Genomic DNA, 57,671 nt, shown 5'->3' on the forward strand with positions numbered 1-57,671 from the left:
TTTTTTGATGAGATTAAAATGAAAAGTTTTGATATAATAAAGTTATTATAAGGATGTATAATGTTAGATAATAAGTATGATGATAATATTTTTTTTAATAAATATGCCTTAATGCTAAGATCTAAAGTAGGATTGGATGGTGCTGGTGAATGGGAAGATTTTAAAACATGTTTACCAAGTTTAAAAGATAAAGTTATATTAGACTTAGGTTGTGGATATGGATGGCATAGTATTTATGCTTTAGAAAATGGGGCTAAAAAAGTTTTTGCTATTGATTTATCTTTAAAAATGTTAGATAAAGCTAAGACTAAAACAAGTAAATATAAAAATAAAATATCCTTTTATGGAGGTTCTTGTGAAGAAATAGATAAAATCACTGACTTACAAAATATGAAATTTGATATAGTTATTAGTTCTTTAGTTTTTCATTATATAAAGGATTATGAAAAATTAATTTTTAATATTTCAAATCTTCTTAATAAAAATGGTAGTTTGGTTTTTAGTGTTGAGCATCCTGTTTTTACCGCAAATATTTCCCAAGATTTTATATATGATAATAATGGGGATATTCAATTTTTTCCTATTAAAAATTATTTTTATGAAAATAAAAATAAATATAATTTTTTAGGTGAGGGTGTGGTTAAATATCACCGTACCTTAACAAGTTATATTTCTCCCTTATTGCAAAATAATTTTAAAATAACCAATATTATTGAGCCAAAGCCTTCTAATAAAATTATCAATCTTTTTTCTGAATTCAAAAATGAATTTAAAAAAGAATGGCATAGGCCAATGATGTTGATAATATCTTGCATGAAAGAGTAGCTTGAACTTAGTTGTAGATAAATTAAGATTTTTTTTAAAAAATAATAATGTATTTTTAAGTGGTGGTGCAGGTGTTGGTAAGTCTTTTTTAACTATGGAGCTTATAAAATCTTATAGAGTTCAAGGAAAAATTGTTATTGTATTGGGTTCTACCGCTCTTAGTGCTTTTAATATAGGTGGGGTTACTTTACATAGTTTTTTTGCTTTTAAAAGATGTCAAAATTATGATGAGTTATATTATGAAGATAGAAAGCAAAAAGATAAACTAGAAAAATTAAAGAGAATTTTAAAACAAAGTGATTTATTGGTTATTGATGAAATCTCTATGGTAAGTGCTTCGTTGATGGAAATGATTTATTATAGATTATCAAGAAGTGGTTTTAATGGTAAAATTTTATTAGTTGGAGATTTTTTTCAACTTCCACCTGTGGTTAAACATAAAGAAAATCAAATTCAAAATACTTTATTTCAAAATACTTTATATGCTTTTTCTTCACAAGCTTGGAGTGATCTTAAATTTATTAATTTAAAACTTAGTATTACAAAAAGAACTTTAGATAAACAATTTTACGAATATTTGTTTTTTCTTAGAATGGGTGAAACAAATAAAGAAATATTGAATTTCTTTAAAAAAATGTTAATTAGTTCAAAAAATTTACTTGAGTATATGGATGAGTATACTTTATTATGCGCTACCAATAAAAAGACTAATCATATTAATACTGAAAAATTAAATCTTTTACAAGGTAAAGAAAGTATATTTAAAGCAAAAGCTGAAAAACTAGATTGTACCTTAGATGATAAAACATACGAGCAGTGGATTAATGGACTTAATTCTTTGAGTGAGTTAAAATTAAAAATAGCTGCTAAGATTATTTTTTGTGTGAATAATAAAGAAGAAAATTATTATAATGGGGAGCAGGGTGTTGTTTTAGATTTTATAAAAGATAAAGAGCAAGAATATATTCTGATAGAAAAAAATAATGGTGAAAGATTGAAATTAAAACCATATGAATATACCTTAGAAGAGTATGAGTTAGACAAAGATGAAAAACTAGAAGTTAAGATAAAAGCTAAATTTGTTCAATTTCCTATAAAACTAGCTTATGCTATAACAATCCATAAATCTCAAGGCATGAGTATAGATAAATTAATATGTGATATTGATGGAATTTTTGAAAAAGGACAATTATATGTATGTTTATCAAGAGCCATTAATCCAAGTAATTTAAAAATAATATATAATTATAAAATGCCTTTTGAGGATTATTTTTTAAAAATTTTAAAATTTGATAAAGAGGTAAAGCGATTTTATCTGCAAGAAAAGTTTATAAATTTAGAAGAAGATAGGGAGTGATTATGAGATGGGTAGTAATTTTATTTTTTTCTTTTTGTAGTATTTATGCTAATTCTTTAAGCATAGAAGATTTTAGAACAGATTTGTATTCAAAAGCTGGAAGTAATACTTTAAAAAAGATTGAAATGACTTTAGATTTTGAGGGAGAAAATTTAGAACAAAAGAAAATTACAGACGCATTAAATACTATTGTATCTAGTTATTTTTATGAAGATTTGTTTACAGAAGTGGGTAAAAATAACTTCAAAGAAACTTTGCTTAAATTTAGCAATAAAAAATACAAAACTCAAATAAAAAACATTTATATTTTAAAAATTAACTCAGTGGCTCAATTTGATATAGAAGAACTGAAGCGTTTTGTAAAAGATTTAGAAAAAAATGAAGAAGATTTAAAAGAAACTGCTAAGCAAGAAGAAATTCAAAATATTCTTAAAGTTGCTAAAACTTCAGATCAAAATAATACCCAGCCAAAAGACATAAATGCTACTCAAACAAACAGTATTAAAGATAGTAATATAAGTTTTAATCAAGATGTTAATACAAGCAAAGAAGCTATGGATATGATTTTAAAAACTATGGAAAATGCTCAAATGCAAATGTTAGTACCAAGCAAAGAACAAGATTTGTTTAAAGAGATACCATTTTGATTAATGGATTATATCAAAATGGCTTGGAATTTTTGGTATAAAAATATTATCGTTGATATTTTGATCAAATTTTTGGTTGTAAAAATAAAGACTGACTAAATTTCCTAATTCATCTTTATAAGAAATACTGTTAAGGCTACCGTTTTCTAGTTTGATATTATATATGATATTTTCGTATTTTGCTTCATAGCTTTCGTGAGATATTGATTTTGCATTTTTAAAAATTGCTTGAAGATTTGGTAAATTTTGCAATTGAGTATAAATGGCTTGTTCTAATTCAGGTTCTATGATAACAACTTCTTTGTTGTTGATATAAATTTGCTTTTTATTCGGCTTAGTATAATTCCAAAAGGCTTTATTTTGAGTGATGATAAAATTTCCTTTGTAATTTAGCGAAGAATTATTACTTTGCACTTTTTGTTCAAAATCACTGCTAAAATTTTTAAAATTTATATCAAAAGCAAAAATATTACAAGCAAATATCATTAAAAATACAAAATATTTCATAATTATCCTTTAAAAATTTTACAAATTATATAAAATTTATGCAAATAAAATTTTATATAGTTCTAATTAAAATCAAGGTATAATCTAGCATATATTTTTGTAATTAAAGGTAAAAAAATGTTTTCTAGTGTATTTAAAGCAATATTTGGCACAAAAAACGATCGAGAAGTAAAAAAATATTTAAAGAGAGTTGCGCAAATTAATGCTTTAGAGTCAAAATACCAAAATTTAAGTGATGATGAATTAAAACAAAATTTTATAGATTTTAAAACACAAATTCAAAAAGAAGAAAAAACTTTAGACCAAATACTAAATGATGTTTTTGCAATAGTTAGGGAAGTAGGAAAAAGAACGCTTAATATGCGTCATTTTGATGTGCAATTAATCGGTGGTATGGTTTTACATGAGGGAAAAATCGCTGAAATGAAAACTGGGGAAGGTAAAACCTTGGTTGCAACTTTACCTGTTGTATTAAATGCTATGAGTGGCAAGGGTGTGCACGTAGTTACTGTAAATGATTATTTAGCCAAAAGAGATGCGGAGCAAATGAGTGCTATTTATAATTTTTTAGGTTTTAGTGTAGGTGTGATACTTTCAGATCAAAATAGCGATGAGGCACATAAAAAAGCTTATGAGTGTGATATAACTTATGGTACAAATAATGAATTTGGCTTTGATTATTTGCGTGATAATATGAAATTTTCAAAGCTTGAAAAAGTACAAAGAGAGCATAATTTTGTTATAGTTGATGAAGTAGATAGTATTTTAATAGATGAAGCAAGAACCCCACTTATAATAAGCGGACCTACAAATAGAACTTTAGATGGATATATTAAAGCAAATGAAGTAGCAAAACAAATGCAAAAAGGTCAAGCAGCGACTACTCCTCAAGAATTACCAAGTGGAGATTTTGTTGTTGATGAGAAAAATAGAACTATCATGATTACAGAGGCTGGAATTTCTAAAGCAGAAAAATTATTTGGAGTAGAAAATTTATATAGCTTAGATAATGCAATATTAGCTCATCAGCTTGATCAGGCTTTAAAAGCACATAATTTATTTGAAAAAGATGTGCATTATGTATTAAGAGATAAAGAAGTTGTAATTGTTGATGAATTTACGGGAAGGCTAAGCGAAGGAAGACGCTTTAGTGATGGTTTACACCAAGCATTAGAGGCTAAAGAAGGGGTAAAAATTCAAGAAGAGAGTCAAACTTTAGCAGATATTACTTTCCAAAATTATTTTAGAATGTATAAAAAATTAGCAGGTATGACAGGTACTGCACAAACTGAGGCAACGGAATTTTCTCAAATATATAATTTAGATGTGGTTTCCATACCTACAAATATACAGGTTGCAAGAATAGATAAAGATGATTTGATTTATAAAACACAAGAAGAAAAATTTAAAGCAGTTATTGAAGAGATAAAAAAAGCAAATGCAAAAGGTCAACCGGTTTTAGTAGGGACTGCAAGTATTGAAAGAAGTGAAGTATTTCATAATATGCTTGTAAAAGAACGCATTCCTCATCATGTGCTTAATGCTAAAAATCACGAGCAAGAAGCTTTGATTATCCAAGATGCGGGTAAAAAAGGTGCAGTAACTATAGCTACCAATATGGCAGGTCGTGGCGTTGATATAAAAATAGATGATGAAATAAGAGCTTTAGGAGGGCTTTATATCATAGGAACTGAACGCCATGAAAGTAGAAGAATAGATAATCAACTTCGTGGTCGTGCAGGGCGTCAAGGTGATCCTGGTGTAAGTAGATTTTATTTAAGTTTAGAGGATAATCTTTTGAGAATTTTTGGCGGTGATCGTATTAAAAATATCATGGAAAGATTAGGTATAGAAGAGGGTGAGCATATAGAAAGTCGCATTGTTACAAGAGCTGTAGAAAATGCTCAAAAAAAAGTTGAAAGTTTACATTTTGAAAGTAGAAAACATTTGCTTGAATATGATGATGTGGCAAATGAACAAAGAAAGACTATCTATAATTATAGAAATGAATTGTTAGATGAAGAATTTGATTTACAAGATAAAATTTTAAAAAATATTGCTGAATATAGCAATCATTTGGTAAGTCAAATTTATCTAAATGCAGAGCTTGAAGATGATGTTAAACATTTTGAAAGCTTAAAGCAAAAAGTAAGTTATGAGTGTAACCTTGAACTAAACGAAGCTGATTTTAAAGATTTAGGTGTGATTGAAGTAGAAAACAAATTAAGTGAAATTTTAGAAAAAGCTTATAAAGACAAAATGAGTATTATTGAAGATAAGGAAGCTAGAAGAATTGAAAGAATTTTATATCTTCAAATTTTAGATAATCTATGGAGAGAGCATTTATACCAAATGGATATTTTAAAAACTGGTATAGGTTTAAGAAGTTATAACCAAAAAGATCCTTTAGTGGAGTATAAAAAAGAAAGTTATAATCTTTTCATGGAGCTTGTTGAGCGTATTAAATTTGACAGTTTAAAATTGTTATTTAATGTAGTTTTTACTCAAAAAGAAGCACAAAATTTTGAAGAAAAAAGCCATGAACAAAATGAGCAGTTTTTATCAAATACTACAGAAAGTGGTGTTAATGAAAACGGTAAAGCACAAATTACTAAAGTACCTAGAAATTCACCTTGTCCTTGTGGTAGTGGCAAAAAATATAAAGAATGTCATGGTAAAAGTGGTCCTAAAAAAGGTATTTTAGCTTAAGGTTTGAGATGAATTTAGTTATAGTTGAAGATGATATAAATATGAGAAAATCACTCGAAATAGCTTTGGGTGAGTATGAAGAATTTACTATAAAATCCTATAAATCAGCAACTGAAGCGCTAAAAAAATTAAATGATGATGTTGATTTAATTATTACAGATATTAATATGCCGGGTATGGATGGTATTGAATTTGTACAAGCTTGTGAGAATAAATATGATTTTATCATTATCACAGGCAATGCAACGCTAAATCGCGCTATAGAGGCAGTAAGGCTTGGAGTAAAAGATTTTCTAGTAAAACCATTTGATATTAATACTTTAGTTACCGCAATAAAACGCGCAAAAATAATTCAAGAAAAGACTTCTAAAAAAACAAATAAAAAGACTACTAAAAAAGAAGAAAATCAAGATTTTTATGGTACTTCTAAGGCTTTGGAAAATTGTCTAAATTTGGCTTTAAAAGCTGCTAAGACAGATGCAAGTGTGCTTTTTTTTGGAGAAAGTGGGGTAGGTAAAGAAGTTTTTGCAAATTTTGTGCATAAAAATTCAAAAAGAGCACAAAAACCTTTTGTGGCTATTAATATGGCAGCAATTCCATCAAATTTGATAGAAAGTGAGCTTTTTGGTTTTGAAAAAGGTGCATTTACTGATGCTAATACTACTAAAATAGGGCTGTTTGAGCTTGCTAGTGAAGGCACTTTGTTTTTAGATGAAATAGGTGAAATGCCTTATGAAATTCAAGCAAAATTATTAAGAGCTTTACAAGAAAAAGAAATTACAAGATTAGGGAGTACTAAAAGTATAAAGATTGATGTAAGAATTATCAGTGCAACTAATGCACATATAGAAAAAAAGATTGCAGATAATGAATTTAGACAAGATTTATATTATAGACTTAATACTATTCCTATTAATATACCACCGTTAAGAGAGCGTCAAGAAGAAATTTTGCAAATTGCACAAAAGGTCTTGCTTGATACGTGTAAAGAATATGATTTTAATGAGAAAACTTTAAGCCAAGAAGCACAAGATGCTTTATTAGCTTATGATTTTCCAGGTAATATTAGAGAATTGATTTCTATTATACAAAGAGCTTGTATTTTAAGTGAAAATGATGAGATTAGTGCTCAAGATTTATTTTTAGAAAGTAGAAAAAGTAAAGATATTAAAAATCTTGAAAAAGAATTGATTTTAGAAGCTTTAAAAAATTCGCAAGATATTACAGAAGCAGCTAAGCTTATAGGGATGAGTGAGAAAATTTTTAGCGAAAAAATGAAAAAATACAACATTACTTAAAAAGGACGGACAATGAAAAAAATAGCTATTGTAGGTGCAACAGGAGCAGTTGGTGAAGAACTTTTAAATGTCTTAGATGAGCTTGATTTTCCAGTTGAAAGTATTTTGCCATTAGCAAGTGCAAAAAGTGCAGGTAGCGAAGTAGAATTTAGAGGTAAAAGCTATAAAGTAAAAGAATTAACTCCAAGTGTTTTTAAAGAAAATCCTGTAGATATTGCTTTTTTTAGTGCTGGAGGAAATATAAGTGCTGAGTATGCAAAATACGCGGTAGAATGTGGTGCTGTGGTGATTGATAATACGAGCCATTTTAGAATGGATGAGAATGTTCCTTTGGTGGTTCCTGAGTGCAATAGTGAAGATATTAAAGATTGGGAAAAAACAGGGATTATTGCTAATCCAAATTGCTCTACCATACAAATGGTGCATGTTTTAAAACCACTTGATGATGCATTTAATCTAAAAAGAGTAGATGTAAGTACTTATCAAGCAGCAAGTGGCGCAGGTAAAGAAGGTATGGAAGAACTAGTTCAAGGAATGCAAAGTTTTTTTGCTTTTAAACTAGATGAATTTGAAGCAAAAACTTTTCCATATACTTTGGCTTTAAATTTGATTCCTCAAATTGATGTTTTTAGCGACAATGGCTACACCAAAGAAGAATTAAAAATGGTAAATGAAACGCAAAAAATATTGCATAAAAAACTTGAAATTTCAGCAACTTGTGTAAGAGTTCCTGTGCTTAGAAGCCATAGTGAAGCTATTACTATGCATTTTGAGAAAGATGTTGATGTTGCTAAAGTTAGAGAGATACTTTCTAAAGCACCAAGTGTTGTTGTGATTGATGATGTAGAAAATAAAAAATATCCTATGCCACTTTTTACAAGTGACACTAACGAAACTTATGTAGGAAGAATTAGACGTGATATTAATCACAAAAACATTTTACATTTATGGTGCGTGGCTGATCAAATTCGTGTAGGAGCTGCTACAAATGCAGTGCGTATTGCGCAAAAATGGCTAGAATTGGTTTAAAAAGGAGAAAAATGCTAGAAAGATTTTTTGAGAATTTATTAGTTAAAAGTCGTTTGGTTACTATTTTACCTGTGATTTTTGGTTTAATAGGGGCTTTTGTTTTATTTTTTATCGCAAGTTATGATGTGATTAAAGTTTTAAAATATGTATTTGAATACTTTATGTTGCCAAATTCTACGGTAGATTTGCATGAAGATATTGTTGGTTTGATTATAGGAGCTGTGGATTTATATTTGATGGCTTTGGTTTTATTTATTTTTTCTTTTGGAATTTATGAGCTTTTTATTAGCGAAATAGAGGATTTTAAACAAACAAAGCAGTCAAAAGTTTTAGAAGTGCATAGTTTGGATCAGCTAAAAGATAAGCTTGCAAAAGTAATTATCATGGTTTTAGTTGTAAATTTTTTTCAAAGAATTTTACAAATGCAACTTAATACAGTTTTGGATATGACTTATTTAGCAGGTTCTATTTTGGCTCTTTGTGTGGGGCTTTATTTCTTGCATAAAAGTGATCATTAATAAGGAATAAAAATGATTTTTATTGATGCGTGTTTTAAAAAATCAACTCCTTATACTCCGGTTTGGATGATGCGTCAAGCAGGAAGATATCTGCCTGAGTACATGGAAGTTAGAGCAAGTGCTGGGGATTTTTTATCACTTTGCAAGGACTATAAAAAAGCAAGTGAAGTTACTTTGCAACCTGTGGATATTTTGGGCGTTGATGCAGCTATTATTTTTTCAGATATTTTAGTAGTGCCTTTAGAAATGGGTATGGATTTAAAATTTGAAAAAGGCGAAGGGCCGGTATTTTCAAATCCCATTAAAACTAAGGAAGATTTGGAAAGATTAGATGTTGAAAAAAGTATTAAAAATCTTTCTTATGTTTATGATGCACTAGCACTTACTAGAGAAAAACTTGCGCAAGATAAAGCTTTGATTGGTTTTTGTGGAAGTCCTTGGACTATTGCTACTTATATGATAGAGGGTGGTGGTAGTAAAAATTATGTAAAATGTAAAAAATTAGTTTATCAAAATCCTGAATTTTTACATCAAATTTTATTTAAACTTACTTTAGCTTTAAAGCATTATATTCAAGAACAAATTAAAGCAGGAGCTAATGCTATACAGATATTTGATAGTTGGGCAAGTGCTTTAGAAAAAGAGATGTTTTTTGAATTTTCTTTTAAATACATGCTTGAAATTGCTGATTTTATCAAAGAAAAATATCCACACATTCCCGTGATTTTATTTCCTAAAGGTGTCAGTGGATTTTTGGATGGTATAAATGGAAATTTTGATGTTTTTGGTGTAGATTGGAGTACGCCTTTAGAATTGGCAAAAGAAAAATTAGGCGCTAAGTATACTTTACAGGGTAATATGGAGCCTTGTAGATTGTATGATAAAAATGCGATTGAAGTAGGAGTGGATAAAATTTTAAATATCATGCAAGATAGTGCACATATTTTTAACCTTGGACATGGTATTTTGCCTGATATTCCTGTTGAAAATGCTAAATATTTTATCAAGCTAGTTCAAGAGAAATCTAAAAAGTGAACAAAATTACCTTTGGACCCATAAGCTCGAGAAGATTTGGGCTTTCTTTAGGGATTGATTTAAGTCCAAATCAAAAGCAGTGCAATTTCGATTGTGTATATTGTGAGTTGCAAGCTGCAAAACCTGTGGAAAAATCTTTAGTATATCCAAAAATTCAAGATATCTTAGAACAGGTAAAGCAATCTTTAGCTAGCGATGTGAAATTTGATTTTCTTACATTAACTGCAAATGGTGAACCTAGTCTGTATCCTTATTTAAAAGAATTAATTTGTGAGTTAAATAAAATAAAACAAGATAAAAAACTTTTGATTTTAAGTAATGGTAGTGGTGTGTTAAATCCAAATGCATTCAATGCTTTATTGGATATTGATGTAGTTAAATTTAGTCTTGATAGTGCTAAAGAAAAAACATTTTATAGAATAGATAAAGCTCTAAGACAAATTAAACTTGAAGCAATGATTGATAAAATGATTACTTTTAGGGAAAAATTTCTAGGTGAGCTTGTTATGGAAGTTTTAGTTGTACAAGGTTTAAATGACAATAAAGAAGAAATGTTAGCTTTAAATGAGGTATTTGATAAAATAAAGCCATTAAGAGTAGATTTTAGCACTATTGATAGACCTCCAGCTTATCCTGTTAAAGGTGTATCTATGGAAAAATTAGAAGAATTAAGTATGTATATTAATAGCGCCCCTGTTGTGCTTGCTAAGCATTATTATAAAGGTGAAAAAATTGATTTTAATACTCAAGAGCTTTTAAAATTGTTGCAACTTAGAGCTCAAAGTGAATTTGATGTTGAAAATAAATTTAGTCAATATAGTAAAGATATATTAGAAAAGTTACTTAAGGAGCAAGAAATTATTGTAAAAAATCTAGCTGGAGTGAAATTTTATAAAAAAATATAATTTTTTGTGAAAAACTCTTGACAAGAGTATTTTTTTCTTATATAATACCATTTCTTATTTATTGATGTTCCGGATTAGCTCAGCGGTAGAGTAGTCGGCTGTTAACCGATTGGTCGTAGGTTCGAATCCTACATCCGGAGCCACTTCTTTTTAAATTATAATCCTGGTTTTGTAAGTGTTAAGTAAATTATATGATTTTATATAACTAGCATTTTCGTAACGAAAATGCTAGTTTTTGATATCAAAAGTAAAGAATTTGCTTTCGAAGTTATTGCCTACTTTTTCATACTGAAACATAGCAGGTTCTAGGTTTTGCACTTCATGGTATAAAAGTCCTAAAGCAAGTCTTGCTTCTAAGGTTTCTTCGTTTTCTAATCTTGCAAGTTCAAGTAAAGCAATGGCTGAGTTTGGATTATTTGAACCTATTGCTGCAACTGCAGCTAAAAATAAAGTTTGAGCATCTTTAATTTTGTAATCATCTATTAAAATATTATAAAGTGTATATGCTTCTTGGTATTCTTTTGCAAATATATCTACATAAGCTAGAGCAAAGATTAATCCAATGGAATTTTTATTACTCATGGCTAGTCTTTTTTTAATATCATTTCTAACATGATTAAGTAAGCCTGTTATTTGCATAAGCGTTACATAGCTATCTTTAACTATCCCAGCTCCTCCAAATAAAGAATTATAATCAAGTTTGGTATTTAAAAAATACATTTGAGCTTGTTTGGCGTATTCTTTGATATTTAAATTCATATTTTTGGAGTTAAAATATAAAATATTGCTAATAATATCCTCGCTTAATAAATCTTTTAATTCTTTTATTTTTTGGTTTCTTAGGGTTTCAAGATTATTGCCATTTGCAGCTATAATAGCAAATATTAACTCCAAAGGCGTGTTATTGGTATTTGAAAGATTATCTAGGTAAGGAATAGTAGCAGTAAAGTCATTTTTAGCTAAATATAGTAAATATTTATATATATTGTTGTTTTGATCAATGGTATTATCTGCTTGGAGATTTTCTAAAAGTTCATTAGCAAGTTTTGTATAATCTTTCTTTGCTAGATCCATACAATATATGCCAAAAATTCCTGCAATATAATTTTTAGGATTTAAATGATATGCGGTTGAAAAGTGCTTGTAAGCATTGTTATAATCTTGCAATTGTGCGTAAGTTAGGGCAAGATTATAATGAATTACATCATGAGCATGATAAATTTCACTTAAGTTTTTAAATTCTTGATTAGCTTCTCTTAGATGAAAATTAAAAGCTAAGTTAATAGCATGAGATAATTCTATATTAACCCCTGACAAAGCCTTACTTTTAACAAGTAATTCATTTTCGTACTCATATCCTTGTATAAAATTTCCCAAATCAGCCTTTGTAATAAGCTCCATGCTTTGTTTAACATCAAAAACACGATATGGTGAAAAGTAAAACAGTAAATCATATATTTGTTGTTTTCCAGTAATCAATCTCTTGGCAAAATTTTGTTGGGCAATATCAATATTTGAAAAATTTCTTTTTAATCTTGTTTTGATATTATAGTATTTTGAACCTATATCTTTATCTTTGATGTAAAGAGCTTTTAAAATTTGCGCACCACTTTCAAATTGACCAGTTTTTAATTCAACTAAGGCTAAAGCAACCTTGCTTCTAGCTTCATGTTCTCCTATCTTTGAGGCTTTTTCAAGATATTCTTTAGCTTTTTGATAGTCTCCTGATTTTGCATATAATAAGCCTAAGGGTAAGCTTGCTTCATAATCTTCTTGTTTTTGTAAAAAATCAATGGCGTTTTTTTCTGATTTTAATAAAGCATAAACTTTTGCTCCAAGATAATAAGATTCACCTTGATAACCATTGATGTTGTTTGAGCGCATAAACATTTGTAAGGCTTCAGGGTAAAATCCTTGATAATAATTAATTAAACCTAGATAATAATCATACAAAGATGATTTGGAATCTTGTGGTAAATGCACTCTTGCTAAGTCAAGATAATAATTAAATTTTTCTTTATTACCAAGATTAAAATAACACACAGCAGTGTTTATGGCAGCAGCCACTTTGTGCTCTTCTAATTCTAAAGATTGCTTGAAATTTTCAATTGCGCTAGCATAATCTTTTTGTTTCATTTGGGCTACGCCAAGATTATAACTAGATAGGGATTGATTAAAAATGTTAATGTTATTGTAAAGTTCTAAAGCGCTTTCTACATCACCTTTTTCATATAATAAATTTGCTTTTTGTACTACAAGATCTAATGCTGATTGTTTTACTTTAGTGATGCTTGAGCTAGTATTATCATCTAAGACTTGAGTATTTAAAATAGCTTGTTTATCTTCTTTGAAAACTATGAGTAAAATTAAAACTACAAGCAATATTAGAGCAAGAGCTCCAAGTGCAGAAATTAAAATAATAAATTTTTTATCAAAAAGCTTTTTTTTCTCTTCAGGTTGCGGTGCTTGAGGTTCTTCTTCCACTCTTTGAAAGGTACTTTCTTCCTCCTCTAATTCAGGAGGTATCATGCCAGGAGGGATAGCTTGTTCTTCTACTCCTGGATTTTCATCTAACTCAGAGAAAGCTTTTTCTTGGTTGTCTTGTTCTTTAAGTGTTACTTCTTCGGCCATGTTTTCTCTTAAAAGTATTTTCTTAACACATCAGGAATTCTTATATTTCCATCTTTTTCTTGATAGTTTTCCATAATAGCTACCAAGGTTCTTCCAACAGCTAGCGAAGAGCCATTAAGTGTATGCACTAATTCGTTTTTGCCTTTATCGTTTTTAAAGCGAATTTTTGCACGTCTTGCTTGAAAATCTTTACAATTAGATACAGAGCTAATTTCACGGTATTTATTTTGAGATGGAAGCCAAACTTCTAAATCCACTGTTTTTGCAGCTGAAAAACCTAAATCTCCAGTACAAAGCATCAAATGTCTGTGTGCTAGACCTAAAGAGCTTAGCAAATCACTAGCACAATTTAGCATTTCTTCAAACATTAGCTCGCTTTGATCAGGCTTGCATATACTAACAAGTTCTACTTTTTCAAATTGATGTTGTCTTATAATGCCTCTTGTGTCTCTACCTGCACTTCCTGCTTCTTGTCTAAAACAAGCGCTATAGCAAGTCATTTTTAAAGGTAATTCTTCTTGAGTTAAAATTTCATTAGAATAAAGATTGGTTACAGGAATTTCAGAAGTTGAAATGAGGTATAAATCATCATTTTCTACCTTATACATATCATCTTTAAATTTAGGAAGTTGTCCAGTACCATACATGGTCGCACTATTTACTAAAAATGGCACATTAACTAACTCAAAACCTCTACTTCTATTAAAATCTATCATATAATTTACTAAGGCTCTACTTAGTAAAGCTCCTTCATTTTTAAGTACACAAAAGCGACTTTGCGAGATTTTAACTCCTCTTGTAAAATCAAGCCAATTTAATTTTTCTCCTAAATCATGATGTTCTTTAATTTCAAAATCAAAACTAGGTGGGGTAAGAACTTTTTTTAATTCTATATTCTCATCCTCATCTTCCCCAAAAGGCACACAATCATCAGGGGTATTTGGTACTGCTAGAGCAATTTGCTCCAGTTTTTCTTCTAATTCATTAACGATTTTTGATTGAGTATTAATTTTTTCTTTATTTTGACTTAGTTGTGCTTTTAAGCTTTCTTTATCTTGTGCTGTTGCAAGTTCTTTGCTAAATTTGTTTTGAAAAGCTTGAAATTCTTCTAAAAGTGCTTTTTCTTTTTTTAAATTTATAAATAAATCACTCAGTTCTTTGAGTAAATTTTCATCCACTTTTTTAGCTTTTAATTTTTGTGCAATTTCATCGAAATTATTTTGTAAAAGTTTTAAATCTAACATTCTAACTCCTTTTATAGTCCTATTTTAGCATAAATTTTTTTCATTGTTTCTTGGGCTTGTTTTTTTGCTTTACTTGCTCCAAATTCTAAAATTTCCTCAATTTTTGAAGGATTGGCTAATAATTTTTCATATTCGTCCTTGGCTGAGGCAAAATACTCGCTAATGATTTCATTTAAATACATTTTAAAATGCCCATAACCTTCGCCACCTTTTTCATAACGACTTTTTAAAGCTTCTTGCTCTGTTTTGTCTAAAAACAATTTTGCGATTTTAAATATATTGCAATTTTGCCAATCTTTTGGATCTTCTAAAGCTGTACTATCTGTAACAATGGAAGAAATTTGTTTTTTAATAGCTTTTGGTGTATTAAAAATATCGATTGTATTTTGATAAGATTTACTCATTTTGGCTCCATCAGTGCCAGGTACTACCGCAACTTCATCATTAACCTTAGCTTGAGGTAGAGTGAAAATTTTACCCCATTCATTATTTACTTTTAAGGCTATGTCTCTTGCTATTTCAACGTGTTGAATTTGATCTTTGCCTACAGGAACTACTTGAGCATTAAAAAGCAAAATATCTGCAGCCATTAAAACAGGGTAAGAAAAAAGTCCATGGTTGGCATTCAAACCTTTGGCGATTTTATCTTTATAGCTATGCGCTCTTTCTAAAAGTCCCATTGGAGTAAATTGAGAAAGAATCCAATAAAGTTCCATTACTTCTTTTACATCACTTTGCAACCAAAACACGCTTTTTTGCGGATCAATCCCTAAACTCAAAAAAGCTGCTGCAGCTTTGAGTGAATTTTGTCTGAGTTTTTCACCATCAAAACTTGAAGTCATAGCATGGTAATTTGCTATAAACATATACATTTGATTTTCTTCTTGCATATTTAGCATTTGTTTGATTGAGCCAAAATAATTGCCTATATGTAAATCTCCACTTGGTTGCAATCCTGTAATAACTCTCATTTTACCTCTTTTTTAATCTCTTTGATAAGTTCTTTAATACTTTTGTTTTCAATGTTAATTATAATATCTGCTTTTTTTTCATATTTTTTTGCTCTTTGATTAAAAAGAATTTTGGCATTATTTATATTTGTAAGTAAAGGCCTAGTGGCTAATTCTTCCCTGTTTAATCTTTGCAAAAGATAATCAAAGCTTGCTTTTAAATATATAATTGCTCCAATGTCTTTTAGTTTTTTTTGTTCTATGAAACCACCACCACTTGCAATAGAGCAATCTTGCACACAAGTTAAAAAAGAAACAAGTTTTTTCTCTTCTTTACGGAATTTTTTTTCACCATATGTTTTAAAAATTTCATCAATTTTAAGATTAAATTTTTCTTTGATTAAACTATCTGTATCTAAAAATATTTTATCGTATTTTTTAGCATAAGCTCTTGCTATGGTTGTTTTACCACAGCCCATAAAGCCTACAAAAAGGAGATTATCCTTCTTGCTCATCTTTGCTACCTTTTTTTCTTGAAGCTAAAATCAAAGGAACACCTTCAAAATTAAATTGTTTTCTAATTTGATTTTGCAAATAGCGCTTATAGCTAAAATGCAAAGCTTTTGGTCTGTTCATGATTAGAGCTATTTTTGGAGGTGCTAAGTCATATTGAACCGCATAATAAATTTTTACTAATTTACCATAATCATGTGGTAGTGGGTGGGCTCTTGTGGCTTCTTCTACCAAGGCATTTAATTTTGCAGTTGGAATTTTTTGTGTAAAATTGGCAAAAACTTCTAAGATTTTATCTAAAAGTACATGTACTCTTTTTCCGCTTAAAGCTGATACGCTTACAACGGGCGCATAAGCTAGAAATTTAAAACGATCTAGTTTTAATTCTTTTAAAGTTCTATCAAAATCAAGCTCGCTTTTATCCCATTTATTAAGCACAATAATCACACCTAGACAATGCTTGGCAGCAAGTCCTGCAATACGCTCATCAAGTTCGTTAAAGCCTTCGGCTGCATCAAGCACTAAAAGTGCAATTTGAGCATTAGCTAGGGTATATTCGGTTCTATTTAGCGCATAACGCTCTAAGCCTTGTATTTTACCACGTTTTCTAATCCCTGCAGTATCTACAAACTCAATGATTTTATCTTTATGCATAATGCTTTCATTAACAGGATCAATCGTAGTGCCTGCTATATCGCTTACCACGCTACGCTCTTCTTTAACTAAAGCATTTAAAAGACTTGATTTTCCTACATTTACCCTGCCGATAATTCCTACTTTAATATGGTTTTCATTGATAGTTTTTAGCTTAAAATCTCCGCTATTTTCATCAAAATTTTCTAAATAGCTTTCAAAGTCTTCTTCTTCATCTGCATTTAAAAAACTTTCATTTAAAAACCTGCCAGCCCACATGCAAAGCTCATCAATGCCTATATTATGTGTAACAGAGATATTAAAAACTTCTTTCACGCCAAAATTAGAAAATTCCCAAGATCTTTCTTCATCCTTTTTATTATCCACCTTGTTAATTACTAAGGCTATAGGTTTGTTGAGTTTTTTCATTTCATAAAAAAAAGCTTTATCTTCATCATCGGGCAGAAATTTTCCATCCACCATATAAAAGATAATATCACTATTTTTAGCAGCTTTTAATGAATTTGCTTTGACATTTTTAAAAAGCTCATTGCTTTCATCAAGTCCGCCACTATCTATCAATAAGGCTCTTTTACCATCAATTTCCACTTCTATTTTGTTAGTATCTCTTGTAGTCCCACTTATGTCACTGGTGATAGCTATGCGCTTTCTTGCAAGTCTATTAAAAAGACTTGATTTGCCAACATTTGGTTTTCCTATTAAAATAATACTTTGCATTAATACTCATTTTTAAATTTTTATTTGTGATTATATAAAAATTGCCTTAAAATTAAGCAAAAAAGACTAAAATAACGGGAATTTTTATATGGAATTTATATGTTAAGAATAGTTAAAAAAAATTTAGGTATATATTTTATGATTATTGCTTCCATAGAATTTGCACTTGTAGGTGCTTGTGCAAAAATTCTTAGTGAAGAATTATCATCGATTGAAATTATGTTTTTTAGAAATATCATAGGCACAGCTTTTATGCTTTATGCGCTTTCAAAATTAAATTTTCATAAAAGCGGCGGTCGTTTGGGTTTGCTTATTTTTAGAGGTGTTATAGGGACAATTGCTTTATATCTTTTCTTTTATAATGTTTCTAATATTTCTTTAGGTGGGGCTTTTGCTTTTCAAAAAACAGCACCGATTTTTATAGCTTTAATTGCTTTTTTATTTTTTAAAGAAAGCTTGGGATTAAAAGCTTGTTTTGGGATTTTGATTGCTTTTATAGGAGTATTGTTAATTTGTCAGCCTTTTGCAGATAGTACTATGCATTCAGGCTTTGATTTAAAAAATAGCATTTTGGGAATTTTAAGTGGTTTTTGTGCAGCCTTGGCACTAACTAGCGTAAGAGAGCTTAGAAAATCATATCCAGCACCTTTTATAGCTTTATCTTTCGTTTTAATTGGTACTTTAATGCCTTTAATGTCTATGATTATAGGTTCTTTTTATGAAATAAAAGAACTTGATTTTTTAATTGCTCCTTTTGTTATGCCTAGTTTTAAAGCTTGGATTTTTATTATTTTAATGGGTGTTTTTGGAGCAATGTATCAAATTCATGTTACCAAAGCTTATGGGGTGGCAAAAAAGGCAGGAGTTGTTGCTGGGGTTAGTTATATAGATGTAGTTTTTACTTTATTTTTGGGCATATTATTAGGAGATGAATTTCCTAGTTTGATGGTTTTTATAGGAATTTTTAGCATTATTATAGGAGGAATTATTTTGGTTAGTAAGCAAACAAAAGGAAATAAAAATGGAAAATAAAACAGATTTAATTTATGGTTTAGAAGATAAACCGCCTTTTGCTAAAGCTTTTTTTGCTGCTTTGGTGCATTTAATGGCTATGTTTGTGGCTGTGATTACACCTGCTTTATTAATTTGTAAGGGTCTTGGAATAGATGATACTAATACAGCTAGAATTATATGCATGTCGCTTTTTGCTTCAGGTGTTGCTTCGCTTTTACAGATTAAAACTTGGGGTCCTATAGGGAGTGGACTTTTATCTATTCAAGGGACTAGTTTTAACTTTGTTGCGCCTATTATACTAGGTGGGCTTGTTTTAAAAAATAATGGTTTATCACAAGAAGCAATGCTTGGGGCTATTTTTGGCACTTTAATGCTTTGTTCTACCACTGAAATGATTATTTCTCAAATTTTACCTTTTATTAGAAGAGTGATTTCGCCTTTGGTTTCAGGTATAGTAGTGATGATTATAGGTCTTAGTTTGATTAATGTTGGTCTTGTGAGTGCAGGAGGTGGATTTGCGGCTAAGGCAAGTGGTGAGTTTGGTTCTTTACAAAATTTATTATTAGCCGGAGTTGTGATTTTTAGCATTATTATTTTAAATCGCTTTAATAATGCATATATAAGAATTTCTTCTTTATTTATAGCTATGATAATAGGGCTTTTAGTGGCTATGACTTTTGAAAATTTTAGCTTTAATTTTAATGAAAATTTACCTTTAATGTTTTTACCTGATCCTTTGCATTATGGTTTGAGTATTGATTATAATCTCATTTTACCTTTGATTTTGGTTTTTATGGTAACTTCTTTAGAAACAATTGGTGATATTAGTGCTACTAGTGAAGTTTCAAATCAGCCAGTTAAAGGCGAACTTTATGCAAAAAGATTAAAAGGTGGAGTTTTGGCAAATGGTTTTAATTCTTTTGTTTCGGCCTTTTTTAATACTTTTCCAAACTCATGTTTTGGGCAAAATAATGGTGTCATAGCTTTAACAGGTGTTGCAAGTCGCTATGTAGGGTTTATTGTAGCTTTTATGTTGATGATTTTGGGTTTATTTCCTATTGTGGCTGATATTACTTTGCAAATTCCAGAACCTATTTTAGGTGGGGCAACTTTAGTGATGTTTGGTACTATAGCTGCAACGGGGGTTAGGATTATCTCTAAAGAAAATTTAAACCGTCGTTCTATTATCATTATAGCTATGAGTTTGGGTATAGGACTTGGAGTTTCTAATAATCCTGATATTTTAGAATTTATGCCAATGTGGTTTAAAACTTTATTTTCTTCAGGGATTGCAGCAGGTGGGATTACAGCTATTATTTTAAATTTTGTTTTTCCTCTTGAAGAAAATAATAAAAATAAAGTAAAATAATAAAAAACAAGGAAAAAATGATGAAAAAAATGATACTAATAGCAGGGCCTTGTGTGATAGAAAATGAAGAGCTTGTTTTTAAGGTTGCACAAGAGCTTGAATGCTTTTTAAAAGATGATAGAATTGATTTTTATTTTAAATCAAGTTTTGATAAAGCAAACAGAACTAGTATTAATAGTTTTAGAGGGCCAGGCATTGAAAAAGGCTTGGAAATTTTGCAAAAAGTGAAAGATAAATTTGGCATGCAAATTTTAACTGATATTCATGAGAGTTCTCAAGCAAGTATTGCGGCTGAGGTTGTAGATGTTTTACAAATTCCAGCCTTTTTATGCAGGCAAACTGATTTATTGGTGGCTGCTGCTAAAACAAAAGCTAAGGTAAATGTAAAAAAGGGGCAATTTTTAAACCCTGAAGACATTAAATACAGCGTAGCTAAAATTTTACAAACTAGAGGCATTAACGAAGAAGGTTTTGAAATAGCCAAAGAAAATGGGGTTTTTGTAGCTGAGAGAGGTTCGAGTTTTGGTTATGGAAATTTAGTTGTAGATATGAGAAGTTTGGTTATCATGAGAAAATATGCTCCGGTTGTTTTTGATGCTACTCATAGTGTGCAAATGCCAGGAGCAAATGGTGGAAGTAGTGGAGGCAAAAGTGAATTTGTAGAGCCTTTAGCAAGAGCTGCTGCTAGTGTGGGTGTAGATGGATTTTTCTTTGAAACACACATTGATCCTTGCAAGGCTTTATGTGATGGACCAAATATGCTTGATCTTTCAAGACTTAAAAACTGCGTAAATACACTTTTAAAAATTCAAGAAATCATTTAAAAAAGGAAAAATATGAAGATAATAGAAGGAAATTTAAGTTTAAAAGGTGATGAGAAAATTGCAATTATTAATGCAAGATTTAATCATATTATCACAGATCGTTTAGTTGAAGGTGCTAAAGATGCTTTTTTAAGACATGGGGGTAAGGAAGAGAACTTAAGTCTTATTTTAGTTCCAGGTGCTTTTGAAATTCCTTTTGCGTTAAAACAAGCTTGTGAGAGTAAAAAATTTGATGGAATTTGTTGTGTTGGAGCAGTAATTCGTGGAAGTACGCCACATTTTGATTATGTAGCAGCTGAAACTACTAAAGGGATCGCAAGTGTAGGACTTGGGGCGAATGTGCCTGTAAGTTTTGGGGTTTTAACAACTGATACTTTAGAGCAAGCCATAGAAAGAGCAGGTAGTAAAGCAGGTAATAAAGGTTTTGAAGCTATGCTTACTGTAGTTGAAATGCTTAATTTAATCCAAAAAATTAAGGCTTAAAATGGCTACTAGACACCAAGTAAGACAAAGTATTGTTTCTTTGCTTTATGCAGCACAGCTAAACCAAGAAAATAAAGATTTTATTAATGAATTTTTAGATGAGAAAAAAATTCGCAATGATCAAAGAAAATTCACTCTAGATTTGTATAATGGCATTAATGAGCAACTCGCTTTGCTTGATGAGAAAATCAATGAGTGTTTGAAAGAGCATAAGTTAGATGGAGTAGCTAGTATAGAAAAGGCCATTTTGCGTTTAGGTGCTTATGAGATTTTATTTACTTCTACACAAAAAGCGATTATCATTAACGAGGCTATAGAGCTTGCAAAAGAAATGGCAGGGGACAATGCTCCTAAATTTATCAATGGAGTATTAGATAAAATCAACAAGGAAGCACAATGAAACTTTGCGTGGCTTTTGACGTGGCAAGCTATGATGAGTGTATAAATTTAGCCAAGGAATTAAAAGGTTTAGATCTTTGGGTTAAAATAGGGCTTAGATCGTATTTAAGAGATGGAGTAAAGCTTTTAGAAGCGATTAAAAAAGTGGATAATTTTAAAATATTTTTAGATTTAAAGCTTTATGATATACCAAATACTATGGCAGATGCTTGTGAAGAACTTGCTAAACTTGATGTAGATATGTTTAATATCCATGCAAGTGCAGGTAAAAGTGCTATGTGTATGATTATGGAGCGCTTAAATGCTTTAAGCAAAAGACCTTTAGTGCTTGCCGTATCTGCTTTAACTAGCTTTGATGAGCAAGAATTTTTTAGTGTGTATAAACAAGATATTAAACAAGCTGTTAAAGATTTTTCTAAAATTAGTTATGAAAGTGGTCTTGATGGTATGGTTTGCTCAGTATATGAAAGCTTGCTGATAAAAGAAAATACAAGTACAAAATTTATTACATTAACGCCCGGAATTCGTCCGTTTAAAGAAAATTCAGATGATCAAAAAAGAGTAGCTGATATAGAGTGTGCTAAGGATAATTTGTCAGATTTTATTGTGGTTGGAAGACCTATTTATAAAGCAAAAGAACCTAGAAAGATTTGCGAGGATATATTAGAGCATTTAAAATAAGCCTTAAGGCTTATTTTAAATAAACTTTCATTTTTTTATTTTCTAAAATAATTCCTTCATCATCGTTAATGATTTTAAATTCTCCATTAAAGTATCTTAGGAAATTGTCTTCAAATTTCATAGATTCTTGATCACAAAGCATTTTTGTTGAAGCAAGATTGTCTTCTATTTTTATGCTGCTTCCTTGATCTTTATAGTTTCCAAAAAATCTATTACATCCTGCTGCTCCAAAAAGCCTTTTGTCTTTATTGTCAAAACTAATACTTGTTTTTGTATTTTGAGGAAGTTCGTAGCTTTTTCCATTTGCTTCATAAGAACTTATGGTAAATTCTTTATTTTGTAAATCATCAACACTTAAATTTGCCACAGAACACCCACTAAAAACAGCTAAACTTGCTATGCTTAATGTGATTATTTTTCTCATTTTTATTCTCCTTATACATGAAAATGTTTTAATTCATCTTCTAAATTTTGACAAACTACATTTAACTCATGAGCAACATCAAGCAAAATTTTTGAAATTTCTTCATTTTTATCGCTTAATTTTACCGTTTCTTGCATTTTATCAAGTAAAGATTGTAAAGTTTCTTGTGTGCTTGAGATTTTTTGCATACAAGCATTTGCTAAGTCTCTTGCGTTTTCATTGCAAACTTTTACTTCATTGGTCCCTTCTACAAGATCTTTTGCATCTTGGTTTAAAGAATTAATTTCTTTAGCATTGTGTTTTAATTCTTTAGAAACTTCATTAATACTATCTACTAATTGCTTGGTGACAATAGCAATATTTTTTAAAAATTCTTCTGAGCTTTGAGCAAGATTTCTTACATCTTCAGCGATAACTGAAAAACCACGACCAAATTCTCCAGCACGTGCAGCTTCAATACCTGCGTTTAATGATAAAAGATTGGTTTTATCAGCAATTTCTCCCATCATATCAGAAGCCTTTTTGATCTCTTCTGCTTGTTTTTCCATAACTTCAACTTTTTGAGATAAAACATCTTCATTTTCTGCAACAACTCTTACTTTATCTACTACCTGATTTAATGAATCAAGCATGGTGTTTAAAACTTCAAAAGATTTTGTATTGGCTTTATTTGCATTGTTTGAAAGCTCAGCAAGATCTTGCAACTCTGTATGAATTTGCTCACTTAAATGATAAGATTCATCAGTTTTTGTGTGACCTTCTTTTGTTCTATTTGCTAGATCAAGTGCATTGGTATTTAAAAGCTTAGATTGTTTATCTACCATTTGAGAATTTTCATTAGTAGAAATCACTGCATTTTGAATTTTTTCAATAAATTGGTTGATGTAGGTGCAAGCTTTGCCTATTTCATCAGTGCTTTTTATGTTGATTCTTGCGCGTAAATCTCCATCGCCGCTAGCTAATTCTTTAGCATGTTTTAAAAGATCTAAAACAGGATTACCCACAACTATTTTTAAAATATAAAGCACAGCAAAAACAGTAAAAAGTAAAGCTATGCTAAAGATTATAATATAAGTTCTAGCTGAGCTTGCCAAATCATCATCTACATGTTTTAAATCATTATACATATCCATAACACCCAAAACATCACCTTCTTTAGCATTAGCATGACAAGCTAAGCAACTTTCATTAGCGATTAATGGGCGTATAAGTCTTAGATAATGTCCTTGATTGTTATTGATTTCAACAGCTTGTATTTGCGGCTTATTAAATTGTTCGTTGATGATACTTTCATCACTTTTTGTATATTTTTGCATTTCAAAAAGTTCAATTGTGCCCTTTGAAGGATAAATTTTAATATCTTTTATGCCTTCAATTTCTCCAGCATCTTTTATAGCTTGTTCTATAATAGCAGGGTCACCTAAATTCATTGCCATTCTTAATGTTTGAAAAACAGAAGTACTTAAGGTATCTAAATGTGCACGGCTGATTCTATCGGTCGTTTGCTGAGAATCTTTTTGTAAGATAATTTGCATGATAATAAAACTAATTAGCAATGTAGAAATCATTGCTAAAGATATCTTCGCGCCTATGCTTTTAAACATTTGAAGCTCCTTGTATTAATGTAAAAAGTGTCTTACACCGCTAAAATATAATGCAATACCATATTCATTGGCAGCTTGGATGATATCCTCATCTCTTATGCTTCCACCTGGTTCGATAATGGCCTTTACACCTATTTTACTAGCCTCATCTATGCTATCTCTAAATGGAAAGAAAGCCTCGCTTGCTAAAACACAACCATTTAAATCAAGCCCCATTTCCTTAGCTTTATTAATAGCTGCTTTAGCTGCATCGATACGACTTGTCATGCCCATACCAATGGCTACCATAGCTCCATTTTTTACATAAACTACGTTATTTGATTTGGTAAATGCAGCAATTTTCATAGCTATTTCAAGATCTTTTAATTCTTGTTCATTAGCTTTTCTTTCGCTTTTTAATACTGCATTTTTTAATTCATCTTCTTTAACTTCATCGCTATCTTGATATACAAAACCACCATTTATGTGTTTAAAATCATATTTATCATAAGCTCTAGTTAAAAATGGCGCTTTTTGTGTAAAGATTTTAATACGTTTTTTATCTTTAAAAACTTCCAAAGCATCATCGTCTACATTTGCTGCAATGATTACTTCTATATAAATTTCATTGATTTTTTGTGCTAATTCTTTATCTAAAGTTCCATTGATAGCTACAACTCCTCCATAAGCACTCAAGGTATCGCATTTAAGCGCATGGATATAGCTTTGGAGTAAGTTTTCTTTTATAGCAAAACCACAAGCATTTGCATGTTTTACAATGGCTACTGCTGGAGCTTTATCAAAAGCACTTGCTAAATTTAAAGCTGCATTAATATCGGTTAGATTGTTAAAACTTGCTTCACCTTTTAAGGTTGTAAAATTGTGTGTGAAAAAATCATCAAATTCATATAAAGCACCTTTTTGGTGAGGATTTTCTCCATATCTTGTGTCAAACACTTTTTGACCTACAATAAATTTACTTGCTCCAAAACCACCATTAAAACGCTCGTTCATATAATTTGCTATATAAGCATCATAATTTGCTGTATGCTCATAAGCTTTGATCATCAAAGCTCTTCTGAAATCAAGATCTAAAGTATTATCTTTTAAAGCTTGTATGATTTTATCATAGTCTAAAATATCACAAACTACAATGACATTTTTAAAGTTTTTTGCGCCACTGCGTATCATAGCAGGACCACCAATGTCGATATTTTCTACAATCTCATCAAAATCTTGGGTTAAAATTGTAGTTTTTTTGAAAGGATATAAATTCACACAAAGTAAGTCTATGCTTTCTATATTATGCTCTTTAGCTTGCTTTTGGTGGCTTTCATCTTCTCTTTTGTACAAAATTCCGCCATGAATTTTTGGGTGTAAGGTTTTTACACGCCCTTCAAACATTTCAGGACTTTGAGTAAAATCACTAACTTCTTGTACTTGCAGGTTGTTTTCTTTTAAAAGCTTATAAGTGCCTCCAGTAGATAAAAGCTCAAAACCTAATTTTGCAAGCTCACTAGCAAATTCTACTACTCCTTCTTTATCACTGACACTAATTAGTGCTTTCATTGATTTTTCCTTTCTATATATTGTTTTAAAAATTCATAAGATTCATTAACTTCTTGAAATTTTTTTACACCTTCTTTTATTTTTGCTTCATCGCTGTTGTTTGCGTTTAAAATATCAGGATGATATTTTTTAGCAAGTTCTCTATAGCGTTTTTTAAGCTCTTGTAAATTTACATTTTCGCTTACACCTAAGACCTCGCATGCTTTTTGCAAATTCATACCTACCTTTTGAGTTTGCATAGAATTTAGAAGTCTCTCAAGTATATTTACATCAAGATTAAATGCTTTGACAATGGCTTTTAATACATCATTTTTAGTGCTGTTAAGTTCTCCATCAATCAAGGCCATTGCGACCAAAACATTTAATATATTAATTCTTTCTTGTTGAGGTAAAGGTACTTCCTTGATGAGTTCTTTGGCTACTTCATAGGTGTCATTTAAGGTGTTTTTGTGTTCATTAAAACTTTGTTTTAAAAATTCTCTTTCTCTTGAATCTTTGGCATTGTAATCAAGAATTTGTGAGATCATATTAGCTTCATTTTCACTAACTCTGCCATCACTTTTTGCTATTTTTGCTAAAAGTGCTATAACATAGTAGTTTAATCTTCTTTTAAATCCATCAATTCTTTCTTCGTGATAGCCTTGTTTAAAACCTTGAGAGAAACTTTTAGCTCCTTTTTTAAAAGAGCCTAAAAGATCATCTTTACCCCATGTTTTATAATACCAATAAAATGCCAAAATTGCCAATACGAGTAAAACAAAAAGCATTTTTATCCTAAATACTCATTAAATTTATCAAAATAAATTGTTTGTAGTTTTGCTAAAGATATCTTAATATCATCTAAAATGAAATCTTTTTCAGTTAAATTTCCAAGTTTTGCAAATTTAATTCCCATTTCATTTGCAAATTTGATAAATTTTTCTTCATTTTTAACACCAACTATAACTCTTGTTGGACTTTCTTCGAAAATAAAACTCTTATCTTCAAAATTAGTTTTTACTTCAATACCTAAATTTGCCTTTGCACTCATTTTAGCTAAGGTAATAGCAAGACCACCTATGCCTATGCTATTAGCACAATCAAGTAATTTTGCTTCGTTTGCTTTTAATAGGAAATCCCATAGTTTTAATTCTGCGTTAAAATCTATATCTTCAAGCTCTCCTGCTACTTTTTGATCTAGCACTTTAGCAATTAAAGATCCACCAAAACTACCTTTGCTTTCTCCAAGTAGATAAATAGCGCTAGTATCTTTACTAAAATATGATTTTAAAACATTTTCTGCTTTTTCATTTACTCCAACACAAGCTATGGTTGGACTTGGAAAAATACTTACTCCATCGGTTTCATTATATAAAGAAACATTTCCGCTTACTACAGGTGTATTGAGTTCTTTACAAGCTAGTTTAATACCTTCACAACCTTGGGCAAATTGCCACATTACTTCAGGGTTTTGTGGGTTACCATAATTTAAACAATCGCTAATTGCTAAAGGTCTAGCTCCTGAGCATGCTATTTTTCTTCCTGCACTTGCAACAGCTGCTGCTGCGCCGATTTTTGGATTTACATAGTTTAATCTTGAGTTGCACTCAATGGCCATAGAAAGTAAGCAATTGTTTTCTTTGATTCTAATGCTATTGGCCCCTAAAGCTCCATTGCTTTTTAAAGTATTGGTTTGTACGCTTGAGTCAAATTGTTCATAAATATAAGCTTTATTGCTAACATTTTCATCTGCAAGGAGTTTTTCAAATGCTTCTTGGGTAGGAATGTTGAGCTTAAATTGATAGTTTTTTATCTCATCTAGGTACTTTGGTTTAGCCACAGGTCTATCAAATATAGGTGCTTTTTCGCTTAGTGGTTCAATAGGGATTAAGCCAACTAATTCATCATGCCAAAATAGTTCCATTTTGCCAGTATCGGTAACTTCGCCTATAATAGCTGCATCAAGCCCCCATTTGTTAAAAATTTCAATAACTTTTTCTTCATAGCCTTTTTTAGCACAAATTAGCATTCTTTCTTGAGATTCACTTAGCATTAACTCATAAGGAGTCATACCTTCTTCTCTCATAGGAGTTTTGTCAAGATAAAGTTTCATACCGCTACCACTGCGTCCTGCCATTTCAAAAGAGCTTGAAGTAAGTCCTGCTGCACCCATATCTTGAATTCCAACTATATAATCAGTTTTGAAAAGTTCTAAACAAGCCTCCATTAGCAATTTTTCAGCAAATGGATCGCCAATTTGCACGGTTGGTCTTAAGCTTTTACTAGATTCATTAAAGCTATCACTTGCCATTACAGCTCCGCCAAGCCCGTCGCGACCAGTTTTTGAACCCACATAAATTACAGGATTTCCTATACCTTCAGCTTTTGCATAAAAGATATCTTCGATTTTGCAAGTTCCAAGTGCAAAAGCATTAACTAAAATATTTCCATTAAAACATTCATCAAAAGCACATTCTCCACCAATAGTAGGCACACCCATGCAATTACCATAGTGTGAAATTCCACTTACTACACCTTTAACTAAATATTTTTGATGTTTGCCTATTTTTTTATCGTGGATGTTGCCAAATTTTAAAGAATTCATACCTGCAACAACTCTTGCGCCCATGGTAAAAACATCACGTAAAATTCCACCCACACCTGTTGCTGCACCTGCAAATGGCTCTATAAAGCTTGGGTGATTGTGACTTTCTATTTTAAATACAGCTGCCATTCCTTTGCCTATATCTATCACCCCAGCGTTTTCACCAGGACCTTGGATTACCCAAGGAGCCTTGGTTGGAAAGCCATTAAGGTATTTTTTGCTTGATTTATATGAGCAATGCTCGCTCCACATAGCAGAAATTACTCCAAGCTCTAGTAGATTAGGCTTTCTGCCTAGTATATTTAAAATTTCTTGATATTCTTCGTCACTAATTTTGTGTTGTTTTATAATTTCTTTATCCATTTTCTCTCCTTTTTATTTACCTAAACAAAAATTACTAAACATAGCATCTAAAATTTCATCTTTTTCAAAATCTTTTGTAAATTGAGCTATCTCTCCTATGGCTAAATTTAGTTCAAAAGCAAAAAGTTCTAAAGAACTTTCTTTTAATAAATCCCTTGCGCGCAAAATAGCTTCGCTAGCATTCTTGCAAGCATTGAGTATTAAGGTATTGCTAATTAGCATTCCATCGCCATCTAAAGTATTTAAGTATTCATTTAAATTTTCCTTAATGGCTTGGGTGTTTTCTTGAGCACAAATGCGTATACAAGAAGTACTAATTTCATGTTTAAATTTGGTAGTCAGATCGCTTTTGTTTAAAACATAAATGATTTTTTTATCACAATTTTTTAAAGCTTGTAAAATACGCTCATCTTCTTCTTCAAATTCTTTAGATCCATCAAAAACAGCTATGATAATATCTGCTTCTTTAATGCTTTCATAACTTAAATTAACCCCGATTTTTTCTATCTCATCATCTGCATTTCTTATACCTGCTGTGTCGATAATTTTGATTAAATGTGAGCCTATTTTCAAGCTTTCCTCGATACGATCTCTTGTGGTACCTGCAATATTAGAAACAATAGCTCTATCAAATGCTAAAAGTGAATTTAATAATGAGCTTTTTCCTGCATTTGGTTTACCGATAATAGCAACTTTAAAGCCTTCTATAAGTCCTTTTTTACTTAAAGAAATATCTACTATATCGCGTAAAAGTTTTGAATTTTTTTCACACATGGTAATGATTTGATCAAGTAAATCTTGTGGTAAGTCATCATCTGCATAATCAATACTAGTTTCTACAAAAGCAAGGGTTTGAACAAGATCCATTCTAATGGTATTTAAAAATTTACTTAAATCACCTTTAATGTTTTTTGCTATGATATTTGCAGCACTTGCTGATTTTGACATGATGACATCTTGTATACTTAAAGCTTTTAAAAGATCCATTTTGCCATTTAAACAAGCTCTTTTGCTAAATTCTCCAGGGCTAGCAAGACGCGCTCCTGCTAAAATAAACTCATCAAGTAAAATTTCACTCAAAGAAAAACCCCCATGAAGTTGAAATTCTACTATATCTTCTCCTGTAAAAGAGTAGGGTGCTTTAAAATAAATCACTAAAGCTTCATCTAAGAAGTCATTGTTGTTTTTATAAAGTTTGCACAAGTGCGCATAGCGGGGCGTTAATTCTTTTTTGTGGGTAATTTTCAATGCAAGCTCTAAAGCTTTCTCCCCACTTACTCTAATGATACTTATAGAGCCCACTCCATGGGCTGTGGCTATAGCAGCTATAGTGTCATTCATTCATTTTTCTTCAAAAAATCATTTACAACGATGTATCTTTGATCGTCATTTTGTTTAATAGCTACATATTTATCAGGAAAACGTTCTCTTAATTTTTCTAATGCAAGTTTTAGCCAAATTCCATCTAAAGGCTTTGTTTGGACTCTTCCTGTACTCTCTACTTTTTCTATAAGAATTTTTAAATAATTTTCTATAGCTTGGGTTTGATTTTCTAAAAATTGAGCGATTTCTAGTCTTGGCTGAATTTTATATTTAGCGCTAAGCCAGTTATAAAGTAAATATGAAAAAGCCTTATATCTATGGGCTTCTTTGCCTATAAGTAAAGCTGCATCTTCTCCATCAAGTTTTATCAATACACAATTTTCGTCCCAAACACTAACTTGTACAACCTTGATATCAAAATCAAAAGTTGCCAGTAAATTTTCTAGTGAAATTTTTATCTCATCAATATAAGAAGCGATATTTTTTTCTTCTGGTGATTCTTTATGAAATGAATCAAAAATAGCATCATTTTTTACTTTATAATGTTCTTTAGTTGGAGCATTGGCTTCAAGTGGTTTTTGAAAACTTTCTCTGTGTTCTTTGTAGTGTTCATTTTTTTCAAGATTTTTTTGTGAATGTTTGCTAAAATTCTCGTTTTGATTTTTTTTAGCTTTTTCTTGATGAGGTTTTTTGGTTTTTTTGCGTCCTTTAATACAAATAATAGCATTTTTTCTAAACAAACCAAAAAATCCTGCTTTAGCATGTTGAATAACTTCATATTCTAGATCAATCACAGAGCACTCAAGTTGTTTTGAGGCTTCTATGAGTGCAGTTTGTAAGTCTTTAGCTTCTATGTTCATGTTTAGCTATTTCCTCTTTTTTGTGGTTTTTGAAAAGTTTATTTACAATCACTTGTTGAATAAGTGAGCATATATTATTTACACACCAATATAAAGTTAAACCTGCTGGGAAGGTTAAGAAGAAGAAAGTGAAAATTAATGGTAAAAATTTCATAATCTTTTCTTGCATAGGATCTTGTATAGCCATTGGTGTGATAAGTTGCTGGATAAACATAGTTAGACCCATAAATATAGGTAAGATAAACCATGGATCCATCACAGATAAATCTGTAATCCAAAAAGCCCATGGTGCAGCTTTTAGCTCTATAGCATTTAGTAAAACTCTATAAATTGCAAAGAAAATTGGAATTTGAATGAGTATTGGTAAACATCCGCTCATAGGATTTGCACCATGTTTTTTATAAAGTTCCATCATGTGCAAATTCATCTTTTGCGGATCGCCTTTATAACGTTCTCTGATTTCTTTCATTTTAGGCGCTAAATCTTTGAGTTTATTCATAGAAATCATTGATTTGTAAGTAAGTGGGAAAAGAATAATGCGCACAATTAAAGTCATCACTACAATAGCCCAACCCCAGTTGCCCATGTAGCCATGTAAGAAATTTAAAAATTCAAACATAGGCTTAGCTATAAAAGTAAACCAACCATATTCCACAACATCATCTAAATCCGTATGAATGCTTCTTAAAATTTCATGCTCTTTTGAGCCAACATAACCGCTTGCCTTAAAAGTATTTGTCGCACTTGCAAAAACGATAGAATTTTCGTGATTATCTTTAGTAACTACAGCATTGAGTGGTTTTTCAAAATTATAAAAGAAAGCACTATAATAGCGATCTGAAGCCGCCATAAGGGTTACATTAGAAAAACTTTCATCATTTTCTACATCGCCATCTTCTAACATTGTGATTTTATCATCTTTATCTAAGATCAAAACCCCATGTACTGTATAGCTATCAACTGCTATATTTGGACGATAACCTGGGGTGATAAAATAAGTTGCATCTTTGCTTAGATTAACCTCTAAATCATAGTTTCCATGTTTATGGAAAGTGATTTTTTTAGTTACTACTAAATCATTTAAATTTTGAGTAAGGATCAAGGTTGTGTTTTCATCGCTGACATTGATAGTTTTTTGACTTGTGGTATATGGTGTATTAAATGCCTCTTGATTGATTTTTGCATCACTAAATCTTATTTCTAATGGTAAAGGTGATAAAGAAGTATCTACTAGATTAATACTTTTGCCATTTTCATCTTTGTATTTTTCATCACTTAGATAAAATTTAGCTATCCTACCTAAAGAGTCAATATGTGCTTCAAAATGTTCACTTTTAACAACTGCTATTTCTTCTTTTTGATTAACGCTAAGTTCTGTTTTTGGAGCTTGAGAGTTAGTACTTGTAGTGCTTTGTGGAGCTGAGTTGTTTTGTTCTATTTGAGTGATATTTTGCTCAGTTTGCGGAGCTTTGGGTATAAAAAAATAATCATAAACTACAAAAAATAAAAATGATAATACAACAGCAATTAATATGCGTTTTTGTTGAGATAAATTTTCTGACACGGATTGTCCTTTGGAAATATAATCTTAATTAAAAAAAATTGATTATCGTTGCAAGGGATATAAAGATAATTGAGTTGTTTTAAAGCATTAAAACTAGGTTTAAAACATATACCTGAGTTTAGATTATTCTTGCGTATTTTAGGATAATCAATACCACCTTTAAAAAACGGATTGCATTTTAAAATTCTTAAAAAAACTGCACCAAATGCTTTAAAAATATTATTTTTTTTAAATTGCCATAAGGCATATTCAGAGCAACTTGGGTAATACCTACAGCATTGTGGTTTAAAAGGACTGATAAAGAGTTGATAAAATCTGATAAGTTTTAGACAAACTATTTTATGCATCCTATTTTTTTCAAACCCCATTTCAAGTTTTTTTCTAATTTTAAAAAAGGAATTTCAGTGATACTCGTTTTGGCTACAAGTATGTATTTTCCGTTTTCAACTTGATTTTTAACCTGAAAAAAAGCTGATCTTAAGAGCCTTTTGGCTCTATTTCTTATAACAGCTTTTCCAACTTTTTTACTAGCAACAACGGCGAATTTTTTTTCTTCGCTTAAAGAGTAAAAGATGATCATGCCTTCGCAATGCCATTTTTTACCTTCTTTATAAATTGCTGCAAACTCTCCTAAGTCGTTAATACTTAGAAAATCTTTTATACCGCTAATCTTTTTCTACCTTTAGCACGTCTAGCATTGATCACTTTGCGACCATTTTTGCTCTTCATGCGTACACGAAAGCCGTGAGTTCTTTTTTTAGGAGTTTTATGTGGTTGATATGTTCTTTTCATATTTTTTCCTTAACTTAAAATAAAAAACAAAATAATAAGCGAGTATGTTAGCAAAATCTTACTTAAATCTGCTTTTAATTAAGAGTTATTTTAAAACTTTTTGCTAAATTTTGATTTTATTTTGTAAACTAAGGAAAAATAATGGCTTTTGAAATTTGTGAGAGTAAAAAAGAAGATTTGGAAAAAATTTTAGAATTACTCAAAGAACTTGCTATTCATGAAAATATGCTTGAAGATGTAAAATGCACAAGCAAAGAACTTGAAGAATCATTTTTTAAACATGAATATGCTAAGGCTTTGAGCCTAAAGGTTGATGGCGAGATAATAGGCTATGTGATGTATTATTTTACTTTTTCATCTTTTTGGGGTTTGGGTGGATTATACCTAGAAGATATTTACATACAGCCAAAATATAGAAAAAAAGGTTATGCTAGAGCTGTTTTTAAATATCTAGCGCAAATTTGCAAAGAAAAAAATCTTAAACGCTTAGAGTGGGTTTGTTTAAATGATAATGATTTGGGGATTGAATTTTATACCAAGTTAAATGCAAGACATATGAGTGAGTGGAGAACTTATCGTTTAGAGGGTGAAAATTTAGAAGCATTGATGTGATGAATAAACGCAGTTTGTATTATCTAAAAGCTTTTGGTTATGAATACTTTGATGAACAAAAGCAAATTAGACATTTTAACTTAAGTTTTAAAGAATTAAACGAAAGAGTAAAAACTTGCAATCTTTGTCATTTTTCTAAATTAAGAAAGTATAGTTTAATAGAAAAAGAAGCCAAAAATGCTAAAATTCTGATTTATCAAGCTTTTATTGATAAAGAAGAAAACGAAAGTGGAAAGTTTTTTGCTTCTAAAAACAAACAAGAGTTTTTAAGATTATGCAAAGAGCTTTTAAATTTAAAAGAAGATGAGATATATTTTTCTTATATGTTTAAATGTTTTAGTAATTTTAAAATAGATGATCAAGCACTAAAATTATGCTTGCCGTATTTTTATAACGAGCTTGATTTTGTAAAAGCAAAGATTATTTTATGTCTTGGTCAAGAAGCTTTTGTAAGTTTGGGTTTTGAGAACTTTCAAAAATACAAAGGGCAATGTATGCGTTTTAATAATGCTTTGCTTTTGCCAAGTTATGATTTGAATTTTTTGAGTAAAAATCCTAGCTTTTATGCTGAATTTATAGAAGATATTAAAAAAATAAAAGGTTATTTATGAGAAAAAGTTTAGTTTGTTTGATGATGAGTTTTGTTTTAACTTTAAGTGCTTTTGCGAAAGAGCAAAAACCATCGCCCATAGAACCTAGTGAGTCTTTTTATCCTAATTTAGAATTTCAAAATTGTGATAATGATTGTTTATTTACTTTGTTAGAAACAGGACTTTATTTCAATTTCTTATCAAGATTTAACAATGATAATGCAAATGAACTTTTGGTTAATATCTATACTAAACTTTTAAATTCCATCATAGATTTTGAAAAAAGAATTCAAAAAAATGCTAGTGTAAAATTAGCTATTATTATACCTGAGCAAACGATTAAAAGCTATTCTAACACTATTATAAATTCAAGCATAGCGTATTTATTAAGACAAAGAGCGCAAATAAAAGTAAAGGTGTTTTTAATAGGCACAGAAGATGAGAACAAGATAACTAAAGCTTTTAAGCAAGCTCAAGATGAGAAATTTAATTACATCATCGCAGGTTTTACAGATAAAGGTGTGAAAAATTTATTAAAAGAAAGCCTTGATTCTAATGTAAAAGTTTTTATTCCTACTGCACATAAAAGAAATTTTGATACGCAAAATGAAAATGTGTATTTTGGAAGCATAGACTATCAAAAACAAATTCAAAAACTTTTAGAATATTCAAATGGTAAAAATATTATTTTTTCAGATGGAACACCTTTGGCAAATCGCTTAGATGAGAATGTTTTAAACGCAGGTAATGGTAGTGAGAAAATTTATACTATTAATAGTTCTAAATTTGATTTTAGAAGTATTTTAAATCAAAATAGAAGTTTTCAAGATTCTAGTATTATTTTAAATACTTCTTTGATTAAAACAGCGCTTATAAGCTCACAAATAAGAACTTATGATATAGAGCCTTTTGTGTTATTATCAACTCAGATTAATTATAATCCTATTTTGCTAAGTTTAACGCAAATTAACGATAGAAAAAAACTTTTGCTAGCAAATTCCATTTCTAATGAGGATCAAACTCTAAGCTATCTTAATGAGCTTTTTTCGCAAAATATTAATTACAACTGGATAGCGTATGCAACTAGCGTGGGCCTTGATTATTTTTATACGCAGTTTTTAGATAAAGACTCTCAGAGAATTTTCGATGAGAGTTTAAATGATAATCAATTTGACTATAAGGTTAAGATTATTCGTTCGCAAGGCTTAGGTTTTACTCCTTTGCAAAATCAGTAAAAACCCTAGCTATAGCCTCATCTATAGGGGCTACTTTTTCATTTTTTAAAAAAGCTAGGGTAAATTCAGCCTCAAAAAGTTTGGTGTTTTCTTTGTAAATCTCTTGTTTTATATAAACTGAAGCTTTTTTAAGCTTTGTGATAAATGTTTTTACTTCTATAAGATCTCCAAGTTTAGCGGGTTTTAAAAAGTTACAATTTGCTTTTGTAAGTAGAAAATGCCCTGTGCTTTTGTCAAAAATTTTTGCATTTTTTTGAAAAAATATCTCACTTCTTGCTCTTTCGCAAAATTTTAAGTAGTTGCTATGATATACCACTCCACCTGCATCGGTATCTTCATAATAAATTCGTATTTGCATTTAAAATCCTTTTTTTGTTTTTTATAATACATTATATTTAAAGTAAATTGAATATCAAATATGAATTTTAATCATTAATATTCTGTCTTAAATACATTAATAATTAGATATTATTCTATAATTTTTATTTTATATTTGGAAATTACATGAAAAAAGTGAAAAATAAAACTTTAGCCGAACAAGTATATAATGAATTAGAAAGAAGAATAGTTTTTTGTGAAATAGAGCCTGGTAGTATTTTGACAGAACAGGGCATAGCAAATATGCTTGATGTTGGACGTACGCCTGTAAGAGAAGCATTATTGTTGCTTTCAAAACGTTATTTGGTGAATATATCAAAAGCAGGAATAATGGTTCCACAAATGAATGCTTCTTTACAAATGCAACTTTTGGAAGTAAGAAGAGTTATTTTGAAACTTTGTATAGAATGTGCTATAAAAAGACTTACTGAGGATGATAAAAAAGCTATAAATGAACTTTTAAATGAAATTGAAAATTACGATGAAATAAATTTTTTATCATGGCTTGATAAAAGACAAGATGTATTAGCTAAAGCTTCTAAAAATTATTTTATTTACGAAGAATTGAGAAATGTGCAAGGGATTTCAAGGAGATTTTGGTATCGCTATGCTCAAAATAGTCAACATGATATTGTAAAAGAAAAACACAAGAATATATTAAAAGCTGTGTATCAAAAAAACACAGAAAAAGCTTTGGAATATGTTGATGACATTATTGATTATTTTGAGAATTTTGTTAAACAATATTTGATTTGATATAATCATATAATAAGTATATATTCAATTTTACAACTAAAACTACCTTACTAACTTATTTGATGTTTTAATTATAGGGATATCTTTTAAATATATTTACCAATATTCACATATTTACATGTTTTTTCAAGGTAAGAAAATATATAATATATTTATTGTCGGCATTAAGTATTTATTAAGTTTTTTTCCTATAGACTTGAAAATATAACAATACAAAAAGGAGTTGTATGTCAAGTAAAATAGCGGTTAAAACAAAATTATTCCCCTCAAAATCTCCATTAGAATGGGCGGTTGTATCAAATAATATTTTATATACAGCACAAATTCCTATTGATAAAAATGGAGAGGTTGTTACTGGTGGTATAGAAGCGCAAACCAAGCAAGTTTTTTCAAATCTTATTCATACTTTAGAATGTGCTGGTTCTAAATTAGATGATGTGTTACAGATTTTAATTTATGTTACAAAAAGAGAAGATTTAAAATTTGTAAATTCGATATATTCAACCTATTTCAATACAGTTTATCCAAATAGAGCTGCATTTATTGTTTCTGGTTTGGCTAGAGAAGAAATGCTGGTTGAATTTGTAGTTTATGCGCAAACTCATAATTAAAATTATAAAGGAGATAAAATGTTAGATTGTACTAAGGGTTTATATATTAATGGTCAATGGGTAGAGGGTGTTAATACTATAAAAAATATTAATCCATCTGATATTGATAATGATCTAGGGGATGTAGCACAGGCTGATAAAAAACAAGTAGAGCTAGCTATTGATGCTGCTAAAGAGGCTCAAGTTTCTTGGGAAAAAACTCCTTTAGAAGAAAAGGCAAATTTGCTTTATAAAATCGGTGAATCTTTAATGAATAGAAGTGATGAGATTGGAAAAATCATATCTTTAGAAGAAGGAAAAACAAAAATAGAAGGAAAAGGAGAAGCGTTTAGATCAGGTCAATTTTTTCAATATTATGCAGCTGAAGTATTAAGACAAATTGGGGAAAATGCAGCGTCTGTAAGAAGTGGTGTTGATGTTGAGATTACAAGAGAGGCTGTTGGTGTTGTTGGTATTATTTCTCCTTGGAATTTCCCTATTGCAACAGCTTCTTGGAAAATAGCTCCTGCTCTTTGTTTTGGTAATAGTATAGTATGGAAACCAGCTAATACCACTCCAGCTTCTGCTGTAGCTTTGGCTGAGATTATTCATGAGCATGGATTGCCAAGCGGTGTATTTAATTTAGTTTTAGGTAGTGGTGGAGAAGTTGGTGAGACTATTATTAATTCTAGAAATATCAACGCACTTTCTTTTACTGGATCTGTTGATGTTGGTAGAAAAATAGCACGTGCTACGGCTGCAAATTTTGTTAAATGTCAATTAGAAATGGGTAGTAAAAATGCCTTAGTTGTTATGGATGATGCAGATCTTGATCTTGCTGTTGAGTGTGCTATTGCAGGAGCTTTTTCAGGTACTGGACAAAAATGCACAGCAAGTTCTCGTTTGATTGTTATAGAAAGTATTCACGATGCTTTTGTTGAGAAAATGGTTTCTAGAATGAAAACATTAAAGGTTGGCCATTGCTTAGATGATGGAATTTTTATGGGACCAGTAGCCGATAATAAACAATTTGAATCTAATTTCAAATGGGTTCAAAGAGCTAAAGATCTTGGAGCGGAATTGGTATTTGGTGGTAAAAAATTATCACTTGATAAAAATGGTTACTATATGTCTCCTACTTTATTTATTAATACTAAAAATGATTGGGATGTTAATCAGGAAGAAATTTTTGCTCCATTAGCATGTGTGATTAAAGCAAAAGATTTACAAGAAGCTGTTGCGCTTAATAATGGTACTCGTTTTGGATTGACTTCAGGGATTGTAACATCGAGTTTAAAAAATGCAAACATATTTAAAAAAGAAGCAAAAAGTGGTTGTGTTATGATTAATCTTCCTACAGCTGGAACAGATTATCATGTACCTTTTGGAGGCAGAAAAGAATCTAGCTTTGGTCCAAGAGAGCAAGGTTCTTATGCGAAGGAATTTTACACAGTTGTAAAAACAACTTATGTAAAAGCTTATTAAATGTTGTTTACAAAAAGGAGGTGGTTATGTTTGGGAAAGATATCATTATAGATGGTTTGCAATATTGCAAATGGGATAAAGAATATTTTAAATTTTTAAAATCAAGTGGTGTTAGTGCTGTGCATGTTACTTTAGTATATCATGAAAATGCTAGAGAAACACTCACTAGATTTGCCCAGTGGCATAGATTTTTTGAAGAATTTAATGAATATATATTGCCTGTTTTTTCAAGCGAAGATATTTTAAAAGCAAAAGCTCAAAATAAGGTAGGGATTTTTTTTGGAGCGCAAAATTGTTCTTTGATTGATGATGAAATAGGGTTAATATCTGTTATGAGACAGCTTGGTTTGTTGATTATGCAGCTAACTTATAATAATCAAAGCTTATTGGCTACTGGTTGTTATGAAAAAAACGACAGTGGTATTACTCGCTTTGGCAAACAAGCGATTGAAGAAATGAATAGGGTTGGTATGATTGTTGATATGTCTCATAGTAGTGATAGATCAACATTGGAAGCTATTGACATATCGTCTCGCCCTATATGTATATCTCATGCTAATCCTAAATTTGCGCACAATGGATTGCGAAATAAAAGCGATGAGGTGATAAAAGCTTTAGCTAAGAGAAAAGGTTTGATAGGTTTGTCTTTATATCCTTTTCATTTGCCAAATGGAAGTGATTGTACATTGGATGATTTTTGTAAAATGAGTGCTGATTTGGCAGATATGATAGGGGTTGATCATATAGGTATAGGAAGTGATTTATGTTTAAATCAACCATTAGATGTATTAGAATGGATGCGCAATGGTAGATGGTCTAAGATAAAAGATTATGGCGAAGGTAGTGCTACTAATTCCACATGGCCTAAAAATGTGTCTTGGTTTAATGATTCTAGTGGCTTATATAATATTTATAAAGGATTGATTAATTATGGGTTTTCTGAGAATGATGTAAAAAAAATCATGGGTCTTAATTGGCTTCATTTTTTACAAGATGGCTTAAAAGCTCAAACTTGCTAAGGAGTTAAAATGTTAAACAGTGCTCCTAAAAACAATACTCGTATTGATAAGTTGACTTTAATTTGTAGTAGTGGATTTTTGATGATATTTGTTGTAATAGCTTTAATTGATTCAAAGTTACTTAGTGCGATCGTTGAGTTTGGTTTTAATGTCTCAGCAAAATACTTTGGTGCTTATTGGCAAATTTTACTACTTTTGACTTTTATTATTGGGATCGGGCTTAGTTGGGGAAGAACAGGCGGCGTAGTTTTGGGTAATATTAAAAATCCTGAAATGAGTACATTTCAATGGATATCTATTATTATGTGTACTTTACTTGCAGGCGGAGGTGTTTTTTGGGCTGCTGGAGAGCCTATAGCTCATTTTGTTTCTCCATCTCCTGTATTTGGAAATACTAGTAATATTTTTCAAAAAATCACAGAAGCTCTAGCGCAATCTTACATGCATTGGAGTTTTTTATCTTGGGCTGTTTCTGGAACTATTACCACAATAGTGCTAATGTATTTACACTATGAAAAAGGCCTTCCTTTAAGACCTAGAACTATTCTTTATCCTATTTTTGGTGATAAAGTTATACACGGATGGATTGGTTCTTTAATAGATGCTTTTTGTATTGTGGCTGTTGCTGCTGGTACTATAGGACCTATAGGATTTTTAGGTTTGCAAATTTCTTATGCACTAAATATGATTTTTCAAATACCAGATAATATAATCACTCAAATGAGTATTATTATTTTGGCTATTTTAGTTTATACTATATCTTCACTTAGAGGTTTAGCAAAAGGCATTCAAATTCTTAGTAAATGGAATGTTATTTTAGCTGTAGGTTTGATGTTTTTTATTTTTATTTTTGGTCCTACAAAATTTATTTTGGATGTTTATGTTCAAGGTGTTGGAACTTTGATACAAAATTTTATACCTATGGCTACTTATAGAGAAGATACTGTTTGGCTTGCATCTTGGACTTTGTTTTTTTGGGGGTGGTTTTTAGGATATGGTCCAGTATTGGCTATCTTTATTGCTAGAATTTCAAGAGGTAGGACTTTAAGAGAGCTTATTATAGCTGTAAGTATTTGCGCACCAATTATTACAATGTTTTGGTTTACTATTGTTGGTGGAACAGGATTGTATTTTGAAATAGAAAATCCAGGCAGCATAAGCTCTGCTTTTAAAGGTTTTAATATACCTGCTGCGTTAATAGCAATAACACAGTCATTGCCATTGTCAACATTTATTTCAGCATTATTTTTGATATTAGCAGCTATTTTTATTATTACAACTGGTGATTCTATGACTTATACTATGAGTGTTATTGTTAGTGGGAACACTGAACCTAGTAAGCTTCTTAGAGCTTTTTGGGGAATTTTAATGGGGGTATTGGCAATTATTTTAATATCTATCGGACAGGGGGGAATTTCGGCTTTACAATCATTTATAGTAATTACTGCTGTGCCTGTTTCATTTATATTATTACCAACCTTATGGAACTCTATACAGATTGCAATTAAAATGGCAGATGAGCAAAATTTACGTTAATACAAAAAAGGAGACAAAATGAAAAATGATATGAAATTAAGAAGTCCACAAGAAGTCATGTCTTTAGAAAGACTAGGCTCTATGCACCCATCTAGACTTAGTTTTACTAGAACTTTGATGAGGAAAATTGCTCAAGAAAAATGGGTATTAAAAAATATTTTATGGGATTTAGATGATAAAGGATTTGGTGATGTAATATATCAAGTTAGAACACCTCATGGAATATATCATCTTGTTATATTTGCTAATTATATAAAAGATGAAGAAAGAAATGATAGAGTTATAGCAAATAAGTGGGATGTTACTTTTACTTTTGTAAATGGAGAGATTGACAGTGGATTATTGACTGTTTTAAAAGAAAATGTTCCACTGCAAGAAGCTGGTAGAAATTTTAACAATGCTTTTGTTTTAGCAAGGGCTAATAAAAGTGTAAGAATTTTTGAATATATTGTTAATTCTTTAGCTAATGGAAAACAACCTGATTTAGATGAACTAGCTAAAGTTGGTTATATATTAAGAACCACAGCTGTATATGGAAGTGGAAAATTTGGAATTTCTGATTTTGATAATCTGCAAAAAAATGGAGATTTTTCTCAGTCATTTTCTGCTGAAATGTGTGCTGTTTATATTGTAAGGCAATTTAGTTTAGATTGGGTAAATTATATAGCCAAACAGCGTGGTGGAGATAAAGCTGTAGAACTTGATAGAGATATTCAAAGATATTTAGGTGTGGGAAATGCTACTGGACTTGGTATGGCTCCTTATTTGATTAAACACCCAAAAGTTGTTGATAATTGGCTTTATCAAAGAGAATTAGCTTTGTCAAAAGTTATGCAACAAAAGCTTGATATGAGTAAGGCTAAAGAATTGATTGATTATTTAAAAAGAGCAAGTTTACATCTTAAAGAAATAACAACAATAGATTCAAGGCAAGATAATTTAAACAAAATAGCTTCAAGTGAGCTTTCTTATATAGTAAAAGAAATAAAAACAAAAATAAATGCTTCTATGGTTATTGAGGAATTTGTAGAATATACAAAAAAATATTCTTTGGAAGCACAAGAAATCGTACTTTCGTGTTTATTAGAACTGTATCCTGAATTAGTTGATATACACGATAAAATGATGACAATCGATGAAACTCCATTAGAGCTTACTGGTGTTAAAATTTCTGAAATTAAAAATGTAATAGAGAAAAAATATGATTGGGCTTTAGGTATTAATTTTGAAAATCCTGAAAATAATTATTGGTTTTGGTATATATCTGAAGAAAAAGAAGAGCCTAGGCTTGGAGTAAGAGGTGTTGATAATGGAGATGAACTAGAACAACCTTTAGATATTGCTAGGCAAGTGGTTAAATTTTACAATGCTTTAAAAAATCAGGATGATTATTTACATATAAGTAAATTTTTATTAGAAAACCCTTGTTTTACATCTATAGCTAGAAGAGTTTGGACTATGGGAAATTGTGTAATGGGTGATATAAGAGCTAATGTTTTAGCAAAAGACTTTTTGCCTATGCATCTTTTAAGGGCTAAATTGTCTATGTTTGGTGCAACAAAGTATGATCCAAGATCAGATAGATGGGTTCAAGTGACATTGTTTCAGAATGCACCTTTAATGGATGAAATTCATGCTAATGAGTGGATGTTTCCATTATTGCCAAAAAATAAGCATAGTGTTTGTGATTTATCTAATAATAATGTTTATGTTTCCAAAAACGAACTTAAAGCCGCTTGTATTAAAGCTTATAATGGATTAAAATTAAATCTTGGAGAAGCTGATTTAATTGCATCTATGGTTATTGACATGCAAATGGCTGGATTAAATGGATTGTCAAATTTTCTTAAAGCTGCGCCTTATTTGAAAAGCGACAATTTAGATATAACATTAAACATTACAAATGAGTATTTAAGTGTTGATATTAATCATCATAGCATATTATGTCATATTCAAATTATTATTGCGTATGCACTTGATTTTTTAAATCAATATAATTCTTTAAATATAAAAATTTCAAAATGTTATAATAGGTGTTTTGTGTATTCTCAGTTAAAAAGATTATCAAATAAAAATTTATATGTTAAAGCTTATTGGTATGACATAAAGCAATCTCAGTATGTGGAATACTTTATAAAAAATAATGAAGATTTTCCAGATATTTTAATGAAAAATATACCTTGTGATTTAGATGAAAGAGCGCTTTATATTGAAATTTCTAAAAATCCTTTAATCAGAAATGATGAGAATGTAAGTATTTCTCATGATATTATTGAAAAAAATTACGAAGAGAGTGTTCAAAAAGGCATCTTGCTACAAAAGAAAGAATGGGAGGAACTGTTGAAATATACAAAAGGAATTATGGTTCAATCTAGTGAGCAATCAAGAAAAGATGCTGGAGGTGTGGTTGAATCCTGATGTTTATGATATTGCAATATAATTATATTGCAATATCATGATATAGGAGTTAAAATTGAATTTAAAAAATATTTTTTTGATTGTTTGTTGTACGCTCAGTTTTGCTATAAATGCAAATGCGTTAAGTGAGGGTAAAGAGTATATTGCTTTAAAAACACCTATCCCAAATGCACAAAATTCTCTAATAGAGGTATTTTCTTATCGTTGTATTCATTGTTACACTCATCATCAATTTCACACTTTAGCAAAGGTTAAAGAGGTTTTGCCAAGTTTAAAATATGATCTTTTTTCAGTAAGTTCTATGAGTGAGTATGGTGGGGCTTTAAATGAGATGTTTGCTTTAGCTTCTTTTAAAGAAAAATCCTTAGGTTTAGATGTTACTAGCGAAAAAAGTCTTACCTATAAGCTTGCTGATGTGTATTTTATAGGTCATTTTGAGCAAAAGTTAAATTTAAATAATCTTGATTTGTTTTATAAAATAGGTTTAAATGCTATCGGTTCTAGCAAAGAAGAATTGCAAAAATTTTTACAAACCAAAGAAGCCAAAGAGCTTTTAGCTGCTTATGATGTGGCTAATGAAATTTCAAGAAATTACGGCACACCTGCTTTTGTAGTAAATGGTAAATATCAAATCAATCCTGAATACATTACTTCTTTAGAAGAACTAATCCGTATAGTTAAAGAACTTTCAGTTAAATAATGCCTTTATTTTAAAGGTGTTATTGATCTTATAAAGGATAAGCATGAAAATTAAAAAAATCATCAGCTTAAGCTTGCTAGCTAGCATGGTTTTAGTGCCAAATTTAGCTTTAGCTGTAGGTGGAGTAAGCGGAGCTAAGATAGACTATCAAGTGCAAGGAAAAATTGGAGCTATAAAGCTCAATCCTTATGGTTTATCCCCGCTTAGTGCTGTGATTGTAGATGGAGGATATGAGTTAAGTGATGTGAGTGTGACTATAGTTCCAAAGCCAAATGGACAAACTATATCTTATAAGGTAAGTTCTAATAAAATTAAAACTTATGGAGGAATTCCTATTTTTGGACTTTATCCATCGTATTTAAACACAGTAAAAGTAAGCTATACTAAAAGTGCTTTTGGAAAAAGTGAAAAAGTAATAGATGAGGTATATAAAATAGCAACAGGTGGGGTAAATATAGAGCCAAGTGGAAGTCTTATGCAAAGAGGTGTGCCTTTTGAAAAAGTGGAAGTACTTAAAGTAGATAAAGAATTTGAAGATAGATTATATCTAGTAAATAATACTCCAGGAAAATACAGCGCAAAAAGCTCTCAAGCTATATGGAATAATCCAAGTGGTGGTGCTTTAGAATGGGATGAGGCTTCTAATGCCTTCATTGTCGATACAAAGGGTGAAATTCGTTGGTATTTAGATAATGATAAGCTAATGGATAAAAATAATATTTATAATCGTGGTATTATGATGGGTTTTAGACAAAACTCAGATGGGGCATTAAGCTTTGGGTTTGGTCAAAGATATGTAAAATATGATTTAATGGGTAGAGAAATTTTTAACCGCCTTTTACCTTCTTCTTATATAGATTTTTCTCATTCTATGAGTCAAATGCCAAATGGAAATTATCTTTTAAGAGTAGCCTTGGCTAATGTTAAGCGTCCTGATGGTAAAAATGTGCGCTCGGTGCGTGATGTGATATTAGAGGTTGATAATAATGGCAATGTGGTAGATGAGTGGAGGCTTTTTGAAATTTTAGATCCATATAGAGCTAATATTATCAAAGTTTTAGATCAAGGTGCGGTTTGTTTAAATGTAGATGTTTCAAAAGCGGGTAAAACTCTAAGCAATGAAGAATTAGCCAAAATGGATACAAGTGAAATTTTTGGGGATATAGCAGGCACTGGAGTAGGGCGTAACTGGGCTCATGTAAATAGCATAGATTATGATCCAAGTGATGATAGCATTATCATTTCAAGTCGTCATCAAAGTGCTATTATAAAAATCGGCCGTGATAAAAAAGTAAAATGGATATTAGGAGCGCATAAGGGCTGGGGAGAAAAGTATAAAAAAGCACTTTTACAACCTATTGATAAAAATGGCAAAAATATAATTTGTGAAGATGATTATAGTAAATGTCCTGGTTATAAAAATAAGGAAGGTGGTTTTGATTTTACATGGACACAGCACACTGCTTTTAGAATAGATGAAAAATCTAACAAAAGATATGTTTACATTACAGCTTTTGATAATGGCGATGCAAGAGCTATAACACAACCTGCTTTTGCTTCGATGAAATATTCAAGAGCGGTTGTATATAAAATAGATCAAAAAAATAAAACCGTAGAGCAAATTTGGGAATATGGAAAACAAAGAGGCCATAAATGGTTTTCGCCTATTACTTCTTTAGCTGAGTACTATAAAGATAAAAATTCAATTATGGTTTATAGCGCTAGCGCTGGTATGGCTTTTGATTTAAGCAAGGGTGTTGCTATAGGAGAGCCAAAACCTGAAATAGATGAGTTTAAATGGGGAGCTAAAGAGCCTTCAGTACAAATTCGCTTTAGTGGAGCAAGTACTGGTTATCAGGCTATACCTATTGATTTAGAAAAAGCATTTAAATAAAAAAGGGCTTAAAATAAGCCCTTTATTTTATAAATATCCTGCGCCTAAAGCTAAGAAATAACCTACTATACAAGAAACAATTACACCAATTAAACCTGGTAAGATAAAGCTGTGATTGATAACAAATTTACCTATTTTAGTAGTGCCTGATCTATCAAATTGTATAGTTGCAAGATCGCTTGGATAGGTTGGTAAAATATAATATCCATAGCAAGCTGCTGCAAAAGCAATGATAATGCCTGGCTCAACACCAATTCCTAGTGCAAGTGGCACAAAAGCTGCAATTGCTGCTGCTTGAGAGTTAACAAATTTAGAAATTAGTAAAAGCATAACTGCATAAGTCCAAGGGTGTTCTATAACAATATTTCCTAAAGATTCTTTCATCATAGGAGTATGTACTGCAAACATAGTATCTGCCATCCAAGAAATTCCAAAAACAGCTACTAAAGCTATCATACCTGATTTAAAAATTTCATTTTTTGCAATTTTACTTGCATCAAGCTTGGTAAAGATGATGAGTGCTGCACCTGCTAAAAGCATAAACATTTGAATGGTTGCAACCATATTCATAGGTTTAGTAACACCTTTTGAGGTAAATTGTGGTCTAAGTTCTGGGAAGGCTCCAAGTATAGCTACTATTGCAATAGCACCTAAGAAAATCCACATAGCTACCCATTGAATAGTTGGAAGTTGTTGGCCAAGAAGTGTTTTGCTATCACCATAGATGTATTCTCTTTGTTCTGGATCTTTGATTCTAGCTTGAAATTCTTCATCTTTGTCAAGATCTTTTCCTCTAAACCAAGAAAAAATTCCTATAGCTAAAACACCCACTAAAGTAGAAGGTATAGTAATAGCAAGTAAATCTACATAGCCATCAAATCCTGCTAAAGGATGTTTGTTAATTTCTGGATTTAAAAGTAATGCAGTTAAACTTACAACAGCAACTGAAACAGGGCTTGCTATAATACCAAGTTGAGAAGAAATGCTAGAAGCAGCCATTGGTCTTTCTGGGCGTATGCCGTTTTTAATAGCAATGTCATAAATAATAGGCATCATAGTATAAACAACATGTCCGGTTCCACAAAGTATAGTTAAAAAGCAAGTTACAAAAGGAGCTAAGATAGTTAAAAATTTAGGATTTTTTCTTAAAACTCTTTCTGCAATTTGCAACATTACATCTAAACCACCACTAGCTTGTAAAGTTGCACTAGCAACAACAACAGCTAAGATAGTAAGCATAACATCAATAGAAGGTTTTCCAGGTGCTACAGCAAAACCAAAACTTAAAACTAACAAACCTATACCGCCTAATAAACCTAGAGCGATACCACCTTTTTTTGCCCCATAAAAAAGACAAATGAGAACTACGGCTAGTTGGATACTAAATTGAGTGCCTTCGCTAAGACTGGTTAGCATTTCCATACTCTCTCCTTGTTTTTAAAATATGCGAGAGTATAGTGTAAGTTTTATTAATAGTAAATAAATTTTTTTATTAATTTAAATAAATATTTACCAATATTTTGAATTTGTTTGTCAAAATATTGGTTTTTTGCTTATTGGTAATTTTTTAAGATAGCAAAAAGAATTTTGCTGATTTTTTCAATAGAAGCTATTTCACATTTTTCATCTGTTGAGTGAGGGCTATGGATATTTGGGCCTATGGAGCAACATTCTAGTGGTTGTTTTTCACTTATAATACCACATTCTAAACCAGCATGTATAGTATAAAGCTTGGCGTTTGGATTTTCTTTTTTGAAATAACTTAGAATTTCTTCTCCAAAATTAGTATCTTTGTTGGTCCAAGGCGGATAAAAATTTGCACTTGCAACTTCACAATTTTGCATTTTAAAATAAGCTAAGGTTTCAAATTCTATATTTTTAAGCTCTTGTAAATCATTCGACCTTGCAAAAAGTTCAAAATGAAATTTACCTTCTTTTTCATAAGCTAACGAAAGGTTGATACTTGTTTGGACTAAATTTAATTGATGATTAAAAGTTCTAACACCTTGTGCAAAAGCATTGATAAGATTTAAAATGATTTGAGAATTTTTATAATATGTCCTTTTGATTTTACCTATATAATTCACTTTAAAATGATTATTTTCTTTTGGGGGATTTTTAAAAAATGCTATGATTTTAGCATGTTTTGGTATAGAGTTGATTCTCTCACCTGCGTTAAATTCACAAAGCTCACCTTGGTTTTGAGTGATAAAATAACTTGCTTCTTTAATAGAAGATTTAATATTTTTAACAATATCAATCCCTGAATGCCCACCTTTAAAATCAATTGCTTCTATTTCATAGCATTCACCTTCTTTTTCGCCTATTTCTAAGTTTAAACTAGCAAAAATATCCACACCACCAGCGCAACCTATAACAACTTCATCATCACTCTCATGATCTAAATTTAATAGTTTGTTTGAAATCAAAGCATGTGAAAGATTATTTGCTCCACAAAGGCCAACTTCCTCATCATTAGTAAAAAGACATTCAATATTTTCAAAGTCTTTTAAAGCTTGCATCATTAATGATACTCCTATGCCATTATCTGCACCCAAGCTCGAGTTTTTAGCCTTTAAATATCCATTTTCTTCATACATTTGTATATTAGGAGCCTCTCCCATGCAAACCATATCATAATGACTTTGTAAACAAATTTTAGGTTTTCCTTTATATGCATGGATATTACCTGCTTTATCAACGTTTACTCGGCAATTTTGACTTTTGGCAAAATCAATAAGAAAATTTTTTAATTCTTCAGTATGGAAACTACAATGGGGTATTTGAGTAATTTGTTTAAAATTTTGTATAATTTCTTGCATAAAATCTCCTTTTTGTTGTAATTATGGCATATTTTTATATAGATGAGGTTTAAATGAAAATTTCTCAAAAGCAAATTAAATTATTAATAACTTTACTAAAAGATCCAAAGAAATTTTTAATTGCACTTTTTTTATTTGCTTTTGCTTATATTTTAAATTATGATAGTGGCTCATATATTAATGCTAAGGTAAGTCGTGTAGTAGATGGGGATACTATTGAGGCTAAATTTGAAGATGAAAAACTTAAAATTAGACTTTTTGGTATAGATGCACCTGAAAGTGATCAAGCTTATGGAAAGATGGCTACGCAATTTTTAAATGCAATTGTCTTGAATAAAGAAGTGGTTTTGAATATAAAAGATGAGGATAAATATGGTAGAATTTTAGCCATTGTGTATTTAAATGATAAAGATATCAACCAAGTTATGGTTAAAAATGGTTTTGCTTGGGCTTATGAGCATTATAGTGATTTATATGTAAATGAGCAAAATTATGCCAAAGAAAATAAAAAAGGCTTATGGGTAGATGAAAATCCTATAGAGCCTTACAAATGGCGTAAACAAATAAGATTAAAATAGGAAAAGAGATGTTTAAAAAAATATTTTTCATTGGATTTTTAGCATTATTTTTTGGTGGTTGTTTTGTAAATGAAAGAGGAATTTCAAACCGCTTTTATGATGATTGTAAAGAATATTATGATGCAAGCGGGACTTACCATAAAGAATGCCCAAAGAATTGGGTGGATTTACCTTTAACCCCCGATTCCTTTTAAAACAGCATTTAATTCCTCTGGAGTAGCATCTTGCTTGGAGGTTTCTTGTTGGTTTTGACTGCTAGAGCTTGTGCTTTGACTTTGTTTTAATTTAAATATATGATCATCTGTGGTGATTACTTGAAAAGATGCATCGAAAATTTTAATATCATTTACAAAGCCAACTACTTTAACCTCTCTTTTTCTTGAATCATCACTAAATAAAGCACTTGCTTCAAGATTTAAAACATCTCCAACTTTTAAAGGCGCATAAAAAAAGCTTCTTGAGCCTATTAAGACGCTAAATTCTTTATTGATTGCAGCTTGAGCTATATAATTTGCTGCATTAAATACAAAACCACTATGCACTAATCCTAGCTCATCTACTGCCATATCATGGGTTGTGATTAAGATACCTTTAGCAAAGTTTTTTTCTATATGAGAAATGCTTCCTGCTAAAGCATTATTTATCCCTGGACAAGTGATAAGTTCTGATTTAATGCGATTTAATTCTTCAGGGTCTATTAGCTCTTCTATAGTAACAGCACTTACTGTTCTTGCCATTTTTACACCTTTAATTTAACATAAACTCTTTTTGGTGCTTCATAGCCTTCACAAGTTAAATTTGAGTCATTTTCGTCTAAAAATTGATCTAAAGAATAAGAATCAATCCATTGCGTTTTTCTTTGTTCTTCAAAATCAGTTTGTTTGGTTGCTATAACTTCAAATTCACTAAATCCAGCTCTATAACACCAATTTCTTAAACCCAATATCGACGGAATGAAAAAAATATTTGGTATTTTTGAATAAGTTTTTTGAGGGATAAGTGCAATTTCTCTTTCATCTTCTATATACATAGTATCTAAAAAGACTATACCATCTTTATTTAAAGATTGCTTGAGTTGTTTTAGCATGGCTATAGGATCACTGCGATGATAAATTACGCCAAGACAAAAAATTACATCAAATTTTATGCCATAATTTGGTACATCAGCCACGCCTAAAAGCTCATATTGTATAGGAGTTTTTGCAATAGAGTTTAAAAGTAAAAATTGCAAATAATACTTAATAGAAGGATCAAAACCTATGAGTTTTGAAGGATTAAATTCAAGCATTTTAAACATATAATAACCATTATTGCAGCCAATATCCGCAACCACCTTGCCTTTGATTTCTTGCATATAAGGCTTTAATGTGTTAAATTTAATAAAACTTTGCCACTCTGTATCTATGAACAAATCATTGATTTTAAAAGGTCCTTTGCGCCAAGGTTTTAATTCTAAGGCAATGTCCTTAATCTCATTATCTAAGCGTTTATCACAAAAAATATCAAAACTTTCGTTTATTAGATAATTTGAGTTTTTAACTTTTGTACTAAGTTTTTGAATTTTTTCATATAAAGGATGTTTTAAAACTTGCTTTAATAAAGCATTATCTTGCATATTTTTCCTTAAAAAACTCCCTTATTCGGGAGTTTTTATTATTGAAGTAGGCTTGCTAATTTAGTTTGTAGCATTACATTTGAGTGAGCATTTGCAAACAAAAACGCATTTTCTTTTAGGTAATTTGCATTAAAATCATTAATATTTTGCGCTAAGTCATTATTTTGCAATTTGCTTTCAGCTTCTTTAGTGTTAATGCTAGTTTGCAAAGATGAGTTGATATTAGAATGGATAGCATTGATCCCAGCACCAATATCTGCGCGTAAAGAACCTACTTGATCTTGAAAATCGCGAATTCCATCTTGGTTTTCAAGGCTTAAGTTTGCCGTGCTTGGTTGATTTAAATTGATACTTTCAACCCCAGATCCAACAACAAAATCCATACTTTGGAAAACATTTTTTCCATTAAAAGTCGCGTTTGAAAATGCATCATTGATCGAGCTGATGAGCTTATTTGCTTCAGCATTTAGCATGCTTTTTTGTCTATCATTTAATGCAGCACTATTTGAGCGTACAGAAAGCTCATTAAGTCTATCTGCAGTAGCTGAGATATTATTTAATGTCGAATCAGCAATTTGTAAAACACCTACTGAATCATAAGCATTTAAAATGCCTTGATCTATGGTGCTATACTGACTTCTTAAAGAATCAGCTATGGCTAAATTTGCCCCATCGCTCCCATCTATAGCACGCATTGCGGCTATATTTTCTAAAGCTTTTTCTTGGCTTTTTTGCGCTTGATTTAAGTAATGGTTTTGTTGAGTTGTTCCTATATCGCCTATTTTCATCTTTGACTCCTTTTAAAGACTTATTTTATTATATCACTTTTTTGTTTTAAAATTTAAAAAAAACAAAATTACTTGTGATAACATGATAATTTTCATCACAACTTCACTTGCACCATGAATTTTTATAAATTCTTGAGTCTTAGTTGCTTCTTCTCCTAAGCTTTGTGCTTCTAAAACATAAGCAGTGAAGTAAAATACAAAAAGCAAACTTAGTGCCAAAATGATCAAAGAAAGCATAAATTTTGAAAAATTTATTTTAAAAGTTAAATTTTTATCCTTAAATGAGAAAATTTCCATTAAAACAGATAAAACACTCACACCTAGCAAAACATAACCAAATTGCACAAAAATGTGTGTCATTAAAAGTCCGCTTTGAAAATGAGTTAAAACTCCTTCGCCTATGAATTTAACAGGATAAAATATAGTCGGAGCTAAAAACACGCCTATGCTAATTTCAATCCCAATTAAACTTGCTAGTAAAAATAAATATATTGATTTCATATTTTCTCCTATAAAAAGATAATTATAGTCTAATTTTTTAAATTCCACGCAACAAAGGCTCTATCAAATCCATTATAATCTTGATAAAAAGTAGCTTTAAAATCATTTTCTTCTAAAATTTTATTTAAAATTGCTTTTTGATCATAGCCAAACTCACACGCTAAGACTTTTGTGTTATGATTTTTGGCAAAAAGGATAATTTCATGTAAAATTTCCCAACCTTTATCCCCGCCAAATAAAGCATTATGCGGTTCATTTTGCACCCATTTATCCAAAGGATAATTATTTTTTATATAAGGTGGATTAGAAAAAATAAAGTCAAATTTTCCTTGCATAGTTTTAAAATCACAAAGTTGAAAATTAATTAAATTTGAAACATTATGAAAATCTGCATTTTTTTTAGCAAGCTCTAGCGCTTTTGGATTAATATCGCAAGCTTGTATGAAAATTTGCTTTAACTTTGCTAGAGAGATACTTAAAATTCCACTCCCAAAGCCAATTTCAAGTATATTTTTAAAAGAGTTATGATCTAAAATTTCTAAGCATCTTTCAAGTAGTATTTCACTATCAAAACGCGGTATTAAAACCCCTTTTTTAGTAAAAAAATCTAAACCATAAAACTGTGTTTTTTGAAATAAATACTCAAAAGGTTCGCCATTTAAAAATCTATCTACATATTCTAAAAAAACTTTTTCATTGATTTGAAATTCAGGATTTAAAAAAATCCAAGCCTTATCTTTTTGCAAAAGTTCACAAAGAATAAAAAGTATATATTCTTTGTGGGTAGGATCTTTTGCGTAAGCTTGCTTTAAAGCTTGTTTGATTGAAATCATTGCAAAGCTTTAATTCTATCGTAAATACAAGGATGACTTAGATGAAAGAAAGTATAAATTTTACTTGTTTTAACAAAGGCTTTATTTTCTTTTGCTAAGGCTATAAGGGCATTTTTCATATCTTCTTTAGAGCTTAGTTTTGCTCCATGTAAGTCAGCATTAAATTCATTTTTTTGGCTCATTTTATTAAGTAGCGGAGAGATGATAAAAGTAAAAATATTTCCAAAAATCAATAAAAGCGCAAAAACTCCAGCATTAATCCCATCTAAATGACTTTCAATATAAAAAAAGCTTGGTAAATGTGCAAAGATAAAAAATAAAGCAAAAAGCATCAAAGCACTAGAAAATAACATTTTTAGTAAATCTTTATGCACAAAATGTCCTAGCTCATGACCTAAAACAGCGATGAGTTCTTTTTCTTTTAAAGCATTTAAAAGTGTATCAAAAAGCACTACTCTTTTGCTTTTAAATAAGCCACCAAAATAAGCATTTAATCTTTTATCTCTTTTGCTTGCATCGATAACATAAACACCATTTGCACTAAAGCCACATTTTTGCATTAAATTAGTGATTTTTTCTAATAAATTTTCATCTTCAAGTTTTTTCATTTTGTTAAACATAGGTGCAATAAGTGTAGGGTAGATGAGATTTATAATAAGTATAATTATAAAACTTAGAGCAAAAGCCACTACCCACCAGTATGTGTTAAAAAATTCAAAGCAAAATACTAAGGCATAGATGATTAAAAAGCCAAAAACAAGCATTAGAGCTAAAGATTTAATGCTGTCTTTAATAAAAAGTGCTAAAGTCATATTTGAAAAGCCGTGTTTTTTATCTTTTATAAAGCTTTCATAATAACTAAGTGGTAAATTTAAAATACTAATAATCAATAAAAATGCAAGCAAAAATAAAGTATTTTCTAAGGTAGAATTTTCTTTGATGAAAATTTCTTTTAAATACAAAAAGCCAAAGCTAATCCAAGAAATGTTAATCATCAGATTATAAAGATTAGAAAAGATTTTGTATTTTTCATTTTCTATGGCGATATTTGCAGAATTTTTATAATCATGCTCATTTAAAATAATTGCTTGTTTTTCTCTTTCTTTTTTTAAAAAAGAAATTTGTATATAAGATATAAAAAACAAAAAAGCTGTATAAATACATAAAATAGATATTAAAGTCATAGTTTTTCCTTAAATAAATTTGAGTAATTTTATCTTATTTAAAATATATAAAGTTAATCAGTATTTTCACTTTTTTCTAAAATCTCAAAATAAGCTTCTTCTAAAATACTAAGTTCATTTTCTAAGGAATTTAGTTTTTCATAAAGGGTATTTATACCTAGTTCTTGATAGATTGCAGGATTGCTTAGGGCATTTTTGATTTCTTTGATTTCTTCTTCTAATTTATGAATTTTATCAGGATATGAGTTTAAGATTTCATTTTCTTTATAGCTTAGTTTTTTATTTGATTTTTCTTTTGTTTTTACACTTGTTGTGGTGTTTGTTTCTAAACTTTTGGAAAATTTTTCAAAGTCCTTGTATTCTTTTTCATTTTCTAAATACTCACTATAAGAAAGAACTTCTATGTTAATCTTTGCATTCTCTTCAAAAGCATAAAGTTTAGTTGCTATTTTATCAACAAAGTATCTATCATGTGATACAAGCAAAATCGCACCTTCAAAAGAAAGTAAATATTCTTCTAAAATATTAATTGTAGCTATGTCCAAATCATTTGTTGGTTCATCTAAGATTAATACATCATATTCTTTAGTAAAAAGCAAGGCTAAGGCAACTCTGTTTTTCTCGCCCCCACTTAACACACACACACTTTGTTCTAAAAATTCTTTTGGAAATAAAAATTGTTTTAAATATCCATAAACATGCATATTTTTACCACGCACTTGAATATGATCACCGCCATTTGGGCAAAAAATTTCTAAAAGTTTTTTATCGGTATTGAGTAAGCTTCTGCTTTGATCAAAATAGCCTATTTTAACTTCACCTCTTTTAATTTCTCCACTATCAAGTGGAATTTGATCAAGTAAAATTTTTAAAAAAGTAGATTTACCACAGCCATTTTTACCTACTATGGCTATGCGTTCACCTTGTAAAATTCGTGCATTAAAGTCCTTAAAAAGTGTCTTGTTAGCGATAGATTTTGAGATATTTTTAAGTTCAAAAAGCATTTTTTTACGATTTTGACTTTGGGTTTGGTTGAAATTTTTACTTGCTCTTTTAATCTCAAGTTGTAAGCGTTTGATAGCTCCTGGGTTTTTCTTGGCTTCTTCACGCATTTTAAAAATGCGTTCTTTACGCCCTTCGTTACGTTTAAGTCTAGCTTTAACTCCTCTTCTTAACCATTCTTCTTCGCTTTTTAGTTGCTTAAGTAAGGTTTCATGACTTTTAGCTAAGGAAGCTAAAATAGCTGCTTTTTTTTCTAGATATTGTGTGTATCCGCCTTCAAAAACGCTTAATTTTCCTGCTTCTATTTCTACACATTTTTGAGCTATTGCATCGATAAAATATCTATCATGAGAGATGAAAATAACACACATTTTAGAAGCTTTCAATCTTTCTTCTAAAAAGCTACTCATATATACATCTAGATGATTAGTTGGCTCATCAAGCAATAATATATCAGGATTTTTCAGCAAAAGCGTGCAAAGTCCTACACGTCTTATCTCTCCTCCGCTTAAAGAGCAAAGTGCTCTGTCTTTATACTCTAATAGTTTAAACTCTTCTAGTATTCTTTGTATTTTTTGGTCTAAATTCCATGCATCTTTTGAATCTATAAATAAACTTAATTCATCTACTTTCTTTAAATATTCTTTATTTTCAGGATCAAGAGCTAGTTTTTCATTATAGTTTTCAAATTCTTTTAAGGCTTGGTAAATTTCTTCAAGTTCTTTTTTGATAGCCTCACTCACGCTTAAGGTGCTTTCAAAGCTTACTTGTTGGCTTAGCATACCTATGCTAGCGTTATTTTGTTTAATCACTCTACCGCTATCTAGTTTTAAAGTTCCCATAAGGGCTTTTAAAAAACTTGATTTTCCTTCGCCATTTTTGCCTATAATGGCGATTTTTTCTCCTAAATTTGCACTAAAATTTGCATTTTCTAAAACTATTTTTGTATTAAATTTCTTATTTGCATCGATTAAATCTATTAAAGCCAAATTTCTTTCCCAAATGTTTTTTTGCGATTTTACTTTAAAAAGTATTAATTTTGCTTAAATAAAATTACGCTATGAGAGTGTTTGTTTTTTTTACTTTATTAGTTTTATTTTTTGCTTTGGCAAATTGGTATATTTATAAAAGATTTTTAAGTAAGGTTGATTTTTTAAAACCTTATAAGAAGTTTGTATTAGCTCTTGTTTTAATGGTTTTTGCATGTGAATTAATCTTTTTTGTAAATATGCGTGGGGATTTTTTGCATGAAAAGCTTTATTATATTTTAGCTATTTTTCCTACTATTACTTGCTTTTTCTTGCTTTTTGGAGTGGTTTTTGAAATTGGTTCTTGGATTTTCTTTAACGAAAATAAAAAAGAGCAAATTTTTAGCCTTCAAAGAAGAAAGTTTTTAAAATTAATTTTTGATTCTTGGCTTATTATACTTAGCGTTAGTATGGTGTTTAAAGGCTTTGTAAATGCTATTAGCACACCTAAGGTTAATGAGGTAGATATTAAAATTAAAAATTTAAAAGAAGATTTAAACATAGCTTTGCTTTCTGATGTGCATTTAGGGAAAAATTTAGGTGAAGATTTTTTAAAAACCTTAATTGATGAGGTTAATGCTTTAAATGTTGATATAATCATCATAGCTGGGGATTTAATCGATGCAGATATAGCTAGTATGTCTTATATTAATTTATTAGAAAATTTTAAATCAAAATATGGTACTTATTTTGTTTATGGAAATCATGAGTATTATAATGATATAAATGCAATAAG

The 57,671-nt window shown here is 30.1% G+C and carries 56 protein-coding genes and 1 tRNA gene (1 of these 57 running past the window's edge); 30 read left to right on the forward strand and 27 right to left on the reverse strand.

Going from position 1 to position 57,671, the window contains the following annotated elements; all coding sequences use genetic code 11:
- Positions 1-60 precede the first annotated feature (60 nt).
- The 3 genes from L8X30_RS02490 to L8X30_RS02500 are packed head-to-tail and all read left to right on the forward strand — an operon-like array spanning position 61 to position 2,829.
- Positions 61-825 (forward strand): class I SAM-dependent methyltransferase, encoded by a 765-nt coding sequence (locus tag L8X30_RS02490; RefSeq protein WP_263678825.1) that lies wholly within the window; start codon positions 61-63, stop codon positions 823-825.
- Position 826: 1 nt separating this feature from the next.
- Positions 827-2,182 carry an ATP-dependent DNA helicase gene (locus tag L8X30_RS02495; RefSeq protein ID WP_263678827.1) on the forward strand — a complete coding sequence of 452 codons (1,356 nt, stop codon included), beginning with the start codon at positions 827-829 and terminating at the stop codon, positions 2,180-2,182.
- A 2-nt stretch (positions 2,183-2,184) separates the two neighbouring features.
- Positions 2,185-2,829: a flagellar basal body-associated FliL family protein gene (locus L8X30_RS02500; RefSeq protein WP_263678829.1), complete on the forward strand. Its 645-nt coding sequence runs from the start codon at positions 2,185-2,187 to the stop codon at positions 2,827-2,829.
- On the opposite strand, the gene lolA is transcribed toward L8X30_RS02500, so the two are convergent.
- Positions 2,830-3,336: a LolA-like outer membrane lipoprotein chaperone gene (gene lolA, locus L8X30_RS02505; protein WP_263678831.1), complete on the reverse strand. Its 507-nt coding sequence runs from the start codon at positions 3,334-3,336 to the stop codon at positions 2,830-2,832. It lies immediately after the preceding gene.
- Between the two features lie 117 nt (positions 3,337-3,453).
- Between lolA and secA the strand changes: the two genes are divergently transcribed.
- The 7 genes from secA (at position 3,454) to L8X30_RS02540 (ending at position 10,973) form a co-directional block, all read left to right on the forward strand.
- Positions 3,454-6,045 (forward strand): preprotein translocase subunit SecA, encoded by a 2,592-nt coding sequence (gene secA / locus L8X30_RS02510; RefSeq protein WP_263678832.1) that lies wholly within the window; start codon positions 3,454-3,456, stop codon positions 6,043-6,045.
- An 8-nt stretch (positions 6,046-6,053) separates the two neighbouring features.
- Positions 6,054-7,343 (forward strand): sigma-54-dependent transcriptional regulator, encoded by a 1,290-nt coding sequence (locus L8X30_RS02515; protein ID WP_263678833.1) that lies wholly within the window; start codon positions 6,054-6,056, stop codon positions 7,341-7,343.
- A 12-nt stretch (positions 7,344-7,355) separates the two neighbouring features.
- A complete protein-coding gene (locus L8X30_RS02520) occupies positions 7,356-8,372 on the forward strand; it encodes an aspartate-semialdehyde dehydrogenase (protein ID WP_263678836.1) in 1,017 nt (338 codons plus the stop codon).
- 11 nt (positions 8,373-8,383) lie between these two features.
- Positions 8,384-8,890, forward strand: a complete 507-nt coding sequence (locus L8X30_RS02525) for a YqhA family protein (RefSeq protein ID WP_012661246.1) — start codon at positions 8,384-8,386, stop codon at positions 8,888-8,890.
- Positions 8,891-8,902: 12 nt separating this feature from the next.
- Entirely contained in the window at positions 8,903-9,925 is a 1,023-nt protein-coding gene (gene hemE, locus L8X30_RS02530; RefSeq protein ID WP_263678838.1) for a uroporphyrinogen decarboxylase, read from the forward strand.
- A complete protein-coding gene (locus L8X30_RS02535) occupies positions 9,922-10,830 on the forward strand; it encodes a radical SAM protein (protein ID WP_263678840.1) in 909 nt (302 codons plus the stop codon). Before hemE ends, L8X30_RS02535 begins: the two co-directional genes overlap by 4 nt.
- Positions 10,831-10,898: 68 nt before the next feature.
- Positions 10,899-10,973 (forward strand) — tRNA-Asn (locus tag L8X30_RS02540).
- Positions 10,974-11,058: 85 nt separating this feature from the next.
- Here L8X30_RS02540 and L8X30_RS02545 read toward each other — a convergent pair.
- The 5 genes from L8X30_RS02545 to der are packed head-to-tail and all read right to left on the reverse strand — an operon-like array spanning position 11,059 to position 17,539.
- Positions 11,059-13,461, reverse strand: a complete 2,403-nt coding sequence (locus L8X30_RS02545) for a tetratricopeptide repeat protein (protein WP_263678842.1) — start codon at positions 13,459-13,461, stop codon at positions 11,059-11,061.
- An 8-nt stretch (positions 13,462-13,469) separates the two neighbouring features.
- On the reverse strand, positions 13,470-14,705 hold the full coding sequence (serS, locus tag L8X30_RS02550; protein ID WP_263678843.1) for a serine--tRNA ligase: 1,236 nt from the start codon (positions 14,703-14,705) through the stop codon (positions 13,470-13,472).
- Between the two features lie 11 nt (positions 14,706-14,716).
- On the reverse strand, positions 14,717-15,676 hold the full coding sequence (gene trpS / locus L8X30_RS02555) for a tryptophan--tRNA ligase (RefSeq protein ID WP_263678844.1): 960 nt from the start codon (positions 15,674-15,676) through the stop codon (positions 14,717-14,719).
- Positions 15,673-16,170 (reverse strand): shikimate kinase, encoded by a 498-nt coding sequence (locus L8X30_RS02560; RefSeq protein ID WP_263678845.1) that lies wholly within the window; start codon positions 16,168-16,170, stop codon positions 15,673-15,675. The genes trpS and L8X30_RS02560 overlap by 4 nt, the downstream gene beginning before the upstream one ends.
- Positions 16,154-17,539 (reverse strand): ribosome biogenesis GTPase Der, encoded by a 1,386-nt coding sequence (gene der / locus L8X30_RS02565; protein WP_263678846.1) that lies wholly within the window; start codon positions 17,537-17,539, stop codon positions 16,154-16,156. Before der ends, L8X30_RS02560 begins: the two co-directional genes overlap by 17 nt.
- Before the next feature lie 99 nt (positions 17,540-17,638).
- Between der and L8X30_RS02570 the strand changes: the two genes are divergently transcribed.
- From L8X30_RS02570 to pyrF, 6 genes are read left to right on the forward strand one after another with little or no spacing between them, the layout of a single operon-like run.
- Positions 17,639-18,571 (forward strand): DMT family transporter, encoded by a 933-nt coding sequence (locus L8X30_RS02570; protein ID WP_263678848.1) that lies wholly within the window; start codon positions 17,639-17,641, stop codon positions 18,569-18,571.
- Complete coding sequence (locus L8X30_RS02575) at positions 18,561-19,922, forward strand: uracil-xanthine permease family protein (RefSeq protein WP_263678849.1); 1,362 nt, start codon at positions 18,561-18,563, stop codon at positions 19,920-19,922. Before L8X30_RS02570 ends, L8X30_RS02575 begins: the two co-directional genes overlap by 11 nt.
- The gene (gene kdsA, locus L8X30_RS02580; RefSeq protein WP_318529745.1) at positions 19,922-20,746 is read left to right on the forward strand and encodes a 3-deoxy-8-phosphooctulonate synthase; all 825 of its coding nucleotides are present in this window, start codon (positions 19,922-19,924) and stop codon (positions 20,744-20,746) included. The genes L8X30_RS02575 and kdsA overlap by 1 nt, the downstream gene beginning before the upstream one ends.
- Before the next feature lie 12 nt (positions 20,747-20,758).
- On the forward strand, positions 20,759-21,229 hold the full coding sequence (gene ribE, locus L8X30_RS02585; protein WP_012661257.1) for a 6,7-dimethyl-8-ribityllumazine synthase: 471 nt from the start codon (positions 20,759-20,761) through the stop codon (positions 21,227-21,229).
- A 1-nt stretch (position 21,230) separates the two neighbouring features.
- Positions 21,231-21,629, forward strand: a complete 399-nt coding sequence (gene nusB / locus L8X30_RS02590; protein ID WP_263678852.1) for a transcription antitermination factor NusB — start codon at positions 21,231-21,233, stop codon at positions 21,627-21,629.
- Positions 21,626-22,309, forward strand: coding sequence for an orotidine-5'-phosphate decarboxylase (gene pyrF, locus L8X30_RS02595; RefSeq protein ID WP_263668565.1), 684 nt, complete (start codon positions 21,626-21,628; stop codon positions 22,307-22,309). Before nusB ends, pyrF begins: the two co-directional genes overlap by 4 nt.
- 10 nt (positions 22,310-22,319) lie before the next feature.
- Here the strand turns inward: pyrF and L8X30_RS02600 are convergent, their stop codons facing one another.
- From L8X30_RS02600 to rpmH, 11 genes are read right to left on the reverse strand one after another with little or no spacing between them, the layout of a single operon-like run.
- The gene (locus L8X30_RS02600) at positions 22,320-22,733 is read right to left on the reverse strand and encodes an META domain-containing protein (protein ID WP_263678854.1); all 414 of its coding nucleotides are present in this window, start codon (positions 22,731-22,733) and stop codon (positions 22,320-22,322) included.
- An 11-nt stretch (positions 22,734-22,744) separates the two neighbouring features.
- Positions 22,745-24,337, reverse strand: a complete 1,593-nt coding sequence (locus L8X30_RS02605) for a methyl-accepting chemotaxis protein (RefSeq protein WP_263678856.1) — start codon at positions 24,335-24,337, stop codon at positions 22,745-22,747.
- Between the two features lie 15 nt (positions 24,338-24,352).
- Positions 24,353-25,885 carry a bifunctional phosphoribosylaminoimidazolecarboxamide formyltransferase/IMP cyclohydrolase gene (purH, locus tag L8X30_RS02610; RefSeq protein ID WP_263678858.1) on the reverse strand — a complete coding sequence of 511 codons (1,533 nt, stop codon included), beginning with the start codon at positions 25,883-25,885 and terminating at the stop codon, positions 24,353-24,355.
- Positions 25,882-26,652, reverse strand: a complete 771-nt coding sequence (locus L8X30_RS02615) for a TerB family tellurite resistance protein (RefSeq protein ID WP_263678860.1) — start codon at positions 26,650-26,652, stop codon at positions 25,882-25,884. Before L8X30_RS02615 ends, purH begins: the two co-directional genes overlap by 4 nt.
- Positions 26,653-26,654: 2 nt before the next feature.
- A complete protein-coding gene (gene purL / locus L8X30_RS02620) occupies positions 26,655-28,832 on the reverse strand; it encodes a phosphoribosylformylglycinamidine synthase subunit PurL (protein WP_263678862.1) in 2,178 nt (725 codons plus the stop codon).
- A 12-nt stretch (positions 28,833-28,844) separates the two neighbouring features.
- Entirely contained in the window at positions 28,845-30,173 is a 1,329-nt protein-coding gene (mnmE, locus tag L8X30_RS02625; RefSeq protein WP_263678864.1) for a tRNA uridine-5-carboxymethylaminomethyl(34) synthesis GTPase MnmE, read from the reverse strand.
- A complete protein-coding gene (locus tag L8X30_RS02630) occupies positions 30,170-31,015 on the reverse strand; it encodes a Jag N-terminal domain-containing protein (RefSeq protein WP_263678866.1) in 846 nt (281 codons plus the stop codon). The genes mnmE and L8X30_RS02630 overlap by 4 nt, the downstream gene beginning before the upstream one ends.
- On the reverse strand, positions 30,999-32,579 hold the full coding sequence (yidC, locus tag L8X30_RS02635; RefSeq protein WP_263678867.1) for a membrane protein insertase YidC: 1,581 nt from the start codon (positions 32,577-32,579) through the stop codon (positions 30,999-31,001). Before yidC ends, L8X30_RS02630 begins: the two co-directional genes overlap by 17 nt.
- Complete coding sequence (yidD, locus tag L8X30_RS02640) at positions 32,543-32,926, reverse strand: membrane protein insertion efficiency factor YidD (protein ID WP_039668200.1); 384 nt, start codon at positions 32,924-32,926, stop codon at positions 32,543-32,545. Before yidD ends, yidC begins: the two co-directional genes overlap by 37 nt.
- Complete coding sequence (gene rnpA, locus L8X30_RS02645) at positions 32,914-33,240, reverse strand: ribonuclease P protein component (protein ID WP_263664026.1); 327 nt, start codon at positions 33,238-33,240, stop codon at positions 32,914-32,916. The genes yidD and rnpA overlap by 13 nt, the downstream gene beginning before the upstream one ends.
- Positions 33,237-33,371 (reverse strand): 50S ribosomal protein L34, encoded by a 135-nt coding sequence (gene rpmH, locus L8X30_RS02650; protein ID WP_012661270.1) that lies wholly within the window; start codon positions 33,369-33,371, stop codon positions 33,237-33,239. Before rpmH ends, rnpA begins: the two co-directional genes overlap by 4 nt.
- Positions 33,372-33,509: 138 nt before the next feature.
- On the opposite strand from rpmH, the gene L8X30_RS02655 reads away from it, so the two are divergent.
- The 3 genes from L8X30_RS02655 to L8X30_RS02665 are packed head-to-tail and all read left to right on the forward strand — an operon-like array spanning position 33,510 to position 35,808.
- Positions 33,510-33,983: a GNAT family N-acetyltransferase gene (locus tag L8X30_RS02655; RefSeq protein WP_235362456.1), complete on the forward strand. Its 474-nt coding sequence runs from the start codon at positions 33,510-33,512 to the stop codon at positions 33,981-33,983.
- Positions 33,983-34,594, forward strand: a complete 612-nt coding sequence (locus L8X30_RS02660; RefSeq protein ID WP_263663998.1) for a uracil-DNA glycosylase family protein — start codon at positions 33,983-33,985, stop codon at positions 34,592-34,594. The genes L8X30_RS02655 and L8X30_RS02660 overlap by 1 nt, the downstream gene beginning before the upstream one ends.
- Positions 34,591-35,808 carry a hypothetical protein gene (locus tag L8X30_RS02665; protein ID WP_263678868.1) on the forward strand — a complete coding sequence of 406 codons (1,218 nt, stop codon included), beginning with the start codon at positions 34,591-34,593 and terminating at the stop codon, positions 35,806-35,808. Before L8X30_RS02660 ends, L8X30_RS02665 begins: the two co-directional genes overlap by 4 nt.
- Here L8X30_RS02665 and L8X30_RS02670 read toward each other — a convergent pair.
- Positions 35,786-36,166 carry a YbgC/FadM family acyl-CoA thioesterase gene (locus tag L8X30_RS02670; protein WP_263678870.1) on the reverse strand — a complete coding sequence of 127 codons (381 nt, stop codon included), beginning with the start codon at positions 36,164-36,166 and terminating at the stop codon, positions 35,786-35,788. The two genes, L8X30_RS02665 and L8X30_RS02670, sit on opposite strands and share 23 nt — an antisense overlap.
- Before the next feature lie 146 nt (positions 36,167-36,312).
- Between L8X30_RS02670 and L8X30_RS02675 the strand changes: the two genes are divergently transcribed.
- The 8 genes from L8X30_RS02675 to L8X30_RS02710 all read left to right on the forward strand — a co-directional run bounded on the left by L8X30_RS02675 (position 36,313) and on the right by L8X30_RS02710 (position 46,584).
- Positions 36,313-36,942, forward strand: coding sequence for a GntR family transcriptional regulator (locus L8X30_RS02675; RefSeq protein ID WP_263678872.1), 630 nt, complete (start codon positions 36,313-36,315; stop codon positions 36,940-36,942).
- A gap of 227 nt (positions 36,943-37,169) precedes the next feature.
- Positions 37,170-37,553, forward strand: a complete 384-nt coding sequence (locus L8X30_RS02680; protein ID WP_263663992.1) for a RidA family protein — start codon at positions 37,170-37,172, stop codon at positions 37,551-37,553.
- Positions 37,554-37,571: 18 nt separating this feature from the next.
- A complete protein-coding gene (locus tag L8X30_RS02685; protein WP_263678874.1) occupies positions 37,572-39,017 on the forward strand; it encodes an aldehyde dehydrogenase family protein in 1,446 nt (481 codons plus the stop codon).
- A gap of 26 nt (positions 39,018-39,043) precedes the next feature.
- Positions 39,044-40,036 (forward strand): dipeptidase, encoded by a 993-nt coding sequence (locus tag L8X30_RS02690; protein WP_263678876.1) that lies wholly within the window; start codon positions 39,044-39,046, stop codon positions 40,034-40,036.
- 9 nt (positions 40,037-40,045) lie between these two features.
- Entirely contained in the window at positions 40,046-41,572 is a 1,527-nt protein-coding gene (locus L8X30_RS02695; protein ID WP_214126123.1) for a BCCT family transporter, read from the forward strand.
- Between the two features lie 18 nt (positions 41,573-41,590).
- Positions 41,591-43,990 (forward strand): DUF3726 domain-containing protein, encoded by a 2,400-nt coding sequence (locus L8X30_RS02700; RefSeq protein WP_263678878.1) that lies wholly within the window; start codon positions 41,591-41,593, stop codon positions 43,988-43,990.
- Positions 43,991-44,045: 55 nt separating this feature from the next.
- Positions 44,046-44,690 carry a thiol:disulfide interchange protein DsbA/DsbL gene (locus tag L8X30_RS02705; RefSeq protein WP_263678880.1) on the forward strand — a complete coding sequence of 215 codons (645 nt, stop codon included), beginning with the start codon at positions 44,046-44,048 and terminating at the stop codon, positions 44,688-44,690.
- Positions 44,691-44,733: 43 nt separating this feature from the next.
- Positions 44,734-46,584 (forward strand): aryl-sulfate sulfotransferase, encoded by a 1,851-nt coding sequence (locus L8X30_RS02710; RefSeq protein ID WP_263678882.1) that lies wholly within the window; start codon positions 44,734-44,736, stop codon positions 46,582-46,584.
- A gap of 27 nt (positions 46,585-46,611) precedes the next feature.
- Here the strand turns inward: L8X30_RS02710 and L8X30_RS02715 are convergent, their stop codons facing one another.
- Together L8X30_RS02715 and L8X30_RS02720 are read right to left on the reverse strand one after the other, a co-directional pair.
- Positions 46,612-48,006 carry an anaerobic C4-dicarboxylate transporter gene (locus L8X30_RS02715; RefSeq protein WP_263673966.1) on the reverse strand — a complete coding sequence of 465 codons (1,395 nt, stop codon included), beginning with the start codon at positions 48,004-48,006 and terminating at the stop codon, positions 46,612-46,614.
- Between the two features lie 131 nt (positions 48,007-48,137).
- A complete protein-coding gene (locus L8X30_RS02720) occupies positions 48,138-49,406 on the reverse strand; it encodes a M20/M25/M40 family metallo-hydrolase (RefSeq protein ID WP_263678884.1) in 1,269 nt (422 codons plus the stop codon).
- Between the two features lie 53 nt (positions 49,407-49,459).
- Between L8X30_RS02720 and L8X30_RS02725 the strand changes: the two genes are divergently transcribed.
- Positions 49,460-49,984, forward strand: a complete 525-nt coding sequence (locus tag L8X30_RS02725; protein WP_263678885.1) for a thermonuclease family protein — start codon at positions 49,460-49,462, stop codon at positions 49,982-49,984.
- An 8-nt stretch (positions 49,985-49,992) separates the two neighbouring features.
- Positions 49,993-50,178 carry a hypothetical protein gene (locus L8X30_RS02730; protein WP_039668212.1) on the forward strand — a complete coding sequence of 62 codons (186 nt, stop codon included), beginning with the start codon at positions 49,993-49,995 and terminating at the stop codon, positions 50,176-50,178.
- Here L8X30_RS02730 and L8X30_RS02735 read toward each other — a convergent pair.
- Genes L8X30_RS02735 through abc-f form a run of 7 tightly spaced genes read right to left on the reverse strand, consistent with a single transcriptional unit; the run spans position 50,158 to position 56,896 of the window.
- Positions 50,158-50,721 (reverse strand): hypothetical protein, encoded by a 564-nt coding sequence (locus tag L8X30_RS02735; RefSeq protein ID WP_263663982.1) that lies wholly within the window; start codon positions 50,719-50,721, stop codon positions 50,158-50,160. The two genes, L8X30_RS02730 and L8X30_RS02735, sit on opposite strands and share 21 nt — an antisense overlap.
- Before the next feature lie 2 nt (positions 50,722-50,723).
- Positions 50,724-51,599 (reverse strand): tRNA 5-methoxyuridine(34)/uridine 5-oxyacetic acid(34) synthase CmoB, encoded by an 876-nt coding sequence (gene cmoB, locus L8X30_RS02740; RefSeq protein ID WP_263678886.1) that lies wholly within the window; start codon positions 51,597-51,599, stop codon positions 50,724-50,726.
- Between the two features lie 38 nt (positions 51,600-51,637).
- A complete protein-coding gene (locus L8X30_RS02745; RefSeq protein WP_263678887.1) occupies positions 51,638-52,387 on the reverse strand; it encodes a flagellin in 750 nt (249 codons plus the stop codon).
- Between the two features lie 33 nt (positions 52,388-52,420).
- Positions 52,421-52,888: a DUF4149 domain-containing protein gene (locus L8X30_RS02750; protein WP_263678889.1), complete on the reverse strand. Its 468-nt coding sequence runs from the start codon at positions 52,886-52,888 to the stop codon at positions 52,421-52,423.
- A 29-nt stretch (positions 52,889-52,917) separates the two neighbouring features.
- Positions 52,918-53,718 (reverse strand): HemK/PrmC family methyltransferase, encoded by an 801-nt coding sequence (locus L8X30_RS02755; protein WP_263679042.1) that lies wholly within the window; start codon positions 53,716-53,718, stop codon positions 52,918-52,920.
- Complete coding sequence (locus L8X30_RS02760) at positions 53,718-54,905, reverse strand: M48 family metallopeptidase (RefSeq protein WP_263678891.1); 1,188 nt, start codon at positions 54,903-54,905, stop codon at positions 53,718-53,720. Before L8X30_RS02760 ends, L8X30_RS02755 begins: the two co-directional genes overlap by 1 nt.
- Before the next feature lie 53 nt (positions 54,906-54,958).
- On the reverse strand, positions 54,959-56,896 hold the full coding sequence (abc-f, locus tag L8X30_RS02765; RefSeq protein WP_263678893.1) for a ribosomal protection-like ABC-F family protein: 1,938 nt from the start codon (positions 56,894-56,896) through the stop codon (positions 54,959-54,961).
- A 71-nt stretch (positions 56,897-56,967) separates the two neighbouring features.
- Between abc-f and L8X30_RS02770 the strand changes: the two genes are divergently transcribed.
- On the forward strand, positions 56,968-57,671 hold the 5' portion of the coding sequence (locus L8X30_RS02770; protein ID WP_263678895.1) for a metallophosphoesterase. 427 nt of this gene lie beyond the right edge of the window; the window shows 704 of its 1,131 coding nt (coding positions 1-704); the start codon lies at positions 56,968-56,970; its stop codon lies beyond the right edge, outside the window.

The organism is Campylobacter sp. CNRCH_2015_0338h, assembly GCF_025772785.1.
Taxonomy (GTDB): domain Bacteria; phylum Campylobacterota; class Campylobacteria; order Campylobacterales; family Campylobacteraceae; genus Campylobacter_D.

Coding starts and splice junctions, on each gene's coding strand:
- L8X30_RS02710 (WP_263678882.1), top strand. CDS start 44,734: ATGAAAATTAAAAAAATCATCAGCTTAAGCTTGCTAGCTAGCATGGTT.
- purL (WP_263678862.1), bottom strand. CDS start 28,832: ATGGATAAAGAAATTATAAAACAACACAAAATTAGTGACGAAGAATAT.
- L8X30_RS02500 (WP_263678829.1), top strand. CDS start 2,185: ATGAGATGGGTAGTAATTTTATTTTTTTCTTTTTGTAGTATTTATGCT.
- L8X30_RS02735 (WP_263663982.1), bottom strand. CDS start 50,721: ATGGCAAGAACAGTAAGTGCTGTTACTATAGAAGAGCTAATAGACCCT.
- L8X30_RS02520 (WP_263678836.1), top strand. CDS start 7,356: ATGAAAAAAATAGCTATTGTAGGTGCAACAGGAGCAGTTGGTGAAGAA.
- hemE (WP_263678838.1), top strand. CDS start 8,903: ATGATTTTTATTGATGCGTGTTTTAAAAAATCAACTCCTTATACTCCG.
- L8X30_RS02720 (WP_263678884.1), bottom strand. CDS start 49,406: ATGCAAGAAATTATACAAAATTTTAAACAAATTACTCAAATACCCCAT.
- L8X30_RS02660 (WP_263663998.1), top strand. CDS start 33,983: ATGAATAAACGCAGTTTGTATTATCTAAAAGCTTTTGGTTATGAATAC.
- L8X30_RS02575 (WP_263678849.1), top strand. CDS start 18,561: ATGGAAAATAAAACAGATTTAATTTATGGTTTAGAAGATAAACCGCCT.
- L8X30_RS02545 (WP_263678842.1), bottom strand. CDS start 13,461: ATGGCCGAAGAAGTAACACTTAAAGAACAAGACAACCAAGAAAAAGCT.
- rpmH (WP_012661270.1), bottom strand. CDS start 33,371: ATGAAAAGAACATATCAACCACATAAAACTCCTAAAAAAAGAACTCAC.
- L8X30_RS02515 (WP_263678833.1), top strand. CDS start 6,054: ATGAATTTAGTTATAGTTGAAGATGATATAAATATGAGAAAATCACTC.
- L8X30_RS02600 (WP_263678854.1), bottom strand. CDS start 22,733: ATGAGAAAAATAATCACATTAAGCATAGCAAGTTTAGCTGTTTTTAGT.
- L8X30_RS02745 (WP_263678887.1), bottom strand. CDS start 52,387: ATGAAAATAGGCGATATAGGAACAACTCAACAAAACCATTACTTAAAT.
- serS (WP_263678843.1), bottom strand. CDS start 14,705: ATGTTAGATTTAAAACTTTTACAAAATAATTTCGATGAAATTGCACAA.
- mnmE (WP_263678864.1), bottom strand. CDS start 30,173: ATGAATGACACTATAGCTGCTATAGCCACAGCCCATGGAGTGGGCTCT.
- L8X30_RS02560 (WP_263678845.1), bottom strand. CDS start 16,170: ATGAGCAAGAAGGATAATCTCCTTTTTGTAGGCTTTATGGGCTGTGGT.
- L8X30_RS02675 (WP_263678872.1), top strand. CDS start 36,313: ATGAAAAAAGTGAAAAATAAAACTTTAGCCGAACAAGTATATAATGAA.
- L8X30_RS02715 (WP_263673966.1), bottom strand. CDS start 48,006: ATGGAAATGCTAACCAGTCTTAGCGAAGGCACTCAATTTAGTATCCAA.
- cmoB (WP_263678886.1), bottom strand. CDS start 51,599: ATGCAAGATAATGCTTTATTAAAGCAAGTTTTAAAACATCCTTTATAT.
- L8X30_RS02490 (WP_263678825.1), top strand. CDS start 61: ATGTTAGATAATAAGTATGATGATAATATTTTTTTTAATAAATATGCC.
- L8X30_RS02690 (WP_263678876.1), top strand. CDS start 39,044: ATGTTTGGGAAAGATATCATTATAGATGGTTTGCAATATTGCAAATGG.
- L8X30_RS02725 (WP_263678885.1), top strand. CDS start 49,460: ATGAAAATTTCTCAAAAGCAAATTAAATTATTAATAACTTTACTAAAA.
- lolA (WP_263678831.1), bottom strand. CDS start 3,336: ATGAAATATTTTGTATTTTTAATGATATTTGCTTGTAATATTTTTGCT.
- L8X30_RS02665 (WP_263678868.1), top strand. CDS start 34,591: ATGAGAAAAAGTTTAGTTTGTTTGATGATGAGTTTTGTTTTAACTTTA.
- L8X30_RS02630 (WP_263678866.1), bottom strand. CDS start 31,015: ATGAACATAGAAGCTAAAGACTTACAAACTGCACTCATAGAAGCCTCA.
- secA (WP_263678832.1), top strand. CDS start 3,454: ATGTTTTCTAGTGTATTTAAAGCAATATTTGGCACAAAAAACGATCGA.
- L8X30_RS02730 (WP_039668212.1), top strand. CDS start 49,993: ATGTTTAAAAAAATATTTTTCATTGGATTTTTAGCATTATTTTTTGGT.
- L8X30_RS02750 (WP_263678889.1), bottom strand. CDS start 52,888: ATGAAATCAATATATTTATTTTTACTAGCAAGTTTAATTGGGATTGAA.
- trpS (WP_263678844.1), bottom strand. CDS start 15,676: ATGAGAGTTATTACAGGATTGCAACCAAGTGGAGATTTACATATAGGC.
- L8X30_RS02685 (WP_263678874.1), top strand. CDS start 37,572: ATGTTAGATTGTACTAAGGGTTTATATATTAATGGTCAATGGGTAGAG.
- L8X30_RS02605 (WP_263678856.1), bottom strand. CDS start 24,337: ATGTTTAAAAGCATAGGCGCGAAGATATCTTTAGCAATGATTTCTACA.
- L8X30_RS02695 (WP_214126123.1), top strand. CDS start 40,046: ATGTTAAACAGTGCTCCTAAAAACAATACTCGTATTGATAAGTTGACT.
- L8X30_RS02680 (WP_263663992.1), top strand. CDS start 37,170: ATGTCAAGTAAAATAGCGGTTAAAACAAAATTATTCCCCTCAAAATCT.
- pyrF (WP_263668565.1), top strand. CDS start 21,626: ATGAAACTTTGCGTGGCTTTTGACGTGGCAAGCTATGATGAGTGTATA.
- purH (WP_263678858.1), bottom strand. CDS start 25,885: ATGAAAGCACTAATTAGTGTCAGTGATAAAGAAGGAGTAGTAGAATTT.
- der (WP_263678846.1), bottom strand. CDS start 17,539: ATGCAAAGTATTATTTTAATAGGAAAACCAAATGTTGGCAAATCAAGT.
- L8X30_RS02700 (WP_263678878.1), top strand. CDS start 41,591: ATGAAAAATGATATGAAATTAAGAAGTCCACAAGAAGTCATGTCTTTA.
- L8X30_RS02760 (WP_263678891.1), bottom strand. CDS start 54,905: ATGACTTTAATATCTATTTTATGTATTTATACAGCTTTTTTGTTTTTT.
- L8X30_RS02525 (WP_012661246.1), top strand. CDS start 8,384: ATGCTAGAAAGATTTTTTGAGAATTTATTAGTTAAAAGTCGTTTGGTT.
- L8X30_RS02570 (WP_263678848.1), top strand. CDS start 17,639: ATGTTAAGAATAGTTAAAAAAAATTTAGGTATATATTTTATGATTATT.
- L8X30_RS02615 (WP_263678860.1), bottom strand. CDS start 26,652: ATGCTTTTTGTTTTACTCGTATTGGCAATTTTGGCATTTTATTGGTAT.
- nusB (WP_263678852.1), top strand. CDS start 21,231: ATGGCTACTAGACACCAAGTAAGACAAAGTATTGTTTCTTTGCTTTAT.
- yidD (WP_039668200.1), bottom strand. CDS start 32,926: ATGCATAAAATAGTTTGTCTAAAACTTATCAGATTTTATCAACTCTTT.
- L8X30_RS02670 (WP_263678870.1), bottom strand. CDS start 36,166: ATGCAAATACGAATTTATTATGAAGATACCGATGCAGGTGGAGTGGTA.
- ribE (WP_012661257.1), top strand. CDS start 20,759: ATGAAGATAATAGAAGGAAATTTAAGTTTAAAAGGTGATGAGAAAATT.